The sequence below is a fragment of the Promicromonospora umidemergens genome, from assembly GCF_024171995.1.
GTDB lineage: Bacteria > Actinomycetota > Actinomycetes > Actinomycetales > Cellulomonadaceae > Promicromonospora > Promicromonospora umidemergens.
The window spans coordinates 1-55989 of sequence record NZ_JAMTCT010000024.1 but is presented as its reverse complement, the minus strand read 5'-3'; the positions used below and the strand labels follow the sequence as shown (position 1 = coordinate 55989).

Genomic DNA, 55989 nt, shown 5'->3' with positions numbered 1-55989 from the left:
CCGACCACGCGCGCGACACCATCGCGGCGGGGCGCGCAGGCAAGCACGTGCAGGTCGAGAAGCCCGCCGCCCTCAGCCTCGAACAGCTCGACGCCATGGTCGCGGCGACCGAGGGCAGCGGCACGACGCTCGTCGTCGGCCAGACCGTGCGGTTCCAGCCCGCCGTCGCCGCGCTCGCCCGGGCCGCGCACGGCGGGGAGATCGGCAGCCCCCGCCTGACCCACATCTCCTGGTACACCGGGCACGCCTGGCCGGGTGGCTGGCGCGGCTGGCAGCTCGACCCCGAGCTGTCCGGCGGCCACCCGGTGCACAACGGCACCCACATCGTCGACGCCGCCGTCTGGCTGCTCGGCGACGAGCCCGTCGAGGTCTTCACGCGCGGCCTGCGCACGTTCTCCCCCGAGATGGAGTCGCCCGACTCCTTCCACATCCAGCTCCGCACCGCCTCCGGCGCGCTGGCGACCCTCGAGCTCTGCTACGCGCTGCGCCGCCGCGGCGAGCTGCTGCGCCGCATGGTGCTGGTCGGGACCGAAGGCACCCTCACCCACACCACCTCCGAGGAGGACGACCTGCACTCCGACGCCGCAACGGCTCCCCCCGCGTCCGTCGACGGCGCCCTGCGCACCCAGGTCGCGCACTGGCTCGACGTGGTCCGGGGCGACGCACCTCAGATCGTGACCACACCCCAGGTGCGGACCGCCCTCGCGACGGCGCTCGCCGCGCAGCGCTCCCTCCGCTCGGGCCGACGGGAACGGGTGGCCGACGTGCCGGGGTACGCGGGAGCGCCTGCGGGAGCACCGGCATGACCGCCCTGCGGGTCGCCTTCGCCTCCGGCGTGCGCCACGCCGCGGACTACCTCGCCCTGCTGGCCGCCGACCACCGGGTCGAGATCGCCGGCGTCGTCGAGGAGCGGACGGCGGGCGACCGGGCCGTCCAGGACTCGCGCGCCGTCGCGGACCGCGCCGGCGTGCCGTTCGGTGTCGTCGACGACGTCACGTCCGTGGCCGGGGCGCTCGGCTCGCCGATCGACCTCGTCGTGGTGTGCGCGGAGCCCACCCGGCACGCCCGCCTCGCGGCGGCGCTGCTGGACGCGGGGCTCGACGTCGTCGTCGACAAGCCGGTGGCGACCACCCTCGCCGACGCCGACCACCTCGTCGCCGTCGCCGCCCGCACCGGGCGGACCTGCGCCGTCGTGAACCGGACGCACTCGCCCGCCCTGCGGCGCCTGCGGGCGTGGGTGGACGCCGGGCACGTGGGCCTCCCCCGCCACCTGGACCTGGAGTTCTTCGCGTCGGGCGCGCACTTCGCCACGTCGGTGGAGCGGCCGGAGCTCGTGGTCGACCGGAAGCTGTCCGGCGGAGGCGAGATGCTCAACTTCCTTGGCTACTGCGCGGACGCGGCGCTCTACCTCACGGGGCTGCGACCGATCGAGGTGCACGCGTTCTCGGGTGCACTCTTCCTGGACTCTCATCGGGCGGCGGGCGTGGAGGACACGGCCGTCGTCACGCTGGAGCTGGAGCGCGGCGTCACCGCGACGATCACGCTGGGCCGCGTGCCCTTCGCTCCGGGCGGGACGCCCACCACGTCGTCGATCCGGCTGCTCGGCTCGCACGGCCACGCGGTGGCCGACGACGACGCGCCCGCCGTCTCCCGGTTCGGCGCCGCCGGGCGCACCACGATCGCCGACGACGCCGGCCAGGTCGCCGCGGCCGCGTACCTGCGCCACGTGGTCGACGCCGTGCTGGCCGGGGAGCGGCCCGACTACGGGATCGGGGAGGCACGCGCGACGCTCGCGGTGATCGACGCGGCCTACCGGTCGACAGAGGCCGGCGACGTCGTCGCCGTGCGCCAGGACACTGTGCAGCAGAACGCTTCTGTGCACCAGGACGAAGAGGAGCGGGTCTGATGGAGGTCGTGATCGCGCCGGCGGGTGAGCTCGCGCGGCTGGCGGCGGACGCGGTGCAGGGGCTGTTGACGGCGCGGCCCGGTGTGGTGCTGGGGCTGGCGACCGGGTCCTCGCCGCTCGCGGTGTATGACGAGCTGGCTCGCCGTCATGCCGAGGAGGGTCTGTCGTTCGCGCGGGCGCGGGCGTTCATGCTCGACGAGTACGTCGGCCTGGCCGCGGACCATCCGCAGCGGTACCGCAACGTGATCGACAAGGAGTTCGCCGCCCGGGTCGACCTCGCCCCGGGCGCGGTGCGGGGCCCGGACGGTCTGGCCGAGGACCTGCCCGCGGCGTGCGCCGCCTACGAGGCGGACATCGCGCAGGCCGGGGGTGTGGACCTGCAGCTCCTGGGGATCGGTACGGACGGGCACATCGCGTTCAACGAGCCGGGTTCCTCGCTCGCGTCCCGGACCCGGATCAAGACCCTGACCCGGCAGACCCGGGAGGACAACGCGCGGTTCTTCGGCGGGTCCGTCGAGCAGGTGCCGCGGCACTGCCTGACCCAGGGTCTTGCCACGATCATGTCCGCGCGGCACCTGGTGCTCCTGGCGTCGGGGCGGGCCAAGGCCGAGGCGGTCCACCAGCTGGTCGAGGGACCGATCTCGGCGATGTGGCCCGCCACCATCATGCAGACCCACCCGCACGCCACGGTCCTGGTCGACGACGCAGCGGCCTCCCGCCTCCAGCTCGCCGACTACTACCGCCAGACCTACGCCGGCAAACCCGACTGGCAAGGGCTGTAGGACACCCCCTTGACCCCTTCACCGGACAGAGATATGTTCCCCGGACGTCAGACATCTGACGTCATCTGTCCAGTTCGGCACCGTCGCCGCGCTCTGCCCCTTTCGCGGCCGGCCGCAGTGCCGAACGACACCTCCACCGGAAGGAACGGCATGAACGGACACCTCCGCAGGCCGGCGTCCCGCGTCGCGGTCACGGCGGGAGCCCTCGCGCTCCTGCTCGGCATGAGCGGCACCGCCACGGCAGCCACGCAGCACACCGCAGCCCCTCGCCACACGACACCTGCCCACCACTTCGCGGCCGCGCCCGACCACGACGTCACGCCGGCCACCGGCGGCCCCGGGACCTACGCCGAGCAGCAGCTCGCGACCAACGGCGAGGACGGCTTTCCCAACTACCGGATCCCCGCGCTGACGGTGACCAACGGCGGTGACGTCCTCGCCTCGTACGACGGACGCCCCACCGCCGCCGACTCCCCCGGGCCGAACTCGATCCTGCAGCGGCGCTCCACGGACAGCGGCGCGACCTGGGGGCCGCAGGAGATCGTCGCGGCGGGCAAGACCACCGCGCCGATCGAGGGCTACTCCGACCCGAGCTACATCGTCGACCGCGAGACCGGCGACATCTTCAGCTTCCACGTGAAGTCCTACGACGCGGGCTTCGGCAGCTCGCGGCCGGGTGTCGACCCCGCGGACCGCAACGTGATCCAGGCGGACGTCTCGACGTCCACCGACGACGGCCGCACCTGGACCCACCGCACGATCACCGCCGACGTCACGGCCGACCTCGACTGGCGCTCCCGCTTCGCCGCGTCCGGCCAGGGCATCCAGCTCAAGTACGGCAAGTACGCGGGCCGCCTGGTCCAGCAGTACACGATCATCAACGGCTCCGGCACGTTCCAGGCGGTGTCGGTGTACTCCGACGACCACGGTGCGAGCTGGCAGGTCGGCGAGCCGGTCGGTACCGGCATGGACGAGAACAAGACGGTCGAGCTGTCCGACGGGCGCGTCATGCTCAACTCGCGTGACTCCGCCCGCTCGGGCTACCGCAAGGTGGCCTACTCCGCCGACGGCGGGGTGACCTACGGCCGCGTGACGATCGACCGGGAGCTGCCCGACCCGACGAACAACGCCTCGATCGTGCGCGCCTACCCCAACGCGCCGCGCGGGTCCGCGGAGGCTCGGGTGCTCCTGTTCTCCAACGCGGGTTCCACGACGTCGCGCAGCAACGGCACCGTCCGGATCAGCTACGACGACGGCAGGACCTGGCCGGAGTCCCGCGTGTTCCAGCCGGGCGGCATGGCCTACTCGACGCTGGCCACGCTGCCCGACGGCAAGGTCGGGCTGCTCTACGAGCCCGACTCGGGCTACGGCGGCATCCGGTTCGCCACGTTCGACCTCGACTGGCTCTTGCACGGCGGCTGAGTCCGCTCACTGCCCGGCTCGGCCTCCAGGCGGAGGTCGAGCCGGCGCAGCAGCGGCTCTTGGTTGCAGGCTTCCCGGAGCGGGGTTACGGTCCAGACGTCATCAACTGATGCCATCTGTCCTGTTTCGGCACCTTTGCCGACCAACGTCCCTCTCATGGTCGGTCACCTTGCCGAGCGATACCTCGACCGGAAGGAACGGCATGCTCGGACACCTTCGCAGACCAACGCCCTGCCTGCTGATCACGGCGGGCGCCCTCGTGCTCCTGCTCGGCGCGAGCGGCACCGTCGCAACGGCCGCCACGCAGCACGGCCCTCAGCACACAGCGCCCCGGCCGGACCACGACGTCGCGCCGGCGACCGGTGGCCCCGGCGACTACGCCGAACAGCAGCTCGCGACCAACGGCGAGGGCGGCTTCCCCGCCTACCGGATCACCGCGCTGACGGTGACCACCAGCGGCGACGTCCTCGCGTCCTACGACGGGCGCCCCACCGACGCCGACGCCCCCGGACCGAACTCGATCCTCCAGCGCCGCTCCACGGACAACGGCGCCACCTGGGGCCCGCAGGAGGTCGTCGCGGCGGGCAAGACCTCCAGGCCGATCGAGGGCTACTCCGACCCGAGCTACATCGTCGACCGCGAGACCGGCACCATCTTCAACTTCCACATGAAGTCCTACGACGAGGGCTTCGGCGGCTCGCAGCGGGGCGTCGACCCGACGGACCGCGACGTCCTCCAGGCGCACCTCTCGACGTCCACCGACGACGGCCGCAGCTGGACGCACCGCACGATCACCGCCGACGTCACGGCCGACCCGGCGTGGCGCTCCCGGTTCGCCGCGTCCGGCCAGGGCATCCAGCTCAGGTACGGACCCCACGCGGGCCGCCTGCTCCAGCAGTACACGATCATCAACGGCGCAAGAACGATCCAGGCGGTCTCGGTGTACTCCGACGACCACGGCAAGACCTGGCAGGCCGGCGAGCCGGTCGGTACCAACATGAACGAGAACAAGACGGTCGAGCTGTCCGACGGGCGCGTCATGCTCAACTCACGCGACTCCGGCGGGTCGGGATTTCGCAGGGTGGCCTACTCGACGGACGGCGGAGTGACCTACGGCCGCGTGCGGATCGACCGGCAGCTCCCTGACCCCGGGAGCAATGCCTCCATCATGCGGGCCTACCCCGACGCGCCCCGCGGCACGAAGAAGGCCAAGGTGCTCCTCTTCTCGAACGCGGCGTCCACGACGTCGCGCAACAACGGCACGGTCCGGATGAGCTACGACGACGGCAGGAGCTGGCCCGTGTCCCGGGTGTTCCAGCCGGGCGGCATGGGCTACTCGACGCTGGCCACGCTGCCCGACGGGACGGTCGGGCTGCTCTACGAGCCCGATTCGGGCGACGGCGGCATCCGGTTCGCCACGTTCGACCTCGACTGGCTCCTGCAGGGCGGTGCGGCCTCCGGGTGATCAGTCAGCAGGTGGTCAGCAGATGATCAGCAGGGCCTACTGCCCGGCTCGACCTCCAGGCCGGAGGTCGAGCCGGCGCAGCAGCTGGGCGTTGAGCGCGACGACGACGGTGGAGAGCGACATCAGGACGGCGCCCACCGACATCGGCAGCACGAACCCGACCGGCGCGAGGACCCCCGCGGCGAGCGGCACCGCGAGAAGGTTGTACCCAGCGGCCCACCACAGGTTCTGCTTCATCTTGCGGTAGCTGGCCCGGGACAGCTCGATCACCGACAGGACCGACCGCGGGTCGTCGCTGGCGAGGATGACCCCGGCGGACGCGATGGCCACGTCCGTGCCGGCCCCGATCGCGATCCCGACGTCGGCCTGCGCCAGCGCCGGGGCGTCGTTGACGCCGTCGCCCACCATCGCGACCTTCCGGCCCTCCCCCTGGAGCTGCTGGACCTTGGCGGACTTGTCCTCCGGCCGGACGCCCGCGAAGTAGCGGTCGACGCCCAGCTCGTCGGCCACCGACCGGGCGACCGCCTCGGCGTCGCCGGTGATCATGACCACCTGGACGCCCAGGGCGTGGAGCGCCCGGACGGCGTCGGCGGACTCGGCGCGCACCTCGTCCGCGAGCTTGATGCCGCCGACCACCGCCCCGTCGCGCAGGACGTGCAGGATGATCGCCCCGTCGCCGCGCCAGACCTCGGCCACCGGCAGCTCGGCCTGCCCGCTCTCCTCGAGCAGGCGCGGCCCGCCGACCCGGATCTCGTGGCCGTCGACAGTGGCGGTGACCCCGACGGCGGGCGACGACGAGAACCCGGCGACCCGGGGAACCGTCAGACCACGGTCCTGGGCGGCGCGCACCATCGCCTTGGCCAGCGGGTGCTCGCTGTCCGACTCCGCGGCGGCCGCGAGCGCCAGCAGCGTGTCGCTGTCGACGCCGTTGCCGACTCCGCCGGCGGGCAGCGCCTCTGCGACGGTGGGCTCGCCCTTGGTCAGGGTGCCGGTCTTGTCGAACAGCACGGTGTCGACGGTGCGCATGCTCTCCAGCGCGAGCCGGTCCTTGACCAGCACGCCGCCGCGAGCGGCCCGCTCGGTGGCTATCGAGACGACGAGCGGGATGGCCAGCCCGAGGGCGTGGGGGCAGGCGATCACGAGCACGGTCACGGTGCGGACGACGGCGTCGTCGGGCAGGCCGACAAGGGACCAGACCACCGCGGTGACGGCGGCGGCGCCGAGGGCGAACCAGAACAGCCAGCCGGCCGCGACGTCCGCCAGGCGCTGCGCGCGCGACGACGAGCTCTGCGCCTCGGTGACCAGGCGCTGGATGCCGGCCAGGGCGGTGTCGTCGCCGGTGGCGGTCACCTCGACCCGGAGCCCGGAGTCGGTGGCGACCGTCCCGGCCGTCACGGCATCGCCCTCGCCGCGCGAGACGGTGCGCGACTCGCCCGTCACCATGGACTCGTCCATCTCGGCCTGGCCGTCGACGACGCGGCCGTCGGCGGGGACGCTCCCGCCGGGCCGCACGACGACGACGTCGCCCACCGCGAGGTCGGCCGGCGCGACCGTGACGATCTGGTCGCCGTCGACGCGCTCGGCCTCGTCCGGCAGGAGGGCTGCGAGGGAGTCGAGGGCCGACGTCGTCTGTGCGAGCGACCGCATCTCGATCCAGTGGCCGAGCAGCATGATCACGATCAGGAGCGCCAGCTCCCACCAGAAGTCGAGCTGGTGGTCCAGCAGCCCGAGGCTCGCGCCGAGGGAGGCGACGAACGCGACGGTGATCGCGAGCCCGATCAGCAGCATCATCCCCGGCTTGCGGGACCGGAGCTCGCTGACCGCCCCGGTGAGGAACGGCCATCCGCCCCACGCGTACATGACGGTACCGAGCAGCGGCGATACCGCGTTCGCCCAGGTCGCGTCCGGCAGGGAGTACCCGAGGAGCATCGCGAACATGTCGGAGAACGCGACGACCGGCACGGCCAGGACGAGCATGATCCAGAACAGCCGGCGGAACTGGCCCACGTGGTCACCGTGGCCGGAGTGACCGCCGTGCCCTCCGTGGCCGGAGCGCTCCGCGTGGCCGGAGTGCTGCTCCTGGGTGGCCTGGGTGGCCTGGCCGTGCGCATGGCCGTGCTGATGGCCGTGCTGATGGCTGCTGTCCGGGCCGGGCACGACAGCCTGCTCGGTGGGGCGGTCGGGTGACTCGTTCATGGAATCGCTCCTGGGTTGAAGCAGTGCCCCACGGGTGGGCGGCACACCACAATTTATACCCCCCAGGGGTACCCGCGGTCAAGCGCTGTCCGGGGTCCGGCGCGACACATCGTCCTGTGGTCGTTAGAACGTCAGAAGGTCGGCACCCCGGGGTGCCGACCTTCTGACGTTCTACCGACCACACCGGGCGGTCTCAACCTCCGCGGCTCAGGAGCGGACGAGCCGCGCTATCGCGTCGGAGGCCTCCTTCACCTTGGCGTCCGCCTCTGCGCCCCCGGCCCGGGCGGCGTCCACCACGCAGTGCTTGAGGTGGTCGTCCAGCAGGCCGAGCGCCACACTCTCCAGCGCCTTGGTCAAGGCCGACACCTGCGTGAGGATGTCGATGCAGTACTGCTCCTCGTCGACCATCCGGTGGATCCCGCGCGCCTGCCCCTCGATGCGCTTGAGCCGGGCGAGGTAGTTGGCCTTGTCGGTGATGTACCCATGGGTGGCGTGTGCGTCACCCTCCCCGCTGACGCCGAGAGCGCCAGGGGATCCTGTTTCGGTCATGGTTCCCATGGTGTCATCTCAGGTCAGACCGTTGCCGCGTACTTCGACGGGTCGGCGTCGAACGGGGCCTCGCAGCCCGCGCAGCAGAACCAGTACCGCTGGCCCGCGTAGTCGCGGAACAGCCCCTTGGCCTCGGCGTCGGCCTTGACGACGGTGCTGCCGCGCATCACCGGGCACTCCGCGAGCTCCTCGGCCGACGGGCCGAGCAGGTTGATGCCGTGGTGGCTCGGCGGCGCCGAGGGCGCGTGGCCGCCGCAGTGGCCGCCGTCGGCCTGCTCGCCGTGCTGGTGCTCGCCGTGTGTGTGGTCGTGTCCCATGGTGGGCCCTCTCTTCGGTGGTGATCTGTGGTCGGTGGGTCGGTGGATCTGTCAGCGCTTCGCGAAAGAGCGCAGGCGGAGGCTGTTGCCGACGACGAAGACGCTGGAGAACGCCATCGCGGCGCCGGCGAGCATGGGGTTGAGCAGGCCGAGCGCGGCCAGCGGGATCGCGGCGACGTTGTACCCGAAGGCCCAGAACAGGTTCGTCTTGATCGTGCGGAGGGTGCGGCGGGAGAGCCGGATCGCGTCGGCGGCCGAGCTGAGGTCGCCACGCACGAGGGTGATGTCCGCGGCCTCGATCGCCGCGTCCGTACCGGTGCCCATCGCCAGGCCCAGGTCGGCCTGCGCCAGGGCAGGAGCGTCGTTCACGCCGTCGCCGACCATCGCGACGACCTTGCCCTCCGCCTGCAGCCGGGCGACGACGTCTGCCTTGTCCTGCGGCATCACCTCGGCGATGACCTGCGTGATGCCCACCTCGGCGGCGACCTGCTCGGCCACCGCCCGGTTGTCGCCCGTGAGCAGCACGGGCGTGAGCCCGAGCGCGGTGAGCTGCGCGACGGCGGCGGCGCTGGTCGGCTTGACCTGGTCGGCGACCACGAGGATGCCCCGCGCCTGACCGTCCCAGCCGACCGCCACGACGGTCTTACCCTCACCCTCGGCTTGAGCCTTAGCCTGGGCCAGGTGCGCGGGCAGGTACTGCGACCAGTCGGCCAGCAGGGCCTCCCGGCCGACGACGACGGCGTGCCCGTCGACGACCCCCTGCACGCCAAGCCCCTGGACGCTCTCGAACGACTCCGGGACGGACAGGCTGCCGACCTGCTGGGTGGCGCCCTTGGCGATCGCCTGCGCGACGGGGTGCTCGGAGGCGTCCTCCAGGGCGCCCGCGAGGCGGAGCAGCTCATCGCGGCTGGTGCCGGCGTCCGGGACGACGTCGAGGAGCGTCATCCGGCCGGTCGTCACGGTGCCGGTCTTGTCGAGCACGACCGTGTCGACCTTGCGGGTGGACTCCAGGACCTCCGGCCCCTTGATCAGGATGCCGAGCTGGGCCCCTCGTCCCGTACCGACCAGGAGGGCGGTGGGGGTCGCCAGCCCGAGCGCGCAGGGGCAGGCGATGATCAGCACCGCGACGGCGGCCGTCAGCGCTGCGGTCGCGGGGAACCCGCCGCCGAGCCAGACGCCGAGGGTACCGACGGCTATCGCGATGACGACAGGCACGAAGATCCCGGAGACCCGGTCGGCGAGGCGCTGGACCTCGGCCTTGCCGGACTGCGCGTCCTCGACGAGCTGCGCGATCCGCGCGAGCTGCGTGCCCGAGCCGACCTGGGTGGCGCGGACGACCAGCCGGCCGCCCGAGTTCACGGTCGCCCCGGCCACGGTGTCGCCGGCCCCGACCTCGACGGGCACGGACTCCCCCGTGAGCATCGAGGCGTCGATCGCCGACGAGCCGGCGACGATGACACCGTCGGTGGCGACCTTCTCGCCCGGCCGCACGACGAACTCGTCGCCGACGGCGAGGCTCTCGACCGGGATCCGGGTCTCCGTGCCGCCGCGCAGCACGGAGACGTCCTTCGCGCCGAGCTCGAGCAGCGCCCGCAGCGCCGCGCCGGCCCGGCGCTTGGACCGCTTCTCGAAGTAGCGCCCGGCGAGCACGAACATCGTGACGCCCGCGGCCACCTCGAGGTAGATGTTGGCCGCACCGTCGGACGGCGCGATGGTCAGCTCGAACCCGTGCGTCATCCCCGGCTCCCCCGCCGTGCCGAGGAACAGCGCGTACAGGGACCAGAGGAACGCGGCCGAGACACCGAGCGAGACGAGGGTGTCCATCGTCGCAGCGCCGTGCCGCAGGTTGGTCCACGCAGCCTGGTGGAACGGCCACGCCGCCCACACGATCACCGGGGCGGCGAGCGCGAGCGACGCCCACTGCCAGTACGTGAACTGCCACGCGGGCACCATCGCCAGGGCGATCACCGGTACGGCCAGCACGATCGAGGTGATCAGCCGGTTCCGCAGCGAGCGCAGCTCGACGTCCCGCGTGTCGACGGCGTCGCCGCCGCCCTTCGGGGCGTCCTTCGGCGCCGGGAGCGCCGCGGTGTAACCGGTCTTCTCCACCTCCGCGACGATGGCGCTCAGGTCGTAGCCCGCCGGCGCGGTGACCTTCGCCTTCTCGGTGGCGTAGTTGACGCTGGCGCTGACCCCGTCGAGGCGGTTGAGCTTCTTCTCGATCCGCATGGCGCACGACGCGCAGGTCATGCCACCGATCTCGAGGTCCACGGTCGTTCCCGGCTCGTCCGTCCGGGATGTGGTGTCGGACATCATTCCCTCCCTGTCGCGTCCAGGACGAGGTGCGCGGTGCGCACGACCCCGTCGACCTTGAAGTCCAGGTACAGCAGGTAGCGGCCGGGCGTGGGGGCCTTCGTCATGAACCCGATCTCGGGGCCCGACACCGAACCGTGCGCCGGCTCGTCGCCCTCCGGGTGCACGTGCAGATAGGCCAGGTCGCCGTCACGCAGCGCGACGAGGTGCCCGTAGGCGCCGAGGTACGGCTCAAGCCTGGTGACGGGTTCGCCGTCCTTCGTGACCGTCACGGTGAGCCTGGAGTCGCCGGAGGTGCCCAGGTCTCCCGTGAGCGTGGCGGTGTACCCGTCGACGGTGTCGCTCGTGGAGACCGCCGTCGGCGGCTCCGGCGAGACCCGCCCGCCGACCTCGACGGTGCGGCTGAGCGTCACGTTCTCGCCGGTCGCCTCGGGGACGAAGTCGGTGAGCACGCGGTAGCTGCCGGCCGCGTCCCAGGTCCACGGGATCGACCAGACGCCGTCGGCCGACATCTTCGGGTGCACGTGGCGGAACCCGGCCCCGTCGGTACGCACAACGACCAGGTGCAGCTCCTTGTCGTGCTCGGTCTCGAACGCGGTCACGGCGTCGCCGTCCGCCGAGGTGATCGAGAACGAGAGAGTCCCGTCCTCGCCGACCCGGTCGGGAGCGCTCACCGGGTTCAGGAGCAGGCCGTCCTGTTCGAGGGCGAGCCCGCGCACCGGGGCCGCCGCGCTCTCGCCGGCGTGCGGACCGGCGTCCGGGGCTGTGCTCGTCTCCATGCCCGTCTCCATGCCCGTCTCCATGCCCGTCTCCATGCCCATGGCGGCCGGGTCGTCTCCCTCCGCCGGCATCGACCAGGCGGCCACGGCGGCCTTCGGCACGACCAGGCCTGCGACGGTGAACGCCGCGACGAACAGCGCGACCAGACCCGCCCCGTAGACGGTCAGGCGCTGGGGTGCGTTCACGAGACGCGCTCCGCCTCGTACCCGGCCTCGTCGACCGCGGCCAGGACCGCCGCGTCGTCGGGCGTGGTATCGCTCGTGACGACGAGCCGGCCGGTCGCGGCACTGACGTCGACGTGCGCGACACCGGGGAGCCCGCCCACCTCGCCACGGACCGCCGTCTCGCAGTGCCCGCACGTCATCCCGGTCACCTGGTACTCGCTCGTCGCCATCGTCTCTTCCTTCCGCTCGATCCCTACCCCTAGGGGGTAGCCGTATACCGGTAACCATATACCCCCATGGAGTATTTCGGTCAAGGCGAGAGAGCTCGATGGCGGGCCGGCCGCCGGCCGGGCCACGGCCACTAGGGTTCGCGCATGGACCTCATCGCGACGGCAGTCATCATCATCCTGCTGCTCAGCACGATCACCATCACCGGGAACCTGCGTTCGGCCGCGCGCACCGCGGAACGGACCGAGCGCAAGCTCGACATGGTGATCAAGCACCTCGGCGTCGAGGGCCCGGCCGCGGAGGGCCTCCCCCCGGAGACGGTGGCCGAGATCGACCGGTGCATCTGGTCCGACCGGCGGGTCGAGGCGATCAAGCTCTACCGCGAGGCGACCGGCCATGGGCTGGTCGAGGCCAAGCAGTGGGTCGACCGGCGCGCTGAGTCGTCCTGAGCACAGACGCTCAGGACGACTCAGTGAGCGAGGGCAGGCGCCCGGACGTGCTACCGCGCGCCCCGCGCCGCCTCAGCGGCCTTGGACCGCGCCTTCTCCGCCCGGCGCGCCGCGCGTTCCGCACGCTTCGAGGTGCGCTCTCCCGAGCGCCGCTCGAACAGCGCGTAGATCACCGGCACCACGTACAGCGTGAGCAGGGTCGAGGACACCAGCCCACCGATCACCACCAGGGCCAGCGGCTGCGAGATGAACGCCCCTCCGCCGGTCAGGCCGAACGCCATCGGCGTCAGGGCGAGGATCGTCGCGGCCGCCGTCATCACGATCGGCCGCAGCCGCTGCCGCGCCCCCTCCTTGACCGCCTCGTCCAGCGGCCGGCCCTCCGCCCGGTACTGGTTGATCAGGTCGATCAGGACGATCGCGTTCGACACCACGATGCCCACCAGCATCAGCGCACCGATCAGCGCGGCGACGTCGAGCGGCGTCCCGGTCAGCAGCAGCGCACCCAGTGCGCCGGTGGCCGCGAACGGCACCGAGACCAGCAGGATCAGCGGCTGCCCGATGCTCCGGAAGGTCGCCACCATCACGAGGTAGACGATGAGGATGGCCGCCACCAGCGCCAGGCCGAGGTCGGCGAACGCGTCGGCCTGGTCGGACGCCACGCCACCGATCGTCACCTCTGCGCCGCTCGGCAGGTCCAGACCGTCGATCTCCTCGGTCAGGGCCACGGTCAGCGCCCCCAGGTCCTGCCCGGCGGGAGTCACCGCCACGGTGGCGCTGCGCTCGCCGTCCACCCGCGTGACCGCCGCGGGCGCCGAGACCTTCTCGACCGTCACGAGGTCGCTCAGCGGGACCACGCCCGCCGCCGTCGGCACCTCGACCTTCTTGATCTCCGCGGTCGTCGCCGGCAGGTCACCGGCCACCACGACGTCGAGCGACGACCCGTCCAGGTCCATCGTCCCGATGCTCGCCTCGTTCATCGCACCGGCGAGGAGGCCGGAGACCGTCGCCTCCGTGAGCCCGACCTCCGCCGCCGCGTCCCGGTCCACCGTCACCTGCACGCTGGACTGCTCCGCGGCGAGGTTGTTCGTCACGTCCTCGACACCGTCCAGGTCCGTCACCGCGTCCTCGACGGCGCTCGCGGCGTCGGCCAGGCCCTCGGCGTCCGGCGCCGTGACGACCAGGTCGACGGTCGTGCTGGCGAAACCGGCGTCGCCGGCGGCCACCGTGACCTCGCCGTCAGGAGCCGCCTCATCGAGCGCGTCGCTCACGTCGTCCTGCACGGCCTCGCCGTCGGCGTCCTCGCCCAGCGTCATCGCGAACGACGCGCTGCTGCCCCCGCCACCCATGCCGAACGCGGCGGCCATCCCGTCGCCCGATCCGACGGTCGTCTGCACCCTCTCGACGCCGTCGACGTCGGCCAGGACGTCCTCGACCTCCTTGGCCGCCTCGTCCTGGGCCGCCAGCGACGTGCCGGGCTCGAGCTCCTGCGTCACCGAGAGCGTGTCCTGGCCCGCTGCCCCGATGAAGTTGGTCTCCATGCGGGGTACCAGCGCGACCGTGCCGGCGAGAAGCGCGATCGCGACGCCCAGGGTGACGGCCGGGCGGCGCAGCGCCGCGGACAGCGACGGCACGTAGGCACGCTGCCAGACGCCGCGACGCTCCTTGAGCTCTGCGGCCTCGCGCAGGGCGGCGCCGCCGTCGGCCGAGGCCGGGACCTTGATGAACCAGTAGGCCAGCACCGGCACGACGACCAGGGCCACGACCAGGGAGGCACCCATCGCGATCGCGACGGTGACGGCGAAGGGCTGGAACAGCTCGCCGGCCATGCCGCCCACCAGGGCGATCGGAGCGAACACCGCTACCGTGCAGATCGTCGACGAGGTGATGGCCGTGCCGACCTCCCGGACCGCGGTGATGATCCCGTGCACCCGGTCCTCGCCGTACGACAGGTGCCGTTTGATGTTCTCGATCACCACGATCGAGTCGTCCACGATGCGCCCGATCGAGATGGTCATGGCCGCGAGCGTCAGGATGTTCAGCGTGTAGCCGGTCAGGTTCATGACCGCGAACGTCACCGCGAGCGACAGCGGGATCGAGATCGCCGAGACGAGCGTCGCCCGCAGGGACGCCAGGAACACCAGGATCACGAGCACCGCGAAGAGCAGGCCGAGACCGCCTTCCGTCGTCAGGCCCTCGATCGACTCCTCGATGAACGGCGCCTGGTCGAACGTGACGGCGGTGCTCACGCCGGCGTCGGCCAGCTCGTCCTCGACGTCGGCCAGGACGTCGTGCACCGCGTGCGACACGTCCACCGTGTTGCCGTCCGGCGTCTTGGTCAGCGCGATCGCGAGCGACGGCTCACCGTCCAGGCGGGAGTAGGAGGTGGGCTCCACGTCCTGCACGCTCACGTCGGCGACCTCGCCGAGATGCACGACGTCGGCGGGGCTGCCCCCGGCGTCGGGGGCCGTCGGTGCGCCGGGTGCCGCGGGTGCTTCGGGCGCCTGCGGCGCCGCCACCGCCGAACCGGCGGAGGGGACGAGCGGCAGGTCCTGGAGCTCCTTGACGGAGTCGACGGAGGTACCGACCTGGACGCTGTTCGTCTCGCCGTCCTGCGTGACCGCACCGACGGGGGTGACGGTCCCGTTCTCCTGCAGCACCGACGAGAGCTGCGCGGCGGTGAGGCCCGCCTCGGCGAGCTTCTCCTCGTCCGGGTCGATCACCACCTGCTGCTCCGTGGCGCCGGTGACCGTCACGTCACGGACCTCGGTGATCCCCGACAGCTCGGGCACCAGCACGGAATCGATGGCGTCGGTCAGCTCCTGCTCGTCGCCGTCACCGGAGACCGCGAGCTGCACCACCGGCAGGCCGTCGAGGGAACCGGCCATGACCTCGGGCTCGACGTCCGCCGGAAGGCCCTGGATGCTGCCGAGCGCCGAGGTCACCTCCTGCTCGATCGCGTCGATGTCGGTGCCGTACTCGAGCTCGACGGTGGTCACCGAGATGCCTGTCGAGACGGTCGAGCTCACACCGGTGACGCCGTCGATGCCCTGGACAGCCGTCTCGACCGGGTCGGTGACCCGGTCCGCGACGATCTCCGGCGCGGTGCCCGGATAGCTGGCGGTGACCGCGACCATGGGCACGTTGATCGACGGGATGAGTTCCTGCCGAAGCTGCCCCATGCTGAAGATGCCGACGAGAAAGACGGCAATCGTCGCGAGTGCGACGAGCGCACGGTTCGCGAGCGACATTTGGGCAAGACGAAACACACTGCCTCCAGATCTGGGATACGCCGGGTCCACGACTCCGTCGGCGCGGTATTTTGCCTAACGCAAAGGATCCTGCTCGGGTTCCCGCCTCGCAACCTCGGTTCCGGCGCCGGCGTCCGGCTCCTCTCCCAGGGGGTGAAGTCCCGGTTAAGGTCAGCCCGTGACCGACCAGACCCGCGACCAGCTCGTCGCTGAGCTCGCCACCTTGCACCGCGACCTCGGCGAACAGTTCTTCGCCACGCGGCTTCGCCCCCTGCTGGAGACCGACCTGACCGTGCAGCAGCTCCGGGCGCTGGCCCTCGTGCAGGTGGACCGGGAGTCGACGCCGCAGCGGCTCGCCGAGGCGCTCGGGGTCTCCGCCGGCACGGTCTCGGGGATCCTCGACCGGCTGACCGCCGCAGGCATGACCGTCCGCACCCCGGACCCTACGGACGGGCGGGTCCGTCGCGTGACCAGCACGGAGAAGGGCAGCGAGGCGATCCGACGCCTCGTCGCGCACGACGAGGACCTCCCGCCCGACCTCCTCGCGCTGCTCGACGTCGACGACCTGCGCGCGCTCACGCGGGGCACTCGTGCGCTGCTGGAGGCGGCCCGCAGGCTGGGGTCGTAGGCGGAGGAGGGGGCGGGACCTTCAGGCGGGGGTTCGTTCGGCCCTGATCGATCGCGCCCACTCCAGGATGCGGGCTTCGTAACCGTCGGCGGGAAACGTGCCGTCGACCGAGAGGTCCGCGATCGTCACCGCGGCAGGAGCCGAGCGCGCCGGTGGCGGATCAAAGCTGGGCAGCGGACCCGCCTTCCGCCGATTCGCGCGCACCAGATCCGCCTCGAGCGTGTGCACGGCGTCGAGCCCCTGGGCGAGGAACGTCGTGACGACCTGCCACTGACCGCCGAGCACTGCGGCAGAAGTCTGCGTCGGATGCTGCAGGAAGTAGCACGCGACGTTGAGGCCGTGGAACGAGCCCCACGGCTGGAGACGCTGGTGGTCGAGAGCCAGCAGCCCGTGGAAGAGATCGACGCACGCCCCCAGGTCGCCGCCGGCACCGCACTCCGCACACGCGATCGTCTCGTCGGTCATGCGCCTGACGATAGGTGTTGGCGCGGGGACGTCCGCAAGCTGATTGCGGGGCGCCGGTCCGAGCTCGTGCCGGGCGATCGTGCCGGAGACCCGGTCCACGCCCGAGCCGTTCGTCTCGCAGACCTTCAGAAGGGCGGATCGTCGGAGAAGCGTCGCAGCTGCTGCTCGGTTGTCGGCTGGGCAGTGCTCGACTGGGCCGTGCTCGACTGGGCCGTGGTCGACTGGCCTGTGGCCGGACGCGTCGCGCTGGGCCGCTCGTCGAGAGGTGGCTGTCCGAGACGCGCTCGGGTGTCGTCGACCAGGCTGGTGGTGTCGTTGCTGACCTGTCCGATCTGGGTGGCTGGCCGGAGATAGCGGTGTCCGGTAGGTGCGGTCCAGGTCGTGATCCCGGTGCCGGGGTCGCGAACCGGGTTCCAGCCGTGGTGAGTTTTCGCCAGGTGGTGCGCGCGACACAGCGGTTGCAGATTGGTCGCGCGGGTCTGCCCAGGCGTGCCCAGCGGCAGGGTGGTCGCGTCGAGGTCGTGGTCGAACGGATCGATGTGGTCCAGGTCGGACCATCGGGCGGGCCGGTCGCACTGCGGGAAGGCGCAGGTCTGATCCCGCGCGGTCACCGCCTGGCGCAGCAGCCTGCCCGGTTGGTAGGTGGTGGTGGAGTGGTCGGTCAGGATGCCGGTGACGGGGTCTGTGACCAGCCGCTGCCACGTCGCGTCGGCCGCGATCCGGGCGGCGACGTCGGCCGGGATCGGGCCGTACCCGTCCAGGTGACCGGGGAGGTTGTCCAGCCCAAGGAGCGTCGTGGCCGCGATGGTGACCCGGATCTGTGGCTTCACCGGGATGACTCGTACGGCAGTGCCACCGCAGGTGCAGCCGCCACAGGTACATCCGACGGCCGGGACGGTGGTCCGGGGCAGGGCCGGCTCAGGTGAGGCCGGCGATACAGGAAGACCTGCGGCAGGTCCTTCTGGTGCGGGCTCATCGGCCGCGGGCTCAGCGGTCGCGGGCTCGGCCGGCTTCAGGTCGTCGGTCGGCGCGGCGGGTGCACATTCGGGTTCGGGCGGGACGATGATCCGGCCGGTCGTGATCGCCACCAGCGCGTCAGCCCGGGCCTGGGACAGCGTCCGGGTCGCACCGGGCGTACGCCGGAGGATGTGGGCGGTCGTGTCGATCGCGTCCCAGACGGCGGCGGCGTCGGTGGCGGGAAGGTTCGCGCTGAGCCAGGCCATCGAGTTGTCGGCAGGGTCAAGGAACACCGCACGACGCGCCAGGGCGTGCCTGGTGGTCTCCGTAGCTCCCTTCAGCCGGGTCGCGAAGGCATTCATCCGTTCGCGGAGCCACCGGCGGGAGTGGTCGGGTGCCTCTGGCAGGTACAGGGTGATAGCAGCCTCGCGCTCCTCGACCGTGAGGGGGTTACCGCTGCGAAGCAGGATGTCGGCCTTGGCGGTGTCGATCAGGCCGTCGTGCAGAGCGGTCATGACCTGTGGATGTTCGGCCAGGCCCGCGCCACGGGCCAGGTGCTTGTTCGCCTCGCCCTGCGGAACGCGTAGGCGCGCGCTGATCTCCGCGGCTGCCGCGTTGTGCTCCTCGGTCCAGCCACGACGGCGGGCGATCTCGCCAAGGGCCCGGGACTGCATCGCCGTGGCCCAGGTGACGACCTCCTGCCACCGCGCCGCCACGTCCAGCAGGGCCGCGTCCTCGGTCAAGGCGACATTGACGCCCGCCAGCACATCGACGAGACCAGCGCCGACCGGCACCGTACCCAGGTCATCGGCCGCGTCGGCTCCCGCTACCGCCGCACCAGCGGCCGCAGGGGTAGCGGTCGCGGCAGTGCGGGCGTGGTCGTGGTCAAGCCAGGTGACGGTCGCCGCGGGCAGTGCACCCTCCGCCGCGAGAGCGACCGCACCCCAGCTCAGGACAGGCCCCATGGTCGTCGTGCGCGCCCCAGCGGGTGGCGCGGCCGGGGACCCGGTGATCAGGGGGCGCAGGCGCCGTTCCACGACGCTGGCCAGACCCGCGCCCTGAGCCGCACCCCGGTTCGCGTCGTCACCCATAAAACGTCCCCTTTTCAGATCCAGACCGAAGATACGCTGCTGCCATGTCGAATGTACGTTCGATACTGCTGGACCGCATCTCCAGGCTCGAAGATGTCGGCGCCCTCCGGGTGGCACGAACCTCGCGTGTCGGTGGGTCCTGCCAGACTGCTCCCGCCGACTCCGAGCCGATGAGCGGCGCCCGTTCCACCCACGACCGAGTTCCACCCACGACCGAGGAGCCACACATGCAGACACGAACGCTGGGATCCGGGACGAGCAGCCTCGAGGTCTCGGCCATCGGGCTGGGCTGCATGGGCATGAGCCAGGGCTACGGCCCCAACCCGGGAACCCGCGACGAGATGATCGCTGTGCTCCGCAGCGCCGTCGACCGCGGGATCACGCTCTTCGACACGGCCGAGGTCTACGGCCCGTTCGTCAACGAGGAGCTGGTCGGCGAGGCCCTCGCGCCCGTACGTGATCAAGTGGTCATCGCGACGAAGTTCGGCTTCGAGCTCGACGACGAGGGCCGCAGCGTCGGGACGGACAGCCGCCCTCAGCACATCAGACAGGTGGCCGACGCTGCGCTGCGCCGCCTCGGCACCGACGTCATCGACCTCTTCTACCAGCACCGCGTCGATCCCCAGGTTCCGATCGAAGACGTCGCCGGCACCGTCGCCGAGCTCATCGAGGCCGGCAAGGTGCGGCGCTTCGGCCTCTCCGAGGCGGGCTCGGACACCATTCGCCGCGCGCACGCGGTCCAGCCCGTCACGGCGCTGCAGAGCGAGTACTCGCTCTGGACCCGCGACCCCGAGCCGGAGATCCTGCCGACGCTCGAGGAGCTCGGTATCGGGTTCGTCCCCTTCAGTCCTCTTGGCCGCGGCTTCCTCACGGGCGCCCTCGACACCGCGATGGCCGACGGCGACATGCGCACCGGTCTGCCGCGCTTCAGCGAGGAGAACCGCCAGGCCAACCTGGCCTTCGTCGACCTGCTCCGTGCGGTCGCCGCGCGCAAGGGCTGCACGACGGCGCAGGTGGCGCTCGCCTGGCTGCTCGCGCAGCGACCGTGGATCGTGCCGATCCCTGGCACGCGCCGCACCAGCCGCCTCGAGGAGAACATCGGCGCGGCCGACGTCGCGCTCACCGCCGGGGACCTGGCCGAGATCGCGGCCGGCGCGGAGCAGATCCAGGTCAGCGGCGAGCGCTACGGCGAGGCGATGCTCCGCATGACGGGGCTGTAGCACCGGCCCCCAGATGCCGGTTCAGAAGACGAAGCCCGTCGGGAACGGGTCACTGGGGTCGAGCACGTAGCTGGCGGTGCCGGTCACCCAGGCGCGCCCGGTGATGGTCGGTACGACGGCGGGCACGCCGGCGACGGTGGTCTCGGCGACCAGGCGGCCGACGAACCGGCTGCCGATGAACGACTCGTTGATGAAGTCGGTGTCCAGGGCGAGCTCCCCACGGGCCCAGAGCTCGGCCATGCGGGCCGACGTACCGGTGCCGCAGGGCGACCGGTCGAACCAGCCAGGCCAGATGGCCATCGCGTGGCGGGAGTGCCGCGCGTCCGAGCCGGGGGCGATCAGCTCGACGTGGTGGCAGCCCTCGACGCCGTCGAGCGACGGGTGCCTGGGCAGCGCGGTCCCGTTGATCGCGTCCATGACGGCGAGGCCGGCGGTGAGCAGGTCGTTCTGCCTGGCCCGGTCGAAGGGCAGGTCCAGGTCGTCCAGGTCGACGAGCGCGTAGAAGTTGCCGCCGAACGCCATCGAGTACGGGACGGCGCCGTAGCCGGGCACCTCGAGCTTCTGGTCGAGGGCCGTCACGAAGCTCGGTACGTTCTCGATGGTGACGGCGTCGGCGTGGCCGTCGCTGACGGCCACCTTGGCGACCACCAGCCCCGCGGGGGTGTCGAGCCGGATCTCGGTGACCGGCTCGACGACGTCGACCATTCCCGTCTCGACGAGGACCGTCGCCACACCGATGGTGCCGTGCCCGCACATGGGCAGGCAGCCGGACACCTCGATGTAGACGACGCCCCAGTCGCAGTCGGGCCGCGTGGGCGGCTGCAGGATGGCGCCGCTCATCGCGGCGTGTCCGCGCGGCTCGTTCATGAGGAACAGCCGCAAGTCGTCCATGTGCTCCATGAAGTGCCGCCGGCGGTCGTTCATCGTCTCACCGGGTATCTGCCCGACGCCGCCCGTGACGACGCGCGTCGGCATGCCCTCGGTGTGCGAGTCGACGGCGGTGATCGTCCTGCTGGAACGCATGGCGCCTCCTGTCGCTCAACGAGGGGTTCGGGTGGCGATGTAGCTGAGCGCCGCCTCGGTGTCCTTGCGCACCTGGGCCTCGTGCTCGGCGCTGAGCGGACCGCGCGGCGGGCGGGTCGGCCCGCCGTAGCTCTGCCCGGCCAGGTCGATCGAGAGCTTGATCGCCTGCACGAACTCGGTCCGGGAGTCCCACCGGAACGCCGGCACGAGATGCGAGTACAGCTCCCGGGCCTCGGCGATCCTGCCGTCGGCGACCAGGGTGTAGATCTCGACGGCCTCGCGCGGGAACGCGTTCGGGTAGCCGGCGAACCAGCCGGTCGCGCCCGCCACCAGCGACTCGAAGAGCAGGTCGTCGGCGCCGGCGATCACGTCAAGGTCCGGGGCGAGCTCCTTGATCTCCAGCACGCGCCGCACGTCGCCGGAGAACTCCTTCACGGCCACCACGTTCTCGAGCTGCGCAAGCTCGGCGAGAAGGTCCGGGGTCAGGTCGACCTTGGTGTCGAACGGGTTGTTGTAGACCATGATCGGGATGCCCACCTCGTTGACGGCGGCGTAGTGGGCGAGCACCTCGGAGCGGTTCGCACGGTAGATGGTGGGCGGCAGGAGCAGGACGGCGTCGGCCCCGTCCTGCGCCGCGAGCTCGGCCCACTGCCTGGCCTGGTGCGAGCCGACGCCGTGCACCCCCGCGACGACGAGGCCGCGGTCCCCCACCGTCCGGACGGCGGTCTGGACCACGCGGCGGCGCTCGTCGTCGGTCAGCGACGAGTACTCCCCCAGCGAGCCGTTCGGGCCCACACCCCGGCAGCCGTTGTCGAGCAGGAGCTCGCAGTGCGCGGCGAAGCGGTCGTAGTCGACGGCGAGCCCCGCCGGTGCGGAGTCGTCCGGCGTGAAGGCGAGGGTGGTAGCGACGATCACGCCGCCGAGGTCGAAGCGCTGGTTCATGTCCGGTCTCCTCCGGGTCGGGGTGCTGCGGGGGTCGGTGCCGCCGAGCGCAGCGCGGCGAGGTCGCCGAGCCGTACCGGGACGACGAGGGGACGGCGGTCGACGGACGGCGTCGGATCGCCAAGGAGCTCCTGGAGCGTGCGGCCGCACATCCGTGCCTGGCACGGGCCGAGCCCTGCGCGGCTCGTGAGCTTCACCGAGCGGGTCTCGTGCGACCCGGTCAGCTCCACCACCTCGCGGACGCGGCCGTAGGTGGTCTCCTCGCAGCGGCAGACGACGGTGTCGTCACGCAGCCAGCCGGTCCACCCGCCGCCCACACCGTGCGCCGCCTCGATGCGGGCAGCGAAGCCGCGCGCCCGGTCCCGCGCACGGACGGCCCGGCGGGCGGCGGCCGCACCGGTGTCGCCGCCCGCGGCCGCCGTCCCGGCCACGGCACCCTCGGCGAGCGCGGCGTCGGCGCCGCCGATGCCCGTGAGCTCGCCGGCGGCCCACACTCCGGGGACGGACGTGGCCTGGCTGTCGTCGACGACCACGAACCGGCTCGGCGCGAGAGCGCACCCGGCAGCGATCGCCAGCTCGAGACGCGGCGTGAAGCCGTGGCTGACGCACGCCGCGTCGGCCTCGACCACCCGCTCCGTCCCGGCGACCGGAGCCCAGCGCTCGTCCAGGCGGGCCACGGTCACCGCTTCGACCTGACCGTCGCCGTGCGCGGCCACCACTGCCTCGCCAGGCCGCCACGGCACGGAGTGGCGCACCAGGTCACGGACGTATCCGGCGAGCTCGCCGGCCTTTCCGGCCGCACCGGCGAGCTCCCAGGGCCGGCTCAGCCAGCCGCGCGCGAGGGCGCCGACCCGGCCGGCCTCGTGCACGCCGACGACGGTGGCACCGGTCCGCAGCAGCGACGCCGCGACGGGGAGGAGGAACGGCCCGGCGCCTGCGACGACGACGCGCCGTCCGACGGCGACCCACTCTCCCTTCGCCAGCGCCTGCGCCGCCCCGGCCGAGCAGACGCCGGGGAGCTGCCAGCCGGGGAACGGCAGGGTCCGGTCGTGGGCGCCGGTCGCCAGCACCAGGGCGTCCGGCTCGAACGTCCGGGCCGAGCGCCCCGCGCCGTCGGGCTCCCCGAGCAGGACGTTGAGGCGGACGCCACCGTCGAGGCGTTCGAGGGACCACACCTGCGCCGACGGGAGCACCGTCACGGCGGGGTGCGCGCGCAGCACGTCGCTCAGCCCGCCGAACGTCGCCCACCTGTGGTGCAGCACGCCTTCACGGGCGGCCGGCCGGTCGGCAGGCAGGTGGCGCCAGTACTGGCCGCCGAGCCCGTCGGCGGCGTCGAGCAGCGTGACCTGCGCCCCGGCCACCGCTGCCGCCCGGGCGGCAGCGAGCCCCGCTGGTCCCGCGCCGACCACGACCACGTTCCTCATGCGGTGGCCTCCGATCCGCCCTGGCGGGCCACGACGTCGCCGTCCTGCGCACGCCGCAGGCAGGCGCGCACGTCGCGCAGCCCGTTGACCTCGACGAGACAGTCGAAGCACACGCCGATCCCGCAGAACACACCGCGGGGCGCGCCGTCGGCGGTGGTGCGCCACTGGCGCCGTCCGGCACCGAGCAGCACGCCGGCGATCGTCTGCCCGGCCGCCCCGGTGACCGGCTCGCCGTCCACCCGGATGGTCAGGGGGCTGTCTGCGGCAGGTCGGGCGGGGTCGAGCTCCGCGGGTAGCCGGTACGACGTCATGACCGCACCTCCTGCACGGGTGGTCGGGGTGCGCAAGGCTCGGCCTCGGCAAGGCTCGGCCGGTCGACGGCGAAGGGACGCGGGTCGGCCGGGAGCTCGAGCCCCAGCAGCTGCGCGGCGATCAGGTCGCCGGTGGTGGGGGCCAGCCCGACACCGGCGCCCTCATGCCCGGTGGCGAACCACAGCCCCGCGCGGGCCGGGTCGGGACCGATCACCGGGAGGTGGTCGGGCATGTACGGACGGAAGCCCAGGTAGGACCGCATGACGTTGGTGCGCGCAAGGAACGGGAACACCGCGACGGCCCGCCGCGCCAGCTGGGCGAGCACCTCGGTGCGCAGCCGGTCGTCGAACCCGACCTGCTCCCGGCTCGACCCGATCAGCACCGTCCCGCCCCGCGTCGACTCGACGACGGCGGACGTCTGCAGCTCCGCGCCTGCCGACTGCGTGGCGGCGAAGTAGTCGCCGTCGTAGACCTTGTGCCGGATGCGCTGGGGCATCGGGGTGGTCACGAGCACCATCCCGCGGCGCGGCCGCACGGCGATCCGCGAGCCGAGCCGTTCGGCGACCTCGCCGGACCAGGGTCCGGCCGCCACGACGACGGCGCCGGCGGGGATCTCGCCCCGCGAGGTGGCGACGCCGGCCAGCGCCCCGCCGGCGCCGAGCAGCGGGCCGGTCACCTCGACGCCGGTGCGGACGTCGGCGCCGGCTCGGCGCGCTGAGGCGAGCAGGGCCTCCGCGGCCGCCACGGGCTGCACCTGGGCATCCTGCGGATAGTGGACGGCGCCCAGCACACCGGGCGCCAGGTCCGGCTCGAGCTCGCGGGCCCGGTCGGCGCTCACCTGCACGGCCTCGACGCCGGAAGCCCGCTGGGCAGCGGCGAACCGGCGCAGGCCGGTCAGGCCGTCGGCGGAGGTGACGACCACGAGACCGCCCTTGGTGTCGTGCTCGACGGACGGGAACCGCGGCCCGAGCTCGTCCGCCAGCTCGTCCGCGAGGACGGCCCACCGGCGCAGCGACACCTTGGCCAGCTCCAGCTCCGGGCCGGGCCCCTTGTCGGAGACCAGCAGGTTGCCCTCACCGTGGGCGCTCGTGCCGGCGGCGGCAGCGCCGCGGTCGAGCACGACGACCCGGGCGCCCGCCCGGGCGAGGGCTCGCGCGCACGCCGCGCCGACGATCCCGGCACCGACGATCACGACGTCCGCTGCCATGTCCACCCCTCGCTGGCTGGTCTCGGTCCCGCTTCGGTCCGTGCTGCGCCCGTGCCGGGCCGATCAGTCCTCCGGCCTGCCCGCCCACGTGCCCAGCGAGTGCCCGATGTGCCGTTCCATGAGCGCCCTGGCGCCCGGTCCGTCGCCGGCCGCCAGCAGGTCGAGCAGCTCATGGTGCTCCTGGGCGGAGCCGACCAGCGTGCCGCCAGCGACCATGGCCGACAGCCCGAGGAGCCGCGCCCTGTCCCGCAGGTCGGACACGATCTCGCCGGCCACCGGGTTGCCCAGCAGGGCGGTCAGCCGCAGGTGGAACGCCTGGTCGGCCTGCAGGTAGGCGATCAGGTCGCCGGCGCGCGCGCACTCGACGATCTCGTCGGCGAGCGCACGAAGCTCCGGGAGCCGGCCCACCGGGAACGACCCCGCCAGCCGCTCCATCCAGACCGGCTCGATCACCAGACGGACGGCGGCGACGTGCCGCAGCGTCTCGTCGCTCACCCGAGTGACGCGGAACCCCTTGTTCCGCACCGCCTCCAGGAAGCCCCGGCGCTCCAGGTCCAGCACCGCCTCGCGGACCGGGGTCGCGGACACGTCGAACCGCGCGGCGAGGGTCGGCACGGAGACGAGCTCGCCGGGCTCCAGCTCGCCCGTGACGAGGGCCGCGACGAGGGCGCCGTGAACCTGCTCGCGCAGGCTCGCGACCTGCGGAAGGCGACGGAGGGACGGGGTCGGTGCTGCTGCGCTCATGGGGCACTCCCGGGCCGGCCGGACAACGGCAGTAATATACTACTGCTACGCCTGAGTCCGTCGTCGTGACACGACCCGGTGTCAGAGGCTCGTCGTAGCGTCTCCTGCATGAGCAAGCCCCTGAGCGAGCCGAGGCCCTTCACGATCCACGTCCCCGACCAGGTCCTGACCGACCTGCGCGACCGGCTGGCACGCAGCCGGATCCCGGACGACTCGCCCCGGCGACCGGCGTCGGGCATGACCGCCGCCTACCTGCGCGAGCTCGTCGACCAGTGGATCAGCTGGGACTGGCGGGCGCGTGAGGCCTGGCTCAACACGCACCCGCAGTTCCTGGCCGAGGTCGGCGACACCGACCTGCACTTCGTGCACCTGCGTTCCGAACGACCGGACGCCCCGGCGCTCCTGGTGCTGCACGGCTGGCCGCACACGTTCGCCCTGCAGCTCGACTTCGCCGACCTGCTGCCCGACTTCCACGTCGTCGTGGCGAGCCTGCCCGGGTTCGGGTTCTCCACACCGTACGCGGAGGGCGAGCTGTCCGAGAAGCGGCTGGCCGCGACGATGCACACGCTGATGACGGAGACGCTCGGCCACGAGCGGTACTTCACCTACGGCGAGGACGTCACGGCCAACGTGAGCGACCTCATCGCCGCCAGCTACCCGGAGCACGTGGCGGGGATCGTGGCCACGCACGCGCACTTCCCCACCGACGAGGAGCGCGCCGCCCTCACCGACCCGGCGGCGAAGGAGTTCTTCGACGAGCTCGCCGCGAAGCACCGGACCGACGGCGCCTACGGGCACCTCCAGGCCACCCGGCCCGACACCCTCGCGACCGCTCTCAACGACTCCCCCGCCGGCCTGCTCGCGTGGCTCACCGAGAAGCTGGTCGAGTGGAGCGACACCCCGCCGGGCGACCCCGCCGCGGTGGAACGCCGCATCTCGCGGGACCGCATCCTCACCGAGGCGACCATCTACTGGGCGACGCAGACGATCGCGTCGTCGTTCCGGCCGTACTACGAGGGCGCCGACCAGCCCGGCCCGATCCCGCCCACCGGGGTGCCTGCGGCCGTGTTCGTCCAGCTGCACGAGCGGACGTACCCCGAGTCGCTCGCGCGCCGCCACTACCTCGACCTGCACGTGTTCGACCGCCTGGCGGAGGGCGGACACTTCACGGTCGGCGAGGTGCCCGGCGAGATGGCGGCGCGCGTCCGGGAGTTCGTCCGGTCCGTCGGCTGACGGGAAGCCGAGCGGGCGAGCTCAGGCGCTCGGCTCGAGCCGGATGACGGGGAACTTGCGGTCGGTGTGGGTCTCGTACTCCTTGGCGTCCGGCCAGTACTCGGCCCAGATGCCGTAGAGCCGCTCCCAGTCGGGCTCCCCCGCCCGGACCACGGTGGCCTTCACCCGGATGGTCCTGTCCTCGACCTCGATGGTGGTCTCGCCGGGGCCGTCCTCGACGTTCGCCACCCAGGCCGGGTCCTTGGGCGCGCCACCGAGCGAGCCGGTGACCACGTAGGCGTCGCCGTCGGTCGCGGCCACGAGCGGCGTCACGTACTCCTTGCCGCTGGCCCGGCCCACGTGGTGCAGCAGCACCAGGCGCTTGCCGGTGAAGTGCCCGCCCGCGACGTCGTCGCCCAGCACGCCCGCGTTCGCCCGGAACGCCTCGATGACACCGGTGTTCATGTCTGCCATGTCGTCCTCCACAGTCTCGGTCGGCCGTACCGGTCGACATAACCGGACTTTACCCCGCTTACCCGATTCCCGATAGCATCCGGAAATGAGTACACCGCTGACCTGGGGCGCTCCGCACCCCGAGCGCGCCGACGCGGCGCGCAACCGGCAGCGGCTGCTCGCCACCGCGCGCGAGCTCTTGGCGGAGGACAGGCCGGGCTGCCTCACGATGGACCGGCTCGCCGAGCGCTCCGGGCTGGGCAAGGGCACGGTGTTCCGGCGGTTCGGGACCCGGGCGGGAATCTTCCAGGCGCTCCTGGACGACAACGAGCGCGCGCTGCAGCAGGAGATCCTCTCGGGCCCGCCGCCGCTCGGCCCCGGCGCCCCGCCGGTCGACCGCCTCGTCGCCTACGGATCCGCCCGCATCCGCTTCCTCGCGGAGAACCAGGACATCGCCCGCGCCGCGGTCGGCGGCCGCCAGCCGGGCGGCCGCCGCCCGCCGATGTCCCAGATCCACATCCGGGTGCTGCTGCGCGAGCTCGACCTGCCGGGGGCCGACGTCGACCTGCTCGCCGGCCAGCTCACGTCCGCGCTGGAGGGGCCGCTCCTGCTCCAGCTCTTCGATACCCCCGAGCTGGACCGACCCGCGCTCACCGCCTCCTTCGACGCGGGCTGGCGCTACCTGGTCGAGCGCGTCTGCGGTCCGGCGAGCACACCGGCGGGCTGACCGGCGCCGCAGCCCGGCCCGGGTCGACGCCGGGCCCGCCGGGCGCCGTCACGCGTGCGTCGGCGCCTCGTGGCGCGCGTGCTCGGCCGGTTCGAGCTGGAAGGTCGAGTGCTCGACCGGAACGTCGAACTCGGTGGCCACGCACCGCTGCAGGGCGTCGAGGACCGGCGGGGCGTGCCCGTCGCGGAAGCAGGCGTCCCGCACCACCACGTGCGCGCTGATGGTCGGCAGGCCGGTGGCGACGAGGGAGGCGTGCAGGTCGTGCACCGACTCGACGTTCTCCACCTCCAGCAGCCGGGCCCGCACCAGGTCGAGGTCGATCCCGGCAGGCGTGGACTCCAGCAGCACGTTCGCCGAGTCGGCCAGGACCTTCGCCGCCCGTGGCAGGATCAGCACCGCGATGACGAGCCCGGCGACGGCGTCGGCCCGCTGCCACCCGGTGGTCGCGATCACCACGGCCGCCACGATCACCGCGACCGACCCGAGCGCGTCGTTCGCCACCTCGAGGAAGGCGGCCCGCAGGTTGAGCGACGCCGACCTGCCGCCCGCCAGCACCAGCAGCGCCACGACGTTCCCGACCAGGCCGACGATGCCGAACACCAGCAGGCCCGGCCCGGGCGCCTGTGCCGGGCCGGTCAGGCGGCCCACCCCCTCGATCAGCGCGTAGATGCCGACGGCGAGCAGCACGGCGGCCTGGGCCAGCGCCGCCAGGATCTCGGCCCGCCGGAAGCCCCACGTCCTGCGCGGCGACGGCGGCCGCAGCGCGAGCGACGCCGCGAACAGCGCGATACCGAGGCCCGCGACGTCGGTGAGCATGTGCCCGGTGTCGACCAGGAGCGCGAGGCTGCCCGTGACCACGGCGCCGACCGCCTGGGCCAGGAAGACCGCCGCCGTGATCCCGAACGCGAACGCCAGGCGCCGCCGGTTGCCCTGTTCGGCGTGCGCACCGTGGTGGTGCTGGTGGTCAGCCATCGACGGCGGTCCTCCCGTGGTCGGCGCCATGGTCATGGTCCCCATCATCGTCGACATCGTGGCCGTGGTCGTGCTCCAGCTCGCCCTCCCACGCCTCACGGCCCTCGTGGATGGCGAAGGCCGCGATCACGAACCCGGCCACGGCGTCCACCCAGCCGGCGCCCGTCAGCGCGAAGATCACGAGACCGAGCAGCGTGGAGACGGACAGCAGCACGCAGATCCGGGTCTCCGCGGCGTCTGCGAGGATGAGCGGGTCCGCCAGGGCCAGCCCGACGCGGCGCTTGGCAGCGGCCAGCAGCGGCATGACGACGAGCGACGCGATCAGGAGCCCGACGGCGACCGGCGAGCTCTGCGGCGTCTCGCCGACCACGAGGCTGCGGATGCCCTCGACCGTCACGTAGCCGGCCAGCAGGAAGAACGTGATCGCCACGAGCCGCAGCGTGATCCGCTCCTTGCGCTCGTCGGCCTCGCCGTGCCGGAGGCGGGCAGACAGCCGGAGCCACACGAGCACTGCGGCGATCGACTCGATGCCTGAGTCGATGCCGAACCCGATCACGGAGACCAGGCCGGCCGCGATGCCCGCCGTGATCGCCACGACGCCCTCGACCACGTTGTAGGCGACCGTGAACTGCGCCAGGCGCAGGCCGCGCCGCGTCAGCCGCTCCGTCCTCTGCGCCAGCGCCTGCGCGTCGCCTGGCGCCCGCACCCGGGCTTCCGCGTTCGCGTCCGGCTCGGCGCTCATGCCGCACCGTCCCGCACGGTCGCGTGCGCGGCGGAGCCGTCGACCCCGTACACCGGGCACAGCGCCACGGCGTCACCGGTCAGGGCGAGCAGCCGCTCGGCGGACTCCAGCACCGCGAGCGTCGCCTCCGGGTGGCTCAGGGAGAACACGGAGGCCCTCCCCTGCGGGTGGGACTCGACCAGCCCGCAGTCCCGCAGGCAGGCCAGGTGCTTGGACACCGTCGACTGCGCCAGGCCGAGGTGCCCGGTCAGATCGACGACCCGGTGCTCACCGAGCGCCAGGTGCCGCAGGATCGCCAGCCGTGACGGGTCCGAGAACCCGTGGAACAGGCAGGCCGCCACCGCCATCGCCTCTGGACCGTCCGGAGCATGATCGCTCCCCGTCTCTGTCATCGCCATGCGGCGATGCTAGCACTGCCCCTGGCCAGCGTCTTGCTGTGGGCGCGAGCGTCAGGCCGTCGCGCGGGCCCGCCACGCCGGCGCCGTCGCGTCCAGGATCTGCGTCCACGGTGTGGGCCGGACCCCGAGCACGTTGCTGGTCTCCGACGTGTCCGCGACGAACGGCCGGTCGAACTGGTAGAGCACGCTGAGCGCCTCGCGCGCCAGCGGCACCGCGAGCCCCCCGGCGCGCAACGCGATGCGCGGCACGCGCCGGAGCCGCGGCTCACCCGTCCCGGCCCGGGCACCGAGCTCACGCAGCACCTCACGGACCGTCGCGGGCGGGTTCGACGGCACGAGCCATGGCGAACCCCAGGCCCGGTCGTCCACCCCGAGCGCGACGAGGGTCGAGACCACGTCGTCGACGGCCGTCCACGTGTGCGGCTGGTCCGGGTCCGCGAGGACCGGCGCCGACCTTCCCGCGAGGGTCGCCGCCGCGTACACCGGCAGGACGCCGTGCGCCTCGGTCACCGACGGTCCGATGTAGTCGGAGGCCCGCGCCTCCGTGACTCGAACGCGGCCGGCCTGGTGCGCGGCGAGCGCCTCCTGCCAGACCTGTGCCCTGACCTCACCGAGAGGGCCCGACGGGGCGAGCGGCCTGCTCCGGGTCATCGGCCCGTCGACCGGCCCGTAGCCATAGAGGTTGCCCAGGCTGACGAGCACCGCCCCGGACGCCTCGGCCGCGTGCAGCACCGACTTGGCCAGCGGCGGCCAGCCGCGTTCCCACTCCGGGTACGGCCCGGGGTTCGCGCAGTTGTACAGCACGCCCGCGCCCTGGGCGGCGTTCGCGAGCGCCGCCGCGTCGGTCGCGTCGACCGCGAGCCGCTGGACGCGGGGAAGGCTGGGTCCGACGCCGGAGCGGGTCACCACTCGGACGGTGCGACCGGCCTGGGACAGCCGGTACGCGAGTGCGGCACCGACCGGGCCGGCGCCGACGACGAGATGCGTGGTCATGGGCTCAGGGTCCCATCCATATTCGTCATACAGGTTCGATACTTGTATGATCACATCTGAACCCGCCGCAAAGGAGCGCCATGACGTACCAGCCCGACGCCATCCGGACCGTGCAGCTCTCGACTGTCACGCTGCCGCTGGCCACCGCCATCTCCGACGCCAAGGTCTTCACCGGCCGCCAGAAGCCGATGACCGAGGTCGTGTTCCTCTTCGCGGAGATCACCACACAGCAGGGGTTCGAGGGCCTCGGCTTCTCGTACTCCAAGCGTGCGGGCGGCCCCGCGCAGTACGCGCACGCGAAGGAGGTGGCACAGACCGCCGTCGGCGAGGACCCCAACGACATCGCCAAGCTGTACACGAAGCTGTTGTGGGCGGGGGCGTCCGTGGGCCGCTCGGGGGTCGCCACCCAGGCGCTCGCCGCGATCGACATCGCGCTGTACGACCTGAAGGCCAAGCGCGCGGGCCTGCCGCTGGCCAAGCTGCTCGGTGCCCACCGCGACTCGGTACGCACCTACAACACCTCGGGCGGTTTCCTCAATGCGAGCATCGAGGAGGTCACCGACCGCGCGAGCCGCTCGATCGCCGAGGGCATCGGCGGCATCAAGATCAAGGTGGGCCTGCCCGACGGCGCCGCGGACCTGGCTCGCGTCGCCGCCGTCCGCGAGCACATCGGCCCCTCCGTTCCGCTCATGGTCGACGCCAACCAGCAGTGGGACCGCAGCACCGCCCTGCGCATGGGTCGGCGTCTCGAACAGTTCGACCTCACCTGGATCGAGGAGCCGCTGGACGCCTACGACGCCGAGGGCCACGCCGCGCTCGCCGCGGCCCTGGACACCCCGATCGCGACGGGCGAGATGCTCGCGTCGGTCGCGGAGCACGAGCGCCTCATCGCCACCCGCGCGTGCGACATCATCCAGCCGGACGCCCCGCGCGTCGGCGGGATCACGCAGTTCCTGCGCCTGCTCACGCTCGCGGACCAGGCAGGGCTGGACCTCGCACCGCACTTCGCGATGGAGATCCACCTCCACCTTGCGGCGACCTACCCGCGCGAGCCGTGGGTGGAGCACTTCGACTGGCTCGACCCGCTGTTCGACGAGCGCCTCGAGACGCGGGACGGCCGCATGCTCGTCCCCGACCGCCCGGGCCTCGGCGTCACCCTCAGCGAGCAGGCACGCGCCTGGACCACCGACACCACCCTCATCACCCCCCGCTGACCCAGGACGGACGAGCGGTGGAAGCATGGGCACATGGCCAAGACCCTGAGCGGCACCCTGGTGGAGTCATTGCGGACTCGCATCGTCAACGGCGACATCGCGTCGGGCGAGAAGCTGCCCAGCGAGCCGCGCCTGGCGGCCGAGCACCAGGTCAGCCGCACCGTCGTGCGAGAGGCGATCGCCCGCCTGAACCTGGAGGGGCTGGTCCACACCCGGCGGGGCAGCGGCAGCTACGCGCTCACTCCCCCGGCGGACGACGCCGACGGAGCCCCGCAGCTCGCCCGGTCGCTGGACGACCGGCTCGCCCTGGTCGAGTACCGCCTGGCGCTGGAGGCAGAGGCCGCCGCGCTCGCAGCGACCCGGCGCACGCCGGCCCAGCTCGCGGCGCTGGCCGACCGGCTCGATGCCCTTGCTGCCTCCGACGGGCATCCGGCGACTGCCGTGCAGCACGACTTCGCCTTCCACCGGCTCGTGGCCGAGGCCGCTGGGAACAGGTTCCTGCTGCAGGCCCTGGACCGGCTCGGCCCGCAGATGATCGCCATGCCGCGCGGCCGGCTGGACCGCTATGAGCGCGACCGGCCCGACGCCGGCCGCTTCGCTGCCGTCGTGCACGAGCACCGGGTGGTGCTGGAGGCGCTGGAGGCGCAGGACCCGCTCGCCGCCGCCGCGGCGATGCGGGTCCACCTTGCGGGCTCCCGCCGCCGACTCATCGAGGAGTCGGCGCCTCCCCGACGTCGAACGTAGGCTTCGTCGCTCTCTGAGGGCTCATGAAGCGACGAAGCCTACGTTCGACATCCAGCGGCCGAGCAGCGCCCAGCGCCTGCAGCAGCTCACCACCTATGACGCCGGCTTGACCGCCAGGACCGGGTGGTCCGCCTGGAGCAGGATCCGCTGCGCCACCGAGCCCATGATGAACTTCCCCACGGTGCTGCGCCGGCGCAGGCCGATCACGATCAGCGACGCCTCGTGCTGCTCGGCCAGGTCGAGGATCTCGTCGGTGAAGTCGTCGCGGTGCGTGCCGCGCAGCACCTTCGCGCGCACGCCGGCGTCCGCCGCCTGCGCGAGCACCCGGTCGAGGTCCTCCGGCGTGGCGACGGTCGTCTCGACGAGCGAACCCTCCCGGGCCGAGTTGACGATCAGGAGGTCCTCGTCCCTGAGCCCTGCCTCGGCGATCGCCGCCCGCACGGCGGCCTCCCCAGCGGGTGTGGGGACGTACCCGACGACGATGCTCATACTGACTCTTCCTCTCGGTTCTTGACGTCTCGGTTCTTGACGGGCGCGGCGTCCACCTGCGACGGGGCCGCCCGCCGGTTGCGGACGGACCGGACCAGTGGCAGCACGGCCACCACCACGAACACCACCAGGAGGGTCGCGGAGATGGGCCGGGTGAAGAAGCCGGTCGCGGAGCCGTCGAACATCAGCAGCGAGCGCCGCAGGTTGGACTCCAGCAGGGAGCCGAGCACGAACGCCAGCACGAGCGGCCCCGGCTCGAAGCCGAACTTCTTCATCAGGTAGCCGACGGCGCCGAACACGACGACCAGGAGCACGTCGAAGACGGAGTTGTTGATGGTGTAGGCGCCGATCATGGTGATCAACGCGGTGACGGGCGCGAGGATCGCGGCGCGCACGCGCAGGATCCGGACGAAGACGCCGACCAGCGGGATCGACATGATCAGGAGCAGCACGTTGCCGATGTACATCGAGTTGACGACGCCCCAGAACAGCTCAGGGTTCTCGGTCACGAGCTGCGGGCCGGGTGTGACTCCCTGGATGAGGAGCGCGCCGAACATGAGCGCCATGGTGGCGTTGGCGGGGATGCCGAGGGTGAGCAGCGGGATGAACGAGCTGGTGGCGGCTGCGTTGTTGGCCGTCTCCGGGCCTGCGACGCCCTCGATGGCGCCCTTGCCGAAGCGGCTCGGGTCCTTGGCGCGCTTCTTCTCGGCCGCGTAGGCGGCCATGGAGGAGATGGTGGCGCCGCCACCGGGGAGGATGCCGAGGAAGAACCCGAGCAGGGACCCGCGGGCCACGGCGCCGGACGACTCCTTGAGGTCCTTGCGGGTGGGCCAGACGTTGGTCACCTTGCCCGGCGCGGACACGGCCCGGTGCCGTTCCTCCAGGTTGTAGAGGATCTCGCCGAGGCCGAACAGGCCCATGGCGACGGGGACGAAGTCGATGCCGTCGGCCAGGCTCAGGCTGTCGAACGTGAACCGCTCGGCGCCGGTGAAGGCGTCGCGGCCGACCGTGGCGAGCAGCAGCCCGATGGCGGCGGCGACCAGCGCCTTGACCTTGGAGCCTGAGGCGATGGTCGCGACCAGGAGGATGCCGACGAGGGCCAGAGCGGTGTACTCGGGCGGGCCGAAGTCGAGGGCGAAGCCCGCGACGAGCGGGGCGAGAAAGGTCAGCCCGATGATCGCGACGGTGCCGCCGACGAACGAGCCGACGGCGGCGACACCGAGCGCCGTACCGGCCCGGCCCTGCTTGGCAAGCGCGTGCCCGTCCAGGACGGTGACCACGGAGCTCGCCTCCCCGGGCAGGCGGAGCAGCACCGAGGTGATGGTGCCGCCGTACTGGGCGCCGTAGAAGATCCCCGCGAGCATGATGATCGCGGTGACGGGTTCGACGCCGTAGGTGAGCGGCAGCAGGATGGCGATGGTGGCGGCGGGGCCGAGCCCGGGCAGCACACCGATGAGCATGCCGATGACCACCCCGACCAGGCAGTACAGGAGGTTGGTCGGTTCCAGCACGACGGCGAAGCCGGCGGCGACGTTGTGCAGCGATTCCACGTGCGATTCCCTTGGGTGGGGTCAGAAGAGGTGCGGGACGTTGGTGCCGAGCGCCCCGACGAAGACCGCGTAGAGCACGCCGACGACCAGCGCGGAGTACAGGAGCGCCGAGCGCCAGGTCTCGCCGCCGAGGAACTTCATCCAGACGACGCTCAGCAGCAGGGAGGGGATCTCGAAGCCGATCACGGGCAGCAGGGCCACGAGACCGAGCAGGGTCGCGAGGCCGACCAGCGAGAGCCACGAGTACCGGGAGAACTTCTCTCCGTCCCCGCCCCGGCGCCCGATCAGGACCTGGGCGAGGGACAGCACGACGACGGCGACGCTGACGGCCAGCGGCCACAGCCCGGCCCCTGGCTGCGCGGGGGTACCGAGGCCGAGGGCCACCGCCGCCACGGCACCGGCCACGCCGACGGCGGCGGTCGTCAGGCAGGCGGCGAGGTTGGCCACCGGGCCGGCGGGCGGTGGCACGTCGTCGGCCCGCTCGTCGGTATCTGCGCCGGCAGCTTCGCCGGCCGGGACCTGTGCCGGGTCGCCGTCCACGAGCACCTCGTCCTTCTCGGTTGCCGTTCCCACGGGGTCGCTCAGCCTTCCGCGAGGCTGATGTCGTACTCGTCGGTGAGCGCCCGGTACTTCTCAGCGAGCTCCGACCACTGGGTCGTGACCTCTTCCCCGGAGATCTCCAGCGGGGTGAGCAGGTTGTTCTCGTTGAACGCCGTGTAGGTCTCGGACGCGGTGGCCGCGTCGATCGACTCCACGAGCCGGGCCTTGACGTCCTCGGGCAGGCCCTTCGGCGCGGCGACCGCACGGTACTGGGAGACGGGCACGTCGTAGCCCTCCTCGACGGCGGTCGGAACGTCCGGCAGGAACTGGTTGCGCTCTGCCGAGAAGGCCAGCAGCGGGACGACCTTGCCTGCGTCGATCTGCGGCTTCGCCTCGCCGAGCTGCACGGTGGCGACCTGGACCTGGTCCCCGACGACGGCGGTGAGCGCGGGCGAGCCCGAGTCGAACGGGACAGCGGTGCCGTCGATCTCGGCCTGCGCGAACAGCGCCGCCTGCGCGAGCTGCGAGCCTGTGCCGACGCCGGTGGTGCCGTACGTGATGTCGCCGGACGCGTCCTGGAGGTCCTTCAGGTCCTCGAAGCCGGACTCGGCGCTGGCGAGCAGCACGTAGTCGTCCTGCGAGAGGCCCTTGAGCACGTCGAGGTTGCTCAGGTCGACCGCCTCGTCGTCGGACACCGCCAGCGGCGTGATCGTGATGAGGGAGGCGTTCAGGAGCACCAGCTCGTGCCCGTCCGCCGGCTCGGCAGCGACCTCCTCGGTCGCCAGCGCACCGTTCGCCCCGGCCCGGTTGACGACCGGGACGGCCACCCCCAGGTCCTCGGCCATGCCCTCGGCCACTGCCCGGGCGATCAGGTCGGTGGAACCGCCGGCGTCCTGGCCCACGGTGATGGTCACGGGACCGGTCGGGAACTCGGCGCCGGCGGCGTCGGCCCCGCCGGCCACGTTCCCGCCGCACGCGGCGAGGGTCAGGGCGGCGCCGGCGGCGGTGGCGCCCAGGAGGGCCCTGCGGGTGCGCCGGGTCCTGCGGGTAAAGGATGTCATCACAGCTCTCCTCATTGAGATTTTCGAACAGATGGAGATCTTGAACAGACGGAGACCTTGGGCGAGGCAGCCCGGGGGCCGCCCGCGACCGGAGGAAAGGCATATCCCGGTCGGGCGTTGAGCATAGGAAGCCCATACGATGCCTGTCTAAGCCTCTTACTGCATTGCTTGATTCTCGGAAGGCATCGTGTACACCCTCGACCAGGTCCGCTGCTTCGTGGCCGTGGCGGAAGAGCTGCACTTCGGCCGCGCCGCGGAGCGCCTCACCATGACCCAGCCCCCGCTGAGCCGTCAGGTCCAGAAGCTCGAGCGCGCCGTCGGGGTCCCGCTCCTGGAGCGGGACAACCGGCACGTCGAGCTGACGACGGCGGGCGCCGTGTTCCTCCAGGAGGCCCGCCGGCTCCTCACCGCCGCCGACGCCGCCCCCGCGCTGGCCCGGAAGATCGCCGCAGGCCGGGCCGGCGTGCTGCGCCTCGGGTTCACCGCGGCCTCCGGGTTCAGCCTGCTCGGCACGCTGGTCCAGGAGATCGCCGAGTTCATGCCGGACGTCGACCTCGACCTCCAGGAGCTCGTCACCGTCGAGCAGATCGAGGCGATCCGGCGCGGCGAGCTCGACCTCGCGCTCGGCCGGCCGCCGTTCGACCAGGAGAGCTTCGACTCCCGGCTGCTGCTGTCGGAGGACCTGGTCCTCGCCGTGCCGCACAGGCACCCGCTGACCCGGCTGGACCGGCCGGTCTCCGCAGCCGACCTCCGCGAGCAGCCCGTGATCGGGCACCATCCCACCAAGGCCCGCTACTTCTACGACATGGTGGTGCGCTACATCGCCGTCGAGCACACCGGCGTCGTGCACGTCGTCAGCCAGATCCTGACCATGTGCTCGCTGGTGGCCGCGGGCCGCGGCGTGGCCTTCGTCCCCGAGTCGGCCCGCCTGCTGGGCCTGTCCGGGGTGACGTTCCTGGAGCTCGCCGACGTGCCGCACGGGGTCGTCGAGCTGCACGCCATCTGGAACCGGGACGCCAAGGACCCGGCCCTGCACGAGTTCCTCCGCTTCCTCCATCCCGTCTAGCCCTCCGGCGAGGTCGAAGTGATGCTGGTCGGGTATCGGCCGATGCCAAATCGGGCTTGGACAGGCATCGTTCGACTTCTTAGGTTGGCGGCGTCCGCCGGGCCGAATCCGACCCAGCACGACCCAGCACGCCATCGCCGACGTCTGTCACAGGAGGGGCCACCGTGGCCACGTACGCACCCCAGGAGCTCGCCACCGTCCTCAAGGACGGGCTGCTCTCGTTCCCGGTCACCCCGTTCACGGGGGACGGTGAGATCGACGAAGCGCGCTACCGCGAGCACATCGACTGGCAGTCGAGCTTCGACATCGGCGGCCTGTTCGCCGCCGGCGGCACCGGCGAGGGGTTCAGCCTGACCCCCGAGGAGTCGGCCCGCGTGGTACGGCTCGCCGTCGAGACCGCCGCCGGCCGCACCCCGGTGCTCGGCAGCGCCGGCGGCAACACCGCCCAGGCGATCCAGAACGCGCGAGCCGCCGAGGCCGCCGGCGCGGAAGGACTCCTGCTGCTGCCCCCGTACCTCACCGAGTGCGACCAGGACGGCCTGCTGGAGCACGCCTCGGCCGTGTGCGCGTCGACCAGCCTCGGGGTGATCGTCTACAACCGCGGCAACGCCGTGTACTCGGCGCAGACCGTCGCCCGGCTCGCCGAGCGGCACCCCAGCTTCATCGGGTTCAAGGACGCCCTCGGCGACATCGAGCAGCTCGCCCGCGTCCACACCCTGAACGGCGACCGGCTCTTCTACCTGGGCGGGCTGCCCACCGCCGAGACGTTCGCCCTGCCGCTCCTGCAGCTCGGCCTGAGCACCTACTCCTCGGCCATGTACAACTTCGTACCCGAGTTCGCCCTCGCCTTCTACCGGGACGTGCGCCGCCTGGACCACGCGGCCGTCACCGAGAAGCTCGGCCGGTTCGTGCTGCCATACCTCGACATCCGGGACCGCACCAAGGGCTACGGGGTGTCGATCGTCAAGGGCGGTCTCAAGGCCGTGGGCCGTGACCTGGGCAGCGTCCGCCCGCCGCTGCAGGACCTCGCCGCGCAAGACCTCGCCGACCTCACCACCCTGATCAAGAGTGCCGACGTCCACCCCGACATGCACCCCGACATGCACACAGCAGAAGGAGACCTCCGATGAGCGCCGAGCTGACCGGCCACTCGATCGTCGCCGGCTCACCCCTGGTGGGCACGGCAGGCACCCTCGCCGCGCAGGACCCGGCAACCGGCCAGGCCCTCGAGCCCGCCTACTCGCTGCTCGGCGAGGACCAGGTCACCCGGGCGACCGCCGCAGCACAGGAGGCCGCCGCCTCCTTCTCCGCGCTCGCACCAGAACCCCACGCGCAGTTCCTGGAGCAGATAGCCACCAACATCGACGCCCTTGCGCCCGACGTCGTCGCCCAGGCCATGCGCGAGACCGGCCTCCCGGCGGCCCGCCTCACGGGCGAGGTCGCCCGCACCACCGGCCAGCTGCGCCTGTTCGCGCAGGTGGTGCGCCAGGGAGACCACCGAGGCGTGCGGATCGACCCGGCCCGGCCAGACCGCACCCCCCTGCCCCGCGTCGACATCCGGCAGCGCAAGGTCCCGCTCGGGCCCGTCGCCGTGTTCGGCGCGAGCAACTTCCCGCTCGCCTTCTCCACCGCAGGCGGCGACACCGCCTCGGCGCTCGCGGCGGGCTGCCCCGTCGTCGTCAAGGCGCACAACGCGCACCCCGGCACGGCCGAGCTGGTGGGCCGCGCCGTCGCCGACGCCGTCGCGGGCTGCGGGCTGCACCCCGGCGTGTTCTCCCTGGTGTACGGCCCGGGCAAGGTGGTGGGCCAGAAGCTGGTGGCCGACCCCGCGATCCAGGCCGTCGGGTTCACGGGTTCCCGCACCGGCGGGCTCGCGCTGGTCGCCACCGCGGCGGCCCGCCCCGTGCCCATCCCGGTCTACGCCGAGATGAGCTCGATCAACCCGACGATCCTGCTCGACGGCGCCCTGGCCGGCGACGTCGACGCCCTCGCCACCGCGTATCTCGCGTCGGTCACGGGCTCGTCGGGCCAGCTCTGCACCGCTCCAGGGCTCGTCCTCGTGCCCGCAGGGGCGCTCGGCGACGCCTTCGTGGCGGCGGCAGGGCGTGCCGCGGCGGCCGCCGCCGGGCAGACCATGCTCACGGGCGGCATCGCCGAGGCCTGGCAGCAGGGCGTGGACACGCTGGCCGCGCAGGACGGCGTCGAGCAGGTCGGCGCCGGCACGCCCGGGGCCACCCGCAACGCCCCAGCCCCCGCGGTGTTCGCGAGCGATGTGACCACCCTGCTCGACAACCCCGTGCTGCAGGCCGAGATCTTCGGCGCCGCGTCGCTCGTGGTCCGGTACGCGGACGCCGACGAGCTGCTGTCCGCCGTCGAGCGGCTGGAGGGGCAGCTCACCGTGACGCTGCACCTGACCGACGCCGACCGCGAGACCGCCGCCCGGCTCCTGCCCGTGCTGGAGCGCACCGCGGGCCGGATCCTCGCGAACGGCTGGCCGACCGGCGTCGAGGTGGGGCACGCGATGGTGCACGGCGGGCCGTTCCCCGCGACGTCGGACAGCCGCACGACGTCGGTGGGGACGCTCGCGATCGAGCGGTTCCTGCGGCCCGTCGCCTACCAGAACCTGCCCGAGCACCTGCTGCCGGAGCCGGTCCGGTCGGACAACCCGTGGCACCTGACGCGCCGGGTCGACGGCGTGCTGGAGCCCGCACGGCCGGGGGCCGCGACGTGAGCGCGCACCCCACGATCGCCCGCGTCGAGGTGGTGCCAGTGGCGGGGCACGACTCGATGCTGCTCAACCTGTCCGGCGCGCACGCCCCGTTCTTCACGCGCAACATCGCGATAGTCACCGACTCCGACGGCCGCACCGGGCTCGGCGAGGTACCCGGCGGCGAGAAGATCCGGGCGACGATCGAGGAGGCGGGGCGGCTCGTCGTCGGGCAGCCGGTGGCGCGGTACCGGAGCCTGCTGCGGTCCGTCTCCACCGCGTTCGCCGACCGCGACGCGGGCGGGCGCGGCCTGCAGACGTTCGACCTGCGCACCACGGTGCACGCGGTCACTGCGCTGGAGTCCGCTCTGCTCGACCTGCACGGCCAGGACCTGGGCGTTCCGGTGGCGGAGCTGCTCGGCGAGGGCGTCCAGCGCGACAGCGTGCCGATGCTCGGCTACCTCTTCTACGTGGGCGACCCGGGCGCCACCAGCCTGCCGTACCTGCGCGGGGACGACGGTTCAAACGCGTGGGGCCTGCTGCGCCGCGAGCAGGCCATGACGCCCGACGACGTCGTCCGGCTCGCCGAGGCCGCCCACGGCCGCTACGGGTTCACCGACTTCAAGCTCAAGGGCGGGGTGCAGGCGGGCGACCTGGAGGTCGACACCGTCGTCGCGCTCAAGGAGCGGTTCCCCGACGCCAGGATCACGCTCGACCCCAACGGCGGCTGGCCGCTGGCCGAGGCGATCCGCCTCGGGCGCCGGATGCGCGGCGTCGTCGCCTACGCGGAGGACCCGGTCGGCGCGGAGGGCCGGTTCTCCGGCCGGGAGGTCATGGCGGAGTTCCGCCGCGCGACCGGCCTCCCGACCGCCACCAACATGATCGCGACGGACTGGCGCGAGCTGGCGCACGCGGTGCGCGCCGGCGCCGTCGACATCCCGCTGGCCGACCCGCACTTCTGGACCATGGCGGGCTCCATCCGGGTGGCGCAGCTCTGCCACGAGTTCGGCCTCACCTGGGGCTCGCACTCCAACAACCACTTCGACGTCTCGCTGGCCATGTTCACGCACGTCGGCGCCGCAGCGCCCGGCACGATCACGGCGCTGGACACCCACTGGATCTGGCAGGACGGGCAGGGCCTGACGACGGCGCCGCCACAGATCACGGGCGGCGCGATCCAGGTGCCGACGACGCCGGGGCTCGGCGTCGAGCTGGACCGCGAGCGCCTGGCCGCCGCCCACGAGCTGTACCTGGCGCACGGGCTGGGGGCGCGCGACGACGCGGTGGCCATGCAGTACCTGGTGGAGGGGTGGGAGTTCGACCCGAAGCGACCGTGCTTGGTTCGGTGACCGGTCCGACGAGCGGTCCGATGAGCGGTCCGACCACGCGGGTGGGCTGAGCCGGTGGGTGGCGTGCTGCTCGGGTTCGCGATCGTGCTCGTGCTGGTGGCCGTGGGGTTCGTGGCCGGATGGCTGCTGCCGGGCGAGGCCCACGCCATGCAGCGCGGGATCTCGCCGCTGGTCTACTACATCACCAACCCGGCGCTGATGTTCCTGCTGATGTCGGACGCCGACCTCGGCGCGGTCCTGCGTACCTACACGCCGATCGCGCTGATCACGGCGGCGGCGACGGGGCTGCTCTACGCCGCGGTCGCGGGCGGACTGCTCCGGCGTCCAGCCGGGCCGGTCGCGGCGGGCGCCATGGCGAGCTCGTACGTGAACGCGGGCAACATCGGCGTGCCGATCGCGCTCTACGCCGTGGGGAGCGCCGCCCCGGTGGTGTCCGTGCTGATCGCGCAGCTGCTGGTGATCGCGCCGGTATACCTGGCGGTGTTCGCGTGGTGCCGGCACCGGGCGGACCGGGCAGCGGACAGGGCTGGCGGGGCTGGCGGGGCTGGCGGGGCTGGCGGGGCTGGCAGGGCTGGCGGGGCTGGCGGGGCTGGCGAGGCGACAGGCGGCAACCGCGGGCTGGGCGCCACCCTCGGCCGGTCGCTCGCCAACCCGGTGACCGTCGCGACCGCGCTCGGGCTGCTGGCCGCGACCTTCTCCGTGGACCTGCCCGCGGTGCTCGCGCAGCCGGTCGAGATGCTCGGCAACGCGTCGGTACCGCTCCTGCTGCTGCTGTTCGGCCTGTCGCTGCGCGGCCAGCGGCCGATGGGCCGGCAGGCGCGGGCAGAGGTGGTGCTGGGCACCGCGCTCAAGGCCCTGGTGATGCCGGCGCTCGCCTGGGCGGTCGGCCGCTTCCTGTTCGGGCTCGACGGCATCGAGCTGCTGGGCGTCGTGCTCATGGCGGCGCTGCCGACCGCCCAGAACGTCTTCCTGTTCGCGGGCCACTTCCGCCTGGCGACCACGTCGGTGCGTGACGTCACGCTGCTGAGCATGGTGCTGGCGCTGCCGGTGTCACTGCTGGTCACGGTGCTGCTGGGCTAGCTGCGGGCGATGCCGCCGAGCAGGTTGTCCACCAGGGACTCGACGAAGCCGTCGGTGAGCGGCTCGTCCGGGATCAGGAGCCGGTGGTAGACGGCGCCCCAGAGCTGGTCGACGACCACCTGCACGTCGACGTCGCCCCGGACCTGGCCCTGCTCCTGCGCCCGCACGAGCCGTTCCCCCGCCAGCGCCCGCCGCCCGGACGAGTACAGGGCCCGGTACGCGACGGCGAGGTCTTTGTCGGTCTGGGACTCGCCGATCAGCTCCGCCAGGATCCGGCCTCCCGGAGTGGTGGTCATCAGCCGGACGAACGCGTGGAGCTGGTCCAGCAGGTCGGCGCGGATGTCCCCCGTGTCGGGGAAGGCGAGCGTCTCCTGGACGGCGTGGAAGTAGCCGTCGAGGGCCAGCGCGCCCTTGGACGGCCACCACTTGTACAGGGTCGTCTTGCTGACGCCGGACAGGCGGGCGACCCGCTCGAACGTGAGGTCGGCGATGCCCTCGCTGAGCATCAGCTCCCCCACGGCCCGCAGCACGTCCCCGCGGACCTCGTCTGCCGGACGGCGTCCGCGGCCCCTGCTGCGGGCACCCGGTGCGTCGACGACGGGTGCCGTCGGGTTGTTCTCCACGTCTGTACTCCTCCTGGGTCCCTGGACGGCGCCAGCCAGTCTAGGTCTGGATGCTAGCTCCGGACCGTGAGCAGGTCACCGAGCCCGACGCGGTCGAGGAACTCGCGGCGCGTCCGGTCCGCCAGCTCCGAGACCTCCGCCGAGCCGTCGTTCGCCGGGTCGATGTGCACCCGGTACGGCCGCTGCCCGACGGGCAGGGCGACGACGCGCGCGATCTCGCCGGAGACCAGCGAGACGTCAGCGCCCTCGGGCGCCAGGACGGCGAGCTTCTCCGCGACCTGGTCCATCAGCCCGGCGTACCGGGTCTCGTACGCCGCCTCGACGTCGCCGTCGGCAGGGTGGCCTGCGTGCGCGAAGTGGTTGGTGCCGCTGGTGAACGAGCCGGGCACCACGATCGAGGTCTCGACACCCCAGCGGGCCAGCTCTCCCGCGTAGGACACCGCGAGGGAGTCCATGCCCGCCTTGGCGGCGAAGTACGGGGCCAGGTACGGCGGGGTGCCGCCCTTGACGCTGGAGCTGGACACCCAGACCACGAGCCCTTCGCCGCGGTCGCGCATACCGGGCAGGACGGCCCGGTTCACGCGCTGGGTGGACAGCACGTTGATGTCGTACAGCTGCGCGAGCTGCTCGGGCGTGAACGCCTCGGCCGGCCCGACGACCATGTGCCCAGCGTTGTGGATCAGCACGTCGATGCGGCCGTGCTCGGCCTTGATCGCGGCGACCGCCGCATCGATGGACTCCTGGGAGTTCACGTCGAGCTCGATGGCGCGCAGGTCCGCGCCGTGCTGCGTCGACCAGTCCTCGGCGGCCTGCACCTGCGGCGCGTTGCGGCCGTCGGTCTGGCGCATGCCCGCGTAGACGGTGTCGCCGGCGGCCGCGAGGGCGCGGGCCGTGAGGGCTCCGAAGCCGGAGGAGGCCCCGGTGATGACGATGACGTTGCTCATGACAGCTCCTTCTGATGGTTCCGAGAGCGTGGGGTGGGTGGCTCCTGGCGGGCGAGGCGCCCGGTCAGGCGATGCCGCCGTTGACGTAGATGATCTGGCCGTTGACCCAGCGGGCGGGCCCGGCCAGGAAGGCGACGGTCTCGGCGACGTCGTCGGGCGTGCCGAGCCGCTCCAGGGGCGCGAGCCCTGCGAGGGTGCTGATGGTCTGCTCGTCCTTGCCGTCGAGGAACAGCGGCGTGGCGGTCGGTCCCGGCGCGACGGCGTTGACCGTGATGTCCTTGCCCCGCAGCTCGCGGGCCAGCACCAGCGTGATCGCCTCGACGGCGGCCTTTGACGCGGCGTAGGGCGCGTAGCCCGGGTGCCGCAGGCGGGTCTGGCTCGTGGAGAAGCCGATGATCGCGCCGCCCGGCCGCACACGCCGGGCCGCCTGCTGCGCGACGACGAACGCGCCGCGGACGTTGGTGCGGTGCATGCGGTCGAGGTCGGCCAGGTCGAAGGTCGCGACCGGGCCGAGGACCATGATCCCTGCCGTGTTCACCACGACGTCGATCCCGCCGAACGCCGCCTCCGTCGCGTCGAGCACCGCGGCCATCGCGACCTCGTCGGCGACGTCCCCGCCGACGGCGATCGCCTGCCCTCCGGCGGCCTCGATCTCGGCGGCCAGGGCCTGGGCCGTGGCCTGGTTGCCCGCGTAGTGGACGGCGACCGCGAAGCCGTCCGCTGCGAGCCGCTCGACGACGGCGCGGCCGATCCCACCCGACCCTCCGGTGACGAGGGCGACGCGCGTGGTGCTGGTGCTGGTGCTGGTGCTCATGACTGCTCCTGATTCTCCGATGTGGACTGTGCGTCCATATAACCACAGATGTGTACGCCGCGTCCATATCTGTATCGAGCACGTTCTCCCGGTGGACCCGACTGCTCGGGCTCAGCCGCCCAGCGCCTCCACTGCGACCGCGGTGACCTCGGCCAGCAGGGCGTCGTCGGGCTCCGCGTCCGGGTCCTCGGTCCGGGTCAGGATCGCCAGCACCACCGGTTCGCCGTCGGGCGGCCAGAGCACGCCGATGTCGTTCCGGCCACCGTTGCCGGAGGTGCCGGTCTTGTTCCCGACGACCCAGCCGTCCGGCACGCCGGCCCGGATGGTCTCGTCCCCCGTCGTGCTGCCCCGCAGCGCCTCGACCAGGACCGTCCGCCCTGCGTCGTCGAGGACGTCCCCGAGCGCGTAGGCCCGCAGGTCGCCGGCGAGGGCCCTGGCGGTGCTGGTGTCCCGGTCGTCGCCGGGCGTGACGTCGTTCAGCTCCGGCTCGTAGCGGACGGGCATCGTCGTCTCGTCCCCGATCGCCCGCAGCGCTGCCTCGAGCCCGTCGGGTCCACCGAGCGCGTCGAACAGGAGGTTGCCGGCGGTGTTGTCGCTGACCTGGACTGCCGCGTCGATGATCTCGAGCATAGTCATGCCCGACTCGACGTGCTGCTCGGTCACCGGTGAGTACTCCACCAGGTCCGCGGCGTCGTAGGTGACGACCCGCTCGAGCTCGTCGGCGCTGCTGCGCTCCAGGACCGCCCCGGCCGCCAGCGCCTTGAACGTCGAGGCGAACGCGAAGCGCTCGTCCGCGCGGTGGGCCACCCGCGGCCCGCCGCCGGTGTCCACCGCGTACAGGCCGACGACGGCGTCGTACTTCTTCTCGAGGCGGCCCAGCTCGTCGGCGACGTCGACGACCGGCGCCGGCGGGCTCGCCTGCTTGGTCGCCGTCGGGCCGGCCGCCGCCGTGCCAGAGGCGGCCGGGGCCTCCTCGGCGCTGCCGGGTGCGCAGGCGGACAGGACGAGTGCGGCCGAGGCGACAAGAGGCGCCAGCCGTCGCAGGTTCCGATGCATGCGACCAGTGTGCTGCCCCGGCCCGTCGGACGCCCCCCGCCCCCCCCCCGCACAGAGGACGGCGGTCCAGGCACCCCCAGAGTGCCTGGACCGCCGTCGGTCTGGTCCGCGGTCCTCAGACCGCGGCCGGCTCGACCACCTTCTGCCGGGAGCCGTCGTTCCGCTCCTCGGCCACGGGGGCGGCGTCGTCGGGCTCGCCGCCGTGCGCGTCGTCCGCCATGCTCTCGTCGAACGGCAGCACGCCGGAGAGGACCTGGTCCACCCGCCCGCGGTCGATCTCGCGCGTCCAGGTGCCGATGACGACCGTCGCGACGGCGTTGCCGGTGAAGTTGGTCAGCGCCCGCGCCTCGGACATGAAGCGGTCGATGCCGACGATGAGCCCCACGCCGTCGACCAGGTCGGGGCGGTAGGTCTGCAGGCCGCCCGCGAGGGTCGCCAGGCCGGCGCCGGTGACGCCGGCGGCGCCCTTGGACGCGATGATCATGAAGGCGAGCATGCCGACCTGCTCGGGGATCGACAGGGGCGTGCCGAGGGCCGACGCGATGAACAGCGACGCCATGGTCAGGTAGATCGCCGTGCCGTCCAGGTTGAACGAGTACCCGGTCGGCACGGTGATGCCCACCACCGGCTTCGAGACGCCCAGGTGCTCCATCTTGGAGATGAGCCGCGGCAGTGCGGCCTCGGACGACGACGTGCTGACGATCAGCAGGTACTCGCGGGCGAGGTACTTCATGAGCTTGAAGATGTTCACGCCCGAGACGAGCCGCAGCACGGTACCCAGCACGAGGACGATGAACAGGATGCAGGTCACGTAGAACCCGAGCATCAGGGTGCCGAGCGCGAGGACGGCGCCCCACCCGGTCTCGCCCACGACGCCGGCGATCGCGCCGAACGCGCCGACCGGCGCCACCCACAGGATCATGGTCAGGACGCGGAAGACGATGCCCTGGATCAGGCGCACGGCGTCGAGCGCGGGTCGGCCGCGAGCGCCGAGCTGCTGGATCGCGAACCCGACGAGCAGCGCGACGAACAGGGTCTGCAGCACGGAGTCACCGGTGAGCGGCGAGACCAGCGTGGTGGGGATGATGCCGAGCGCGAAGTCCACGAGGGTCTCCGCCTCGCCCTCCGCCTCGTAGGAGGCGCCCGTGATGGACAGGCCCTCGCCCGGGTGCAGCACGTTGCCGACGACCAGGCCGATCACGAGCGCGAACGTGGACATGGCGAGGAAGTAGAGCAGCGCGAGGCCGCCCACCCGCCCTACCGTCGCGGCCTTGGCGATGGAGCCGATGCCCAGCACGATGGTGCAGAAGATGACGGGCGAGATCATCATCTTGATGAGGGCGACGAACCCGGTGCCGAGCGGCTTCAGCGCTACTCCGGTGTCCGGGGACGCCAGACCGACGATGACGCCGGCCACGACGGCCACGATCACCGCGATGTACAGGTAGTGACTCTTGTCGAGCCGGCGGCGCGGGGTGGTCCCGGTGCCGGCGGGCTGCTTCTCCGCCATGGTGTGTTCCTCTCACAACGCTGTGTGGTCAGCGACAAGAGTGCTGGCGGCGACGGCGTATCCCACCATTGCGGCCATAGTGTTCTCAGCCGGTGTTCTCGGCCGGTCTTCTCGGCCGGTCGGCGGTGTCGCGGGCGCGGGCCACAATGGGTCAGTGGTGCAGCGACGAGGTGCGAGCATCGCGAGGTGGTTCCTCGCGGTGCACACTGCGCTGCTGTTCGCGGGCGCCGTCGTCGTGTTCGGGCTGCTGGCGCTCGATGCCCGGTCCTCGGCGGAGCGGCACGCGGAGGAGGAGAGCACGGACCTTGCGGCGACGATCGCGGCGGAGCCGCTGGTGATCGACACGGTGACCAGGGCGCACGCCACCGCGCGGAGCGACCGTGCGGGCTCGGTCACCGAGGCGTCGGGCCGGCTGCAGCCGCACGCCGAGCGGGTCATGGCGGTGACGGGCATCGACTACCTGACCATCATGGACACTGACCGGACGCGCTACACGCACCGCAACACGTGGCAGATCGGCCGCCCGTTCGTCGGCACCACCGCCCCGGCGCTGCGGGGCGAGACGTTCACAGAGGTCTACGACGGCACGCTCGGCCCGTCGGTGCGTGCGGTGGTCCCCGTCCTGGCCGACGACGGTGCGGTGGTCGGCCTGGTCTCCGCCGGCGTGACGCTCGACCGGCTGCGGGACGACATCGTGCCGCGCCTGGTGATCGTCGGGATCGGTACGCTCCTGGCGTTCGGCGCGGGGGCGGTGGCCGCGGCGCTGCTCGCGCGGCGGCTGGACCGGATCACGGAGAGCAAGGGCCCGGACGAGCTGGCGCACCTGTTCACCGCGCACGAGGCGGTGCTGCACTCGGTCGAGGAGGGCATGCTGCTCGTCGAGGACGGCACGGTGGTGCTCGCCAACGACGAGGCGTTGCGGCTGCTCGACGTCCCCGACCTCGCCGTGCCGTTCGCGGTGGGCGACCCGCGCCTGTCCCCCGCCGTCCACGACGTGCTCGGTGGCACCGCGCCGGAAGGCCCGGTCCGGGTCGGCGACCGGGTGCTGCTCGTGGGTCGCGACACTGCCGCGGCGGCGGGCCGGAACGTCGGCGAGGTCGTCTCCCTGCGGGACCGCACCGAGCTGCAGCGGGTCACTGGCGAGCTGTCGTCGGTGCGCACCATCTCGGAGGCGCTGCGCGCCCAGACCCACGACTTCAGCAACCGGCTGCACACCATCGCGACCCTCATCGAGCTGGGCCGCAGCGACGAGGCGCTGCGGTTCGTCGCGAGCGAGCGCGACCTGGGCCAGCGGCTCACGGACCGGGTGGTGGAGGCGATCGAGGAGCCGGTGATCGCGGCGCTCGTGCTCGGCAAGGCGGCGCAGGCGCGCGAACGGGCGGTGGAGATGCACTTCGAGACGCACCTGGCGCCGGGCACGCACTGGCTGGAGCCGGTGGACGTGGTGACGGTCCTCGGCAACCTGATCGACAACGCGATCGACGCCGCGGCGGCCCGCGCCCTGACCGGCACGCCGGACGAGGCGTGGGTCGAGGTCTACCTCACCAACGGCGACGACGGCTCGCTGGTGTTCCAGGTCTCCGACAGCGGGACCGGGATCGCGGAGGGCGACCTGGCCCGCATCTTCGACCACGGCTGGAGCACCAAGGACGCGGCGGCCGGCGGGCGCGGCTACGGGCTGGCGCTGGTCCGCCAGGTGGTGGAGAGCCTCGGCGGCGACATCGAGGTGTCCGGCGAGGCGGGGGCCGTCTTCACGGTCACGCTCCCGCGCCCGGCCGCCCCCGCGCCGTCGGACCGGGTGACCGGTACGACGGAAGCCGGGGTGAGCCGACCATGATCCGGGTCCTGGTCGTGGAGGACGACCACGGCACGGCCGCCGCGCACGGCGAGTACGTGCGCCGGGTGGAGGGGTTCGAGCTGGCCGGGGTGGCGCACACGGCGAGCGAGACCGTCCGCGCGCTGCGCGACGCCCAGGCCGCCGGGCAGGAGGTGCACCTGCTGCTGCTGGACATGAACCTGCCCGACCGGCACGGGCTGGTCCTGTGCCGGCAGCTGCGCGCGGCGGGGCTGGTGGTCGACGTGATCGCGGTGACGGCGGCCCGCGAGCTCGAGACGGTGCGCGAGGCGGTGGCCATCGGCGTGGTGCAGTACCTGATCAAGCCGTTCGTGTTCGGGCTGTTCGCCGAGAAGCTCGGCGCCTACCGCAAGTACTTCGAGCAGATGCGCTCGCCGGTCTCGACGCTCAGCCAGCGGGAGGTGGACACCGCGTTCGCCGCGCTGCGCACCTCCAACGCCGCCGGGCTGCCGAAGGGGCTGTCCCAGGACACGCTGGACGCCGTGTCCGACCTGCTCGCCCGGCGGCCCGGCGCGCTGTCGGCGAGCGAGGTGGCCGACGAGCTCCACCTGGCGCGGATCACCGCCCGCCGCTACCTGGAGTTCCTCGCGGACGCCGGGGTCGCCACCCGCGCGCCCCGGTACGGGACGCGCGGGCGACCGGAGCTCGAGTACGCGCGCCAGCGCACGGCCTGACCCGGTGCGCCGTGGTCGTCAGGCGCCGACGGCGGCCGTGATCCGGTCGATGTAGGCCTGCTCGCCCTCGCTGACCGCCACCCGCCTGCCGAGGAACCCGGGCTTGCGGGTCTTGGTCGAGCCGACCACCCGCGTCGCGATCCGGACCAGCCACTCGCCGTACGCCGCGAGGTCCTCCTGGTCCGCCCGCTCCCTCAGCAGCGCGATCGAGGCCGCGGTCAGCTCGACCGCCTTCGCCGTGTCCCGCTCCGGGTTCGGGCGGGGGTCCTCCGGCACGGCCACACCCTCTGGCGTGCCCACCTTCGCGGCCAGGGCCTCGTCCTCCGGCTTCTGCCTGGTGCGGTCGCGCAGCGCGACCGCCACCGACTGGATGAAGCCGTTCTCGTGCTCCTGGGCCTCCCGGAACACCTTGGCGCCCGACGCGGCCTCCCGGAGGAACCGGATCGCGCCCGGCCTGCCGTCCGCGAGGGTGGCCCCCTTCATCACGGCACCCGGCGCGTCGAGGATCTGGCTGAGCTCGTCGTCGCTGAAGTCGGACAGTTTCGTCATGCGTGCGCTCTCTGTTCTGTGCGTGGAGATCGGCGGGGAACGCGCACAACCTACTGCGTACCGGCCTCGCGCGGCGCCGCCGCCGCGTACCGGACGGCCAGCTCGCGGGTCGCCTCGACGAGCTCGGGCGGGCCCACCACCTCGAACGACACGTCGAACGCGCCGAACCGGCCGGCCAGCCCGCCCCACGACCAGGAGCCCAGCACCACGCGGCACCGTGGCGCGCCGTCGACGTCGGGCAGCGGCTCGCACAGGCCCTGGCCGCCGACCCAGCGCGCGACGTCGGCGGCGCGCGCGTGGAGCACCACCTCGCCCCGCACGGGTGACGGCTGCTCGCTGATCCGGGAGCCGACGAAGCCCGCGACGTCCCCGCCCGGCACCTCCCGGGGGACGAACCGGGGTCCCGTCCCGGTACGGAGCGTCAGCCGGTCCACCCGGAAGAGCCGCCAGTCGTCGCGGTCCAGGTCGAACGCGACGAGGTACCAGCGACCGTCCGACGTCACGAGGTGGTGCGGCTCGACCCGGCGCGGCGGCCGGAAGGCGCCGTCGCCCTCGCCGATGGCGGCCATGGTGCCGCCCGCGTAGTCGAAGCGCACGACCTCGCGCGCCTGGCACGCGGAGCCCAGCGCGAGGAGCACGTCGGGACCCACCGCCGGCTCGGCGGCGCCCGCTCCCCCGGTCCGACGCCGCACGGTGGTCACCTCGAGCGCGTCCAGCCGTGTCCGGAGCCGCGCCGGCATGACCTGCCGGATGGTGGCCAGCGCCCGCAGCGCCCCCTCCTCGGCGCCAGGGATGGTCCCGGTGCGCAGCGCGACGGCCACCGCGACGGCCTGCTCGTCGTCGAAGAGCAGCGGCGGCAGCTCGGCGCCGGCACCGAGGCGGTAGCCGCCGTCGGGCCCCTTGGCGGCGCCCACGGGGTAACCGAGCTCGCGCAGGCGGTCGACGTCGCGCCGCACCGTGCGCGGGCTCACGCCGAGCCGGTCGGCGAGGAGCGCGCCAGGCCAGTCGCGTCGGGCCTGGAGGAGCGACAGGAGGGCGAGGAGGCGTCCGGAGGTCTCGAGCACGAATCCAGCATGGCACGCACTAGAGGCCAGAACCTGACCGCTACTGCCGGGAGAGTGGTGCTCGTAGCCAGGCCGAACGATCCAGGCCGAACGGTCCAGACCGCAAGAAGGAGACACCGTGATCCGCACCCACGCGCTCACCAAGGACTTCGTGGTGAGCCGCACCCGCACCGTGCACGCCGTCCGTGGCATCTCGCTCGACGTCGAACCCGGCGAGCTGGTCGCCGTGCTCGGCCCCAACGGCGCAGGGAAGACCACGACGCTGCGCATGCTGACCACGCTCATCCCGCCGACGTCGGGCACCGCCGAGGTCGCCGGCTACGACGTCGTCACCCACCCCGACCGGGTCCGCGCCGCCATCGGCTATGTCGGACAGGGCGGCGCGGGCGGCGCCGCCCAGCTCGTGCGCGACGAGCTCGTCACCCAGGGCGAGATCTACGGCCTCGGCCGGCGCACCGCCCGGGGCCGGGCCGGAGAGCTGCTGGAGGCCCTCGACCTGACCGAACAGGCCGACCGCAAGGTCGAGAGCCTCTCGGGTGGGCAGAAGCGCCGCCTCGACGTCGCCGTCGGCCTGGTCCACCAGCCGTCGCTGCTGTTCCTCGACGAACCGTCGACCGGGCTGGACCCGCACAACCGGGCCAACCTCTGGGAGCACATCCTGCGGATGCGGAGCGCCGCCGCCGAGCCCATGACCATCGTGCTCACCACCCACTACCTCGACGAGGCGGACACCTTCGCCGAGCGCGTGATCGTGGTGGACCACGGGCAGGTCATCGCGGACGACACCGCCGACGCCCTGAAGGCGGAGCTGGCCGGCGACCTCGTCACGCTCCGGGTGGCCCCGCAGCACGCGGCGGAGCTGGCCGCCGTCGCCGAGCGCGCACCGGGCACCCGGTCGGTCCGCGTCACCACCGACCGCGCGGAGGGCACCGTCGAGATCCGGATCGCGGACGGTCCCGGCGCCACGCCGGGCCTGCTCCGCGCGGCGGACGCCGCGGGTCTCCCCGTGAGCCGCGTGGACGTCACGCGCCCCACGCTCGACGACGTGTTCCTCGGCCTCACCGGCCGCAGCCTGCGGGAGAACGCGGTCGACCCCTCGCAGGCCGACCCCTCGCAGGCCGACCCCGTCGAGACCTCGACCGACCGCACCTCGGACAAGAAGGAGGTCCCGGCATGAGCGCCGCGACCCTGACCCCTGGTACCACCGACCGGCCCTCGGCCCGGGCGCTCCCCCGCCGCAGCTTCCTGCGCGACACCCGGATCGTGCTGGTCCGCGAGCTCCGGCCCGTGGCCCGCGACCCGTTCTCGCTGCTGTTCGGCCTGGTGCAGCCCCTGGTGTTCCTCGGGCTCTTCGGCCCGTTGCTCGCCGGCTCCGCCGGCGGCGCGCTCGGCGGCGACGTCTGGCTGTGGTTCGTGCCCGCGGTGCTGGCGATGACCACCCTCTTCGGCACGTCGGTCACCGGCTCCAACCTGCAGCTCGACCTCTCGTCCGGCGTGCACGAGCGCATGCTCGTCACCCCGCTCTCCCGCCCGGCACAGCTCGTGGGCCGCGCGCTCAAGGAGATGGTGCCGATCGTCGCCCAGTCCACCGTCGTACTGCTCGTCATGCTGCCGTTCGGCCTGCGCCCCGACCCCCTCGGCGCGGCGCTCACGCTGCTGCAGCTCGCCGTGCTCGGCATCGGCGTCGGCTCCCTGTCCTACGCGCTGGCGCTCGCGGTGCGCAAGCAGGAGTGGATGTTCTGGGTGGTGCAGCAGACCGTCCTGTTCCCGGTGATGCTGCTGTCCGGCATGCTGCTGCCCCTGGAGAACGGCCCGGCGTGGATGCGCGCCGTGTCGGCGGTGAACCCGCTGCGGTACGTCGTCGACTCGGGCCGGGCGTCGTTCGCCGGCGACCTCGCCTCCTCGACGGTGGCCTGGGGCTGGGTGGCCGCCCTGGCCACGGCCGTGCTCGGGCTCGTGGTGGGCGTGCGCGCGATGGTCCGCTCGGCGGACTGAGCGGCGGCTCTGGTCCGGGACCTGGGTGGTGCTACGCGGACAATAGACACCGTGACCAGGGCTACCGTGACCAGGGCCGGCGACCCACGTGCCGCCCAGCTGCGCCGCACGGTTCTGGCCGTCGCGGCCCTCAACCTCGCCTACTTCTTCGTCGAGCTCTCCGTGGCGCTCACCGCCGGGTCGGTCTCCCTCCTCGCGGACAGCGTGGACTTCCTCGAGGACACCGCCGTCAACCTGCTGATCCTCGTCGCGCTGAGCTGGCCGCTCGCCCGCCGGGCACTGATGGGCAAGGCCATGGCACTGCTCATCCTGGGTCCTGCGGCGGTGGCCGCCTGGGAGGCGGCGCAGCGGTTCCCCGCGCCGACGGCGCCCGACGTCGTCCCCGTGGTGCTGGCCTCGCTCGGGGCGATCGCCGTCAACGGGACCAGCGCCTGGCTGCTGGCTCGGGTGCACCACCACGGCGGCGCCCTCGGCCGCGCGGCGTTCCTGTCCGCCCGCAACGACGTGCTGGTGAACGTCGCGATCGTCGCCATGGGCGTGGTCACCGTGTGGACCGGTTCGGGCTGGCCCGACCTGGTCCTCGGCTGCGCGATCATCCTCCTCGCGCTGCACGCGGCACACGAGGTGTGGGAGGTCAGCGAGGAGGAACGCCTGGCTGCCAAAGCTCTGGCGGGCGAGGACGTCACCTGACCGCAGGATCTGCCGGTCGCGCAGCGGACGGAGGCGCTGCCGACCGCTGCGCGCACGGTGAGCCTGCTCCGCGGACGAATGCCAGTACGCCAGCCACGTGCGGAGCGCGCGTTCTTACGCAGCGGGCAGAAGACCGCCTCGATGTCGGCGACCGCAGCTAGAATCGAACATGCGTCCGCAGGCATGACGTGGATGATGGATCTATTTAACATGTGACCTTGATGGGGAGGGCACCGTATGCGCGAGAGGCTGCCTGACGACGACCTGGCTGGCACGCTCCTGGACGACCACCCTGCCCGGGACGGCGAGGTGGTGGATGCGGTCGCTGCCGAGGCGCTGCCTCCGGGCGAGCCGTTCGAGGACGTACCGTCCGACGAGGCGTGGTTCGAGGAAGCCTGGAGGGCTTGGGCGACCGGCGAGCAGGACGGAAAAGACCCTGAGCCGGACGCAGGTTCGGGCAGGGGCCCAGGCGCTGGTCCGGGCTTCCCACCGGACTGGCCGCCGTCCGTCGTGCCCGTGGTGCTGTGGCCGGAGGATGTGTTGCGGGAGGCGTTGCGGGGTGTGCCGGGAGTGCGGCTGGCGCGGGTGGTCTCGGAGGGGATCGACCTGGACGGCAGCCTGGACCGAGGTGTTCCCACCGGCAGGGATCCGGACGTCGATGCGGGCGCGGGTTCTGGTTCTGGTGTGCTGGGTGAGCTCTCGGACGACGCGCTCGGTGATCTGGTCACGGCGTGTGGGCGGCTGCATTCCTGGGCCGCAGGCGTGCAGGCCCGGGTCGTGGCCGAACGCGCCGCCCGGGAGTCCCACGCGCTCGCGCACGCCTCGCTGGTCGGACAGGTCACCAGCGAGCTCGTGATCACCGAGAGCGAAGCCGCCGAGGTCGTGATCCGCGGGGAGTCCGGTGCCCAGCACCCCACCGTGATCACCGCACTGATCACCGGCCGTATCGATGTCCGTAAAGCGCACACCCTGCTGCGCTCGGCGTCGCAGCTGACCTTGGCCGAGCGGGCCGAGGCGATCGAGCGGTTCCTTCCCCAGGCACCCCGCCGGACGTGGAAGTGGCTGCAGACCCGGATGCTCGCATTC

The 55989-nt window shown here is 72.6% G+C and carries 53 protein-coding genes and 1 pseudogene (1 of these 54 only partly in view); 23 read left to right on the top strand and 31 right to left on the bottom strand.

Going from position 1 to position 55989, the window contains the following annotated elements:
• From APR04_RS25790 to APR04_RS25770, 5 genes are all read left to right on the top strand, one after another.
• Positions 1 to 806, top strand: the 3' portion of a protein-coding gene (locus APR04_RS25790; RefSeq protein WP_253876296.1) for a Gfo/Idh/MocA family protein. It extends 250 nt beyond the left edge of the window; only the last 806 of its 1056 coding nucleotides appear in the window; its start codon lies off the left edge, out of view; it ends in the stop codon at positions 804 to 806.
• On the top strand, positions 803 to 1906 hold the full coding sequence (locus APR04_RS25785; protein ID WP_253876294.1) for a Gfo/Idh/MocA family protein: 1104 nt from the start codon (positions 803 to 805) through the stop codon (positions 1904 to 1906). Before APR04_RS25790 ends, APR04_RS25785 begins: the two co-directional genes overlap by 4 nt.
• Positions 1906 to 2688, top strand: a complete 783-nt coding sequence (gene nagB, locus APR04_RS25780) for a glucosamine-6-phosphate deaminase (protein WP_253869929.1) — start codon at positions 1906 to 1908, stop codon at positions 2686 to 2688. Before APR04_RS25785 ends, nagB begins: the two co-directional genes overlap by 1 nt.
• Before the next feature lie 150 nt (positions 2689 to 2838).
• Positions 2839 to 4110 (top strand): sialidase family protein, encoded by a 1272-nt coding sequence (locus APR04_RS25775; protein ID WP_253876292.1) that lies wholly within the window; start codon positions 2839 to 2841, stop codon positions 4108 to 4110.
• A gap of 202 nt (positions 4111 to 4312) precedes the next feature.
• Complete coding sequence (locus APR04_RS25770) at positions 4313 to 5575, top strand: sialidase family protein (RefSeq protein WP_253876290.1); 1263 nt, start codon at positions 4313 to 4315, stop codon at positions 5573 to 5575.
• A gap of 36 nt (positions 5576 to 5611) precedes the next feature.
• Here the strand turns inward: APR04_RS25770 and APR04_RS25765 are convergent, their stop codons facing one another.
• The 6 genes from APR04_RS25765 to APR04_RS25740 form a co-directional block, all read right to left on the bottom strand.
• Complete coding sequence (locus APR04_RS25765) at positions 5612 to 7771, bottom strand: heavy metal translocating P-type ATPase (protein ID WP_253876288.1); 2160 nt, start codon at positions 7769 to 7771, stop codon at positions 5612 to 5614.
• Positions 7772 to 7978: 207 nt separating this feature from the next.
• Positions 7979 to 8320 (bottom strand): metal-sensitive transcriptional regulator, encoded by a 342-nt coding sequence (locus APR04_RS25760; RefSeq protein WP_253876286.1) that lies wholly within the window; start codon positions 8318 to 8320, stop codon positions 7979 to 7981.
• 23 nt (positions 8321 to 8343) lie between these two features.
• Positions 8344 to 8637: a YHS domain-containing protein gene (locus APR04_RS25755; protein ID WP_372496172.1), complete on the bottom strand. Its 294-nt coding sequence runs from the start codon at positions 8635 to 8637 to the stop codon at positions 8344 to 8346.
• 51 nt (positions 8638 to 8688) lie between these two features.
• Entirely contained in the window at positions 8689 to 10950 is a 2262-nt protein-coding gene (locus tag APR04_RS25750; RefSeq protein ID WP_253876284.1) for a heavy metal translocating P-type ATPase, read from the bottom strand.
• A complete protein-coding gene (locus APR04_RS25745; protein ID WP_253876282.1) occupies positions 10950 to 11915 on the bottom strand; it encodes a DUF8832 domain-containing protein in 966 nt (321 codons plus the stop codon). Before APR04_RS25745 ends, APR04_RS25750 begins: the two co-directional genes overlap by 1 nt.
• Positions 11912 to 12124 carry a heavy-metal-associated domain-containing protein gene (locus APR04_RS25740; RefSeq protein WP_253876280.1) on the bottom strand — a complete coding sequence of 71 codons (213 nt, stop codon included), beginning with the start codon at positions 12122 to 12124 and terminating at the stop codon, positions 11912 to 11914. The genes APR04_RS25745 and APR04_RS25740 overlap by 4 nt, the downstream gene beginning before the upstream one ends.
• A 144-nt stretch (positions 12125 to 12268) precedes the next feature.
• On the opposite strand from APR04_RS25740, the gene APR04_RS25735 reads away from it, so the two are divergent.
• Entirely contained in the window at positions 12269 to 12571 is a 303-nt protein-coding gene (locus APR04_RS25735; protein WP_253876278.1) for a hypothetical protein, read from the top strand.
• 50 nt (positions 12572 to 12621) lie between these two features.
• Here the strand turns inward: APR04_RS25735 and APR04_RS25730 are convergent, their stop codons facing one another.
• A complete protein-coding gene (locus tag APR04_RS25730) occupies positions 12622 to 15819 on the bottom strand; it encodes an efflux RND transporter permease subunit (protein WP_253876276.1) in 3198 nt (1065 codons plus the stop codon).
• A 178-nt stretch (positions 15820 to 15997) separates the two neighbouring features.
• Here APR04_RS25730 and APR04_RS25725 point away from each other — a divergent pair, with 178 nt between their 5' ends.
• The gene (locus APR04_RS25725) at positions 15998 to 16447 is read left to right on the top strand and encodes a MarR family winged helix-turn-helix transcriptional regulator (protein ID WP_253876274.1); all 450 of its coding nucleotides are present in this window, start codon (positions 15998 to 16000) and stop codon (positions 16445 to 16447) included.
• Between the two features lie 21 nt (positions 16448 to 16468).
• Here the strand turns inward: APR04_RS25725 and APR04_RS25720 are convergent, their stop codons facing one another.
• Together APR04_RS25720 and APR04_RS25715 are read right to left on the bottom strand one after the other, a co-directional pair.
• Positions 16469 to 17011, bottom strand: a complete 543-nt coding sequence (locus APR04_RS25720; RefSeq protein ID WP_253876272.1) for a DUF5946 family protein — start codon at positions 17009 to 17011, stop codon at positions 16469 to 16471.
• 26 nt (positions 17012 to 17037) lie between these two features.
• The gene (locus APR04_RS25715) at positions 17038 to 18960 is read right to left on the bottom strand and encodes an HNH endonuclease signature motif containing protein (RefSeq protein WP_253876270.1); all 1923 of its coding nucleotides are present in this window, start codon (positions 18958 to 18960) and stop codon (positions 17038 to 17040) included.
• Positions 18961 to 19187: 227 nt separating this feature from the next.
• Between APR04_RS25715 and APR04_RS25710 the strand changes: the two genes are divergently transcribed.
• Entirely contained in the window at positions 19188 to 20180 is a 993-nt protein-coding gene (locus APR04_RS25710; protein WP_253876268.1) for an aldo/keto reductase, read from the top strand.
• Positions 20181 to 20201: 21 nt separating this feature from the next.
• Here the strand turns inward: APR04_RS25710 and APR04_RS25705 are convergent, their stop codons facing one another.
• The 6 genes from APR04_RS25705 to APR04_RS25675 all read right to left on the bottom strand — a co-directional run bounded on the left by APR04_RS25705 (position 20202) and on the right by APR04_RS25675 (position 25832).
• Positions 20202 to 21203, bottom strand: coding sequence for a proline racemase family protein (locus APR04_RS25705; protein WP_253876266.1), 1002 nt, complete (start codon positions 21201 to 21203; stop codon positions 20202 to 20204).
• A 15-nt stretch (positions 21204 to 21218) separates the two neighbouring features.
• A complete protein-coding gene (locus APR04_RS25700) occupies positions 21219 to 22145 on the bottom strand; it encodes a dihydrodipicolinate synthase family protein (RefSeq protein WP_253876264.1) in 927 nt (308 codons plus the stop codon).
• Entirely contained in the window at positions 22142 to 23569 is a 1428-nt protein-coding gene (locus tag APR04_RS30750; protein WP_301312991.1) for an FAD-dependent oxidoreductase, read from the bottom strand. Before APR04_RS30750 ends, APR04_RS25700 begins: the two co-directional genes overlap by 4 nt.
• Positions 23566 to 23880, bottom strand: coding sequence for a (2Fe-2S)-binding protein (locus APR04_RS25685; protein WP_253876262.1), 315 nt, complete (start codon positions 23878 to 23880; stop codon positions 23566 to 23568). Before APR04_RS25685 ends, APR04_RS30750 begins: the two co-directional genes overlap by 4 nt.
• Complete coding sequence (locus tag APR04_RS25680; RefSeq protein WP_253876260.1) at positions 23877 to 25088, bottom strand: NAD(P)/FAD-dependent oxidoreductase; 1212 nt, start codon at positions 25086 to 25088, stop codon at positions 23877 to 23879. The genes APR04_RS25685 and APR04_RS25680 overlap by 4 nt, the downstream gene beginning before the upstream one ends.
• Positions 25089 to 25151: 63 nt before the next feature.
• Positions 25152 to 25832, bottom strand: coding sequence for a GntR family transcriptional regulator (locus APR04_RS25675; RefSeq protein ID WP_253876258.1), 681 nt, complete (start codon positions 25830 to 25832; stop codon positions 25152 to 25154).
• Between the two features lie 108 nt (positions 25833 to 25940).
• On the opposite strand from APR04_RS25675, the gene APR04_RS25670 reads away from it, so the two are divergent.
• On the top strand, positions 25941 to 27065 hold the full coding sequence (locus APR04_RS25670; RefSeq protein ID WP_253876256.1) for an epoxide hydrolase family protein: 1125 nt from the start codon (positions 25941 to 25943) through the stop codon (positions 27063 to 27065).
• A gap of 21 nt (positions 27066 to 27086) precedes the next feature.
• On the opposite strand, the gene APR04_RS25665 is transcribed toward APR04_RS25670, so the two are convergent.
• Positions 27087 to 27518: a nitroreductase/quinone reductase family protein gene (locus APR04_RS25665; RefSeq protein WP_253876254.1), complete on the bottom strand. Its 432-nt coding sequence runs from the start codon at positions 27516 to 27518 to the stop codon at positions 27087 to 27089.
• 85 nt (positions 27519 to 27603) lie between these two features.
• Between APR04_RS25665 and APR04_RS25660 the strand changes: the two genes are divergently transcribed.
• The gene (locus tag APR04_RS25660; RefSeq protein ID WP_253876252.1) at positions 27604 to 28224 is read left to right on the top strand and encodes a TetR/AcrR family transcriptional regulator; all 621 of its coding nucleotides are present in this window, start codon (positions 27604 to 27606) and stop codon (positions 28222 to 28224) included.
• A gap of 48 nt (positions 28225 to 28272) precedes the next feature.
• On the opposite strand, the gene APR04_RS25655 is transcribed toward APR04_RS25660, so the two are convergent.
• From APR04_RS25655 to APR04_RS25640, 4 genes are read right to left on the bottom strand one after another with little or no spacing between them, the layout of a single operon-like run.
• Positions 28273 to 29196, bottom strand: coding sequence for a cation diffusion facilitator family transporter (locus APR04_RS25655; protein WP_253876250.1), 924 nt, complete (start codon positions 29194 to 29196; stop codon positions 28273 to 28275).
• Complete coding sequence (locus tag APR04_RS25650; protein WP_253876248.1) at positions 29189 to 29938, bottom strand: cation diffusion facilitator family transporter; 750 nt, start codon at positions 29936 to 29938, stop codon at positions 29189 to 29191. Before APR04_RS25650 ends, APR04_RS25655 begins: the two co-directional genes overlap by 8 nt.
• A complete protein-coding gene (locus tag APR04_RS25645; RefSeq protein ID WP_253876236.1) occupies positions 29935 to 30336 on the bottom strand; it encodes an ArsR/SmtB family transcription factor in 402 nt (133 codons plus the stop codon). Before APR04_RS25645 ends, APR04_RS25650 begins: the two co-directional genes overlap by 4 nt.
• Positions 30337 to 30387: 51 nt before the next feature.
• Positions 30388 to 31329 carry an NAD-dependent epimerase/dehydratase family protein gene (locus APR04_RS25640; RefSeq protein WP_253876231.1) on the bottom strand — a complete coding sequence of 314 codons (942 nt, stop codon included), beginning with the start codon at positions 31327 to 31329 and terminating at the stop codon, positions 30388 to 30390.
• Between the two features lie 80 nt (positions 31330 to 31409).
• On the opposite strand from APR04_RS25640, the gene APR04_RS25635 reads away from it, so the two are divergent.
• Both APR04_RS25635 and APR04_RS25630 read left to right on the top strand, forming a co-directional pair.
• Positions 31410 to 32543: an L-talarate/galactarate dehydratase gene (locus APR04_RS25635; protein WP_253876229.1), complete on the top strand. Its 1134-nt coding sequence runs from the start codon at positions 31410 to 31412 to the stop codon at positions 32541 to 32543.
• Between the two features lie 33 nt (positions 32544 to 32576).
• Positions 32577 to 33287, top strand: a complete 711-nt coding sequence (locus APR04_RS25630; protein ID WP_253876222.1) for a FadR/GntR family transcriptional regulator — start codon at positions 32577 to 32579, stop codon at positions 33285 to 33287.
• Between the two features lie 93 nt (positions 33288 to 33380).
• On the opposite strand, the gene APR04_RS25625 is transcribed toward APR04_RS25630, so the two are convergent.
• The 4 genes from APR04_RS25625 to APR04_RS25610 are packed head-to-tail and all read right to left on the bottom strand — an operon-like array spanning position 33381 to position 36927.
• Entirely contained in the window at positions 33381 to 33776 is a 396-nt protein-coding gene (locus APR04_RS25625) for a universal stress protein (RefSeq protein WP_253876219.1), read from the bottom strand.
• Complete coding sequence (locus tag APR04_RS25620) at positions 33773 to 35326, bottom strand: tripartite tricarboxylate transporter permease (RefSeq protein ID WP_253876217.1); 1554 nt, start codon at positions 35324 to 35326, stop codon at positions 33773 to 33775. The genes APR04_RS25625 and APR04_RS25620 overlap by 4 nt, the downstream gene beginning before the upstream one ends.
• A 21-nt stretch (positions 35327 to 35347) precedes the next feature.
• The gene (locus tag APR04_RS25615; RefSeq protein WP_253876213.1) at positions 35348 to 35899 is read right to left on the bottom strand and encodes a tripartite tricarboxylate transporter TctB family protein; all 552 of its coding nucleotides are present in this window, start codon (positions 35897 to 35899) and stop codon (positions 35348 to 35350) included.
• Between the two features lie 8 nt (positions 35900 to 35907).
• Positions 35908 to 36927 carry a tripartite tricarboxylate transporter substrate binding protein gene (locus tag APR04_RS25610; RefSeq protein ID WP_253876200.1) on the bottom strand — a complete coding sequence of 340 codons (1020 nt, stop codon included), beginning with the start codon at positions 36925 to 36927 and terminating at the stop codon, positions 35908 to 35910.
• 187 nt (positions 36928 to 37114) lie between these two features.
• Here APR04_RS25610 and APR04_RS25605 point away from each other — a divergent pair, with 187 nt between their 5' ends.
• The 5 genes from APR04_RS25605 to APR04_RS25585 all read left to right on the top strand — a co-directional run bounded on the left by APR04_RS25605 (position 37115) and on the right by APR04_RS25585 (position 43129).
• Positions 37115 to 37993: a LysR family transcriptional regulator gene (locus tag APR04_RS25605; protein WP_253876197.1), complete on the top strand. Its 879-nt coding sequence runs from the start codon at positions 37115 to 37117 to the stop codon at positions 37991 to 37993.
• Between the two features lie 164 nt (positions 37994 to 38157).
• On the top strand, positions 38158 to 39123 hold the full coding sequence (gene kdgD, locus APR04_RS25600) for a 5-dehydro-4-deoxyglucarate dehydratase (protein ID WP_253876194.1): 966 nt from the start codon (positions 38158 to 38160) through the stop codon (positions 39121 to 39123).
• Positions 39120 to 40724 carry an aldehyde dehydrogenase (NADP(+)) gene (locus APR04_RS25595; protein WP_253876191.1) on the top strand — a complete coding sequence of 535 codons (1605 nt, stop codon included), beginning with the start codon at positions 39120 to 39122 and terminating at the stop codon, positions 40722 to 40724. Before kdgD ends, APR04_RS25595 begins: the two co-directional genes overlap by 4 nt.
• Positions 40721 to 42049 carry an enolase C-terminal domain-like protein gene (locus APR04_RS25590; RefSeq protein ID WP_253876188.1) on the top strand — a complete coding sequence of 443 codons (1329 nt, stop codon included), beginning with the start codon at positions 40721 to 40723 and terminating at the stop codon, positions 42047 to 42049. Before APR04_RS25595 ends, APR04_RS25590 begins: the two co-directional genes overlap by 4 nt.
• Before the next feature lie 54 nt (positions 42050 to 42103).
• Positions 42104 to 43129 (top strand): AEC family transporter, encoded by a 1026-nt coding sequence (locus tag APR04_RS25585; protein WP_253876185.1) that lies wholly within the window; start codon positions 42104 to 42106, stop codon positions 43127 to 43129.
• Here APR04_RS25585 and APR04_RS25580 read toward each other — a convergent pair.
• From APR04_RS25580 to APR04_RS25560, 5 genes are all read right to left on the bottom strand, one after another.
• Positions 43126 to 43752 carry a TetR/AcrR family transcriptional regulator gene (locus APR04_RS25580; RefSeq protein ID WP_253876183.1) on the bottom strand — a complete coding sequence of 209 codons (627 nt, stop codon included), beginning with the start codon at positions 43750 to 43752 and terminating at the stop codon, positions 43126 to 43128. The genes APR04_RS25585 and APR04_RS25580 overlap by 4 nt on opposite strands.
• Before the next feature lie 53 nt (positions 43753 to 43805).
• The gene (locus tag APR04_RS25575; RefSeq protein WP_253876180.1) at positions 43806 to 44696 is read right to left on the bottom strand and encodes an SDR family NAD(P)-dependent oxidoreductase; all 891 of its coding nucleotides are present in this window, start codon (positions 44694 to 44696) and stop codon (positions 43806 to 43808) included.
• 64 nt (positions 44697 to 44760) lie between these two features.
• Positions 44761 to 45510 (bottom strand): SDR family oxidoreductase, encoded by a 750-nt coding sequence (locus APR04_RS25570; protein ID WP_253876176.1) that lies wholly within the window; start codon positions 45508 to 45510, stop codon positions 44761 to 44763.
• A gap of 111 nt (positions 45511 to 45621) precedes the next feature.
• Entirely contained in the window at positions 45622 to 46566 is a 945-nt protein-coding gene (bla, locus tag APR04_RS25565) for a class A beta-lactamase (protein ID WP_253876174.1), read from the bottom strand.
• A 115-nt stretch (positions 46567 to 46681) separates the two neighbouring features.
• Positions 46682 to 48076: a cation:dicarboxylate symporter family transporter gene (locus APR04_RS25560; protein ID WP_253876171.1), complete on the bottom strand. Its 1395-nt coding sequence runs from the start codon at positions 48074 to 48076 to the stop codon at positions 46682 to 46684.
• Between the two features lie 154 nt (positions 48077 to 48230).
• Between APR04_RS25560 and APR04_RS25555 the strand changes: the two genes are divergently transcribed.
• Together APR04_RS25555 and APR04_RS25550 are read left to right on the top strand one after the other, a co-directional pair.
• On the top strand, positions 48231 to 49913 hold the full coding sequence (locus tag APR04_RS25555; protein ID WP_253876169.1) for a sensor histidine kinase: 1683 nt from the start codon (positions 48231 to 48233) through the stop codon (positions 49911 to 49913).
• Positions 49910 to 50605, top strand: a complete 696-nt coding sequence (locus APR04_RS25550; RefSeq protein ID WP_253876166.1) for a response regulator — start codon at positions 49910 to 49912, stop codon at positions 50603 to 50605. The genes APR04_RS25555 and APR04_RS25550 overlap by 4 nt, the downstream gene beginning before the upstream one ends.
• 18 nt (positions 50606 to 50623) lie before the next feature.
• On the opposite strand, the gene APR04_RS25545 is transcribed toward APR04_RS25550, so the two are convergent.
• Both APR04_RS25545 and APR04_RS25540 read right to left on the bottom strand, forming a co-directional pair.
• A complete protein-coding gene (locus APR04_RS25545; protein ID WP_253876163.1) occupies positions 50624 to 51154 on the bottom strand; it encodes a hypothetical protein in 531 nt (176 codons plus the stop codon).
• Positions 51155 to 51204: 50 nt separating this feature from the next.
• On the bottom strand, positions 51205 to 52218 hold the full coding sequence (locus APR04_RS25540) for a helix-turn-helix transcriptional regulator (RefSeq protein ID WP_253876160.1): 1014 nt from the start codon (positions 52216 to 52218) through the stop codon (positions 51205 to 51207).
• 118 nt (positions 52219 to 52336) lie between these two features.
• Between APR04_RS25540 and APR04_RS25535 the strand changes: the two genes are divergently transcribed.
• The 4 genes and pseudogenes from APR04_RS25535 to APR04_RS25520 all read left to right on the top strand — a co-directional run.
• Positions 52337 to 53395 carry an ATP-binding cassette domain-containing protein gene (locus tag APR04_RS25535; protein WP_253876158.1) on the top strand — a complete coding sequence of 353 codons (1059 nt, stop codon included), beginning with the start codon at positions 52337 to 52339 and terminating at the stop codon, positions 53393 to 53395.
• A complete protein-coding gene (locus APR04_RS25530; protein WP_253876155.1) occupies positions 53392 to 54213 on the top strand; it encodes an ABC transporter permease in 822 nt (273 codons plus the stop codon). Before APR04_RS25535 ends, APR04_RS25530 begins: the two co-directional genes overlap by 4 nt.
• Before the next feature lie 51 nt (positions 54214 to 54264).
• Positions 54265 to 54903 carry a cation efflux transmembrane domain-containing protein gene (locus APR04_RS25525; protein WP_253876152.1) on the top strand — a complete coding sequence of 213 codons (639 nt, stop codon included), beginning with the start codon at positions 54265 to 54267 and terminating at the stop codon, positions 54901 to 54903.
• A 237-nt stretch (positions 54904 to 55140) separates the two neighbouring features.
• Positions 55141 to 55989: pseudogene (locus tag APR04_RS25520) on the top strand (hypothetical protein); the annotation flags it as partial.

Excerpts from the sequence above, each read along its gene's own strand:
- APR04_RS25785 (WP_253876294.1), top strand. The coding sequence starts at position 803 with ATGACCGCCCTGCGGGTCGCCTTCGCCTCCGGCGTGCGCCACGCCGCG.
- nagB (WP_253869929.1), top strand. The coding sequence starts at position 1,906 with ATGGAGGTCGTGATCGCGCCGGCGGGTGAGCTCGCGCGGCTGGCGGCG.
- APR04_RS25775 (WP_253876292.1), top strand. The coding sequence starts at position 2,839 with ATGAACGGACACCTCCGCAGGCCGGCGTCCCGCGTCGCGGTCACGGCG.
- APR04_RS25770 (WP_253876290.1), top strand. The coding sequence starts at position 4,313 with ATGCTCGGACACCTTCGCAGACCAACGCCCTGCCTGCTGATCACGGCG.
- APR04_RS25765 (WP_253876288.1), bottom strand. The coding sequence starts at position 7,771 with ATGAACGAGTCACCCGACCGCCCCACCGAGCAGGCTGTCGTGCCCGGC.
- APR04_RS25760 (WP_253876286.1), bottom strand. The coding sequence starts at position 8,320 with ATGACCGAAACAGGATCCCCTGGCGCTCTCGGCGTCAGCGGGGAGGGT.
- APR04_RS25755 (WP_372496172.1), bottom strand. The coding sequence starts at position 8,637 with ATGGGACACGACCACACACACGGCGAGCACCAGCACGGCGAGCAGGCC.
- APR04_RS25750 (WP_253876284.1), bottom strand. The coding sequence starts at position 10,950 with ATGTCCGACACCACATCCCGGACGGACGAGCCGGGAACGACCGTGGAC.
- APR04_RS25740 (WP_253876280.1), bottom strand. The coding sequence starts at position 12,124 with ATGGCGACGAGCGAGTACCAGGTGACCGGGATGACGTGCGGGCACTGC.
- APR04_RS25735 (WP_253876278.1), top strand. The coding sequence starts at position 12,269 with ATGGACCTCATCGCGACGGCAGTCATCATCATCCTGCTGCTCAGCACG.
- APR04_RS25730 (WP_253876276.1), bottom strand. The coding sequence starts at position 15,819 with ATGTCGCTCGCGAACCGTGCGCTCGTCGCACTCGCGACGATTGCCGTC.
- APR04_RS25715 (WP_253876270.1), bottom strand. The coding sequence starts at position 18,960 with ATGGGTGACGACGCGAACCGGGGTGCGGCTCAGGGCGCGGGTCTGGCC.
- APR04_RS25710 (WP_253876268.1), top strand. The coding sequence starts at position 19,188 with ATGCAGACACGAACGCTGGGATCCGGGACGAGCAGCCTCGAGGTCTCG.
- APR04_RS25705 (WP_253876266.1), bottom strand. The coding sequence starts at position 21,203 with ATGCGTTCCAGCAGGACGATCACCGCCGTCGACTCGCACACCGAGGGC.
- APR04_RS25700 (WP_253876264.1), bottom strand. The coding sequence starts at position 22,145 with ATGAACCAGCGCTTCGACCTCGGCGGCGTGATCGTCGCTACCACCCTC.
- APR04_RS30750 (WP_301312991.1), bottom strand. The coding sequence starts at position 23,569 with ATGAGGAACGTGGTCGTGGTCGGCGCGGGACCAGCGGGGCTCGCTGCC.
- APR04_RS25685 (WP_253876262.1), bottom strand. The coding sequence starts at position 23,880 with ATGACGTCGTACCGGCTACCCGCGGAGCTCGACCCCGCCCGACCTGCC.
- APR04_RS25680 (WP_253876260.1), bottom strand. The coding sequence starts at position 25,088 with ATGGCAGCGGACGTCGTGATCGTCGGTGCCGGGATCGTCGGCGCGGCG.
- APR04_RS25675 (WP_253876258.1), bottom strand. The coding sequence starts at position 25,832 with ATGAGCGCAGCAGCACCGACCCCGTCCCTCCGTCGCCTTCCGCAGGTC.
- APR04_RS25670 (WP_253876256.1), top strand. The coding sequence starts at position 25,941 with ATGAGCAAGCCCCTGAGCGAGCCGAGGCCCTTCACGATCCACGTCCCC.
- APR04_RS25665 (WP_253876254.1), bottom strand. The coding sequence starts at position 27,518 with ATGGCAGACATGAACACCGGTGTCATCGAGGCGTTCCGGGCGAACGCG.
- APR04_RS25660 (WP_253876252.1), top strand. The coding sequence starts at position 27,604 with ATGAGTACACCGCTGACCTGGGGCGCTCCGCACCCCGAGCGCGCCGAC.
- APR04_RS25655 (WP_253876250.1), bottom strand. The coding sequence starts at position 29,196 with ATGGCTGACCACCAGCACCACCACGGTGCGCACGCCGAACAGGGCAAC.
- APR04_RS25650 (WP_253876248.1), bottom strand. The coding sequence starts at position 29,938 with ATGAGCGCCGAGCCGGACGCGAACGCGGAAGCCCGGGTGCGGGCGCCA.
- APR04_RS25645 (WP_253876236.1), bottom strand. The coding sequence starts at position 30,336 with ATGGCGATGACAGAGACGGGGAGCGATCATGCTCCGGACGGTCCAGAG.
- APR04_RS25640 (WP_253876231.1), bottom strand. The coding sequence starts at position 31,329 with ATGACCACGCATCTCGTCGTCGGCGCCGGCCCGGTCGGTGCCGCACTC.
- APR04_RS25635 (WP_253876229.1), top strand. The coding sequence starts at position 31,410 with ATGACGTACCAGCCCGACGCCATCCGGACCGTGCAGCTCTCGACTGTC.
- APR04_RS25630 (WP_253876222.1), top strand. The coding sequence starts at position 32,577 with ATGGCCAAGACCCTGAGCGGCACCCTGGTGGAGTCATTGCGGACTCGC.
- APR04_RS25625 (WP_253876219.1), bottom strand. The coding sequence starts at position 33,776 with ATGAGCATCGTCGTCGGGTACGTCCCCACACCCGCTGGGGAGGCCGCC.
- APR04_RS25610 (WP_253876200.1), bottom strand. The coding sequence starts at position 36,927 with ATGACATCCTTTACCCGCAGGACCCGGCGCACCCGCAGGGCCCTCCTG.
- APR04_RS25595 (WP_253876191.1), top strand. The coding sequence starts at position 39,120 with ATGAGCGCCGAGCTGACCGGCCACTCGATCGTCGCCGGCTCACCCCTG.
- APR04_RS25575 (WP_253876180.1), bottom strand. The coding sequence starts at position 44,696 with ATGAGCAACGTCATCGTCATCACCGGGGCCTCCTCCGGCTTCGGAGCC.
- APR04_RS25570 (WP_253876176.1), bottom strand. The coding sequence starts at position 45,510 with ATGAGCACCAGCACCAGCACCAGCACCACGCGCGTCGCCCTCGTCACC.
- bla (WP_253876174.1), bottom strand. The coding sequence starts at position 46,566 with ATGCATCGGAACCTGCGACGGCTGGCGCCTCTTGTCGCCTCGGCCGCA.
- APR04_RS25560 (WP_253876171.1), bottom strand. The coding sequence starts at position 48,076 with ATGGCGGAGAAGCAGCCCGCCGGCACCGGGACCACCCCGCGCCGCCGG.
- APR04_RS25550 (WP_253876166.1), top strand. The coding sequence starts at position 49,910 with ATGATCCGGGTCCTGGTCGTGGAGGACGACCACGGCACGGCCGCCGCG.
- APR04_RS25545 (WP_253876163.1), bottom strand. The coding sequence starts at position 51,154 with ATGACGAAACTGTCCGACTTCAGCGACGACGAGCTCAGCCAGATCCTC.
- APR04_RS25530 (WP_253876155.1), top strand. The coding sequence starts at position 53,392 with ATGAGCGCCGCGACCCTGACCCCTGGTACCACCGACCGGCCCTCGGCC.